This is a genomic window from Caballeronia sp. dw_276 (assembly GCF_018449635.1).
In the GTDB taxonomy this organism is placed as follows: Bacteria; Pseudomonadota; Gammaproteobacteria; order Burkholderiales; family Burkholderiaceae; genus Caballeronia.
The window spans coordinates 230,687-287,829 of sequence record NZ_JAAVUV010000008.1; the positions used below are offsets into that span (position 1 = coordinate 230,687).

At 59.6% G+C, this 57,143-nt stretch carries 58 protein-coding genes (2 of these 58 running past the window's edge); 18 read left to right on the plus strand and 40 right to left on the minus strand.

Translation table 11 applies throughout. The annotated features are described in order from the left end of the window. Both phnN (HB633_RS18855) and HB633_RS18860 read left to right on the plus strand, forming a co-directional pair. Positions 1-1,393, plus strand: partial view of a phosphonate metabolism protein/1,5-bisphosphokinase (PRPP-forming) PhnN gene (phnN, locus tag HB633_RS18855; RefSeq protein ID WP_213779694.1) — the 3' portion only. Its footprint begins 413 nt before the window's first position; only the last 1,393 of its 1,806 coding nucleotides appear in the window; its start codon lies off the left edge, out of view; its stop codon occupies positions 1,391-1,393. Positions 1,394-1,475: 82 nt separating this feature from the next. Then, positions 1,476-2,819: an MFS transporter gene (locus HB633_RS18860; protein WP_213779695.1), complete on the plus strand. Its 1,344-nt coding sequence runs from the start codon at positions 1,476-1,478 to the stop codon at positions 2,817-2,819. A gap of 21 nt (positions 2,820-2,840) precedes the next feature. Here HB633_RS18860 and HB633_RS18865 read toward each other — a convergent pair whose 3' ends face one another. The 9 genes from HB633_RS18865 to HB633_RS18905 form a co-directional block, all read right to left on the minus strand. Then, positions 2,841-3,617 (minus strand): FRG domain-containing protein, encoded by a 777-nt coding sequence (locus tag HB633_RS18865; RefSeq protein ID WP_213779696.1) that lies wholly within the window; start codon positions 3,615-3,617, stop codon positions 2,841-2,843. A gap of 226 nt (positions 3,618-3,843) precedes the next feature. Continuing rightward, the gene (locus HB633_RS18870) at positions 3,844-5,334 is read right to left on the minus strand and encodes a helix-turn-helix transcriptional regulator (RefSeq protein ID WP_213779697.1); all 1,491 of its coding nucleotides are present in this window, start codon (positions 5,332-5,334) and stop codon (positions 3,844-3,846) included. A gap of 136 nt (positions 5,335-5,470) precedes the next feature. Further along, the gene (locus tag HB633_RS18875) at positions 5,471-6,460 is read right to left on the minus strand and encodes a hypothetical protein (protein ID WP_213779698.1); all 990 of its coding nucleotides are present in this window, start codon (positions 6,458-6,460) and stop codon (positions 5,471-5,473) included. Positions 6,461-6,529: 69 nt separating this feature from the next. Then, a complete protein-coding gene (locus HB633_RS18880) occupies positions 6,530-6,778 on the minus strand; it encodes a CsbD family protein (protein WP_213779699.1) in 249 nt (82 codons plus the stop codon). Between the two features lie 88 nt (positions 6,779-6,866). Then, positions 6,867-7,064: a CsbD family protein gene (locus HB633_RS18885; protein ID WP_213779700.1), complete on the minus strand. Its 198-nt coding sequence runs from the start codon at positions 7,062-7,064 to the stop codon at positions 6,867-6,869. A gap of 292 nt (positions 7,065-7,356) precedes the next feature. Continuing rightward, positions 7,357-7,803 (minus strand): DMT family transporter, encoded by a 447-nt coding sequence (locus HB633_RS18890; RefSeq protein WP_213779701.1) that lies wholly within the window; start codon positions 7,801-7,803, stop codon positions 7,357-7,359. Positions 7,804-7,820: 17 nt separating this feature from the next. Continuing rightward, on the minus strand, positions 7,821-9,068 hold the full coding sequence (locus HB633_RS18895; protein WP_213779702.1) for an SLC13 family permease: 1,248 nt from the start codon (positions 9,066-9,068) through the stop codon (positions 7,821-7,823). A 56-nt stretch (positions 9,069-9,124) separates the two neighbouring features. After that, positions 9,125-10,387: an MFS transporter gene (locus HB633_RS18900; protein WP_255581014.1), complete on the minus strand. Its 1,263-nt coding sequence runs from the start codon at positions 10,385-10,387 to the stop codon at positions 9,125-9,127. 23 nt (positions 10,388-10,410) lie between these two features. Beyond that, entirely contained in the window at positions 10,411-11,586 is a 1,176-nt protein-coding gene (locus tag HB633_RS18905; RefSeq protein ID WP_346730337.1) for a metallophosphoesterase, read from the minus strand. Between the two features lie 473 nt (positions 11,587-12,059). Between HB633_RS18905 and HB633_RS18910 the strand changes: the two genes are divergently transcribed. Continuing rightward, positions 12,060-12,710 carry a DUF4410 domain-containing protein gene (locus HB633_RS18910; protein WP_346730338.1) on the plus strand — a complete coding sequence of 217 codons (651 nt, stop codon included), beginning with the start codon at positions 12,060-12,062 and terminating at the stop codon, positions 12,708-12,710. A gap of 49 nt (positions 12,711-12,759) precedes the next feature. Here the strand turns inward: HB633_RS18910 and HB633_RS18915 are convergent, their stop codons facing one another. The 7 genes from HB633_RS18915 to HB633_RS18945 all read right to left on the minus strand — a co-directional run bounded on the left by HB633_RS18915 (position 12,760) and on the right by HB633_RS18945 (position 19,655). Beyond that, on the minus strand, positions 12,760-13,704 hold the full coding sequence (locus tag HB633_RS18915; RefSeq protein WP_213779705.1) for a histone deacetylase family protein: 945 nt from the start codon (positions 13,702-13,704) through the stop codon (positions 12,760-12,762). A gap of 124 nt (positions 13,705-13,828) precedes the next feature. After that, positions 13,829-14,041, minus strand: coding sequence for a hypothetical protein (locus HB633_RS18920; protein WP_213779706.1), 213 nt, complete (start codon positions 14,039-14,041; stop codon positions 13,829-13,831). A gap of 28 nt (positions 14,042-14,069) precedes the next feature. Beyond that, positions 14,070-14,276, minus strand: coding sequence for a hypothetical protein (locus tag HB633_RS18925; protein WP_213779707.1), 207 nt, complete (start codon positions 14,274-14,276; stop codon positions 14,070-14,072). A gap of 90 nt (positions 14,277-14,366) precedes the next feature. Further along, the gene (locus HB633_RS18930) at positions 14,367-15,740 is read right to left on the minus strand and encodes a sigma-54 dependent transcriptional regulator (protein ID WP_213779708.1); all 1,374 of its coding nucleotides are present in this window, start codon (positions 15,738-15,740) and stop codon (positions 14,367-14,369) included. A gap of 221 nt (positions 15,741-15,961) precedes the next feature. Continuing rightward, positions 15,962-17,473: an aldehyde dehydrogenase gene (locus HB633_RS18935; protein WP_213779709.1), complete on the minus strand. Its 1,512-nt coding sequence runs from the start codon at positions 17,471-17,473 to the stop codon at positions 15,962-15,964. Positions 17,474-17,487: 14 nt separating this feature from the next. Next, positions 17,488-18,876: an MFS transporter gene (locus HB633_RS18940; protein ID WP_213779710.1), complete on the minus strand. Its 1,389-nt coding sequence runs from the start codon at positions 18,874-18,876 to the stop codon at positions 17,488-17,490. Between the two features lie 47 nt (positions 18,877-18,923). Beyond that, positions 18,924-19,655: an enoyl-CoA hydratase/isomerase family protein gene (locus HB633_RS18945; protein ID WP_213779711.1), complete on the minus strand. Its 732-nt coding sequence runs from the start codon at positions 19,653-19,655 to the stop codon at positions 18,924-18,926. A gap of 80 nt (positions 19,656-19,735) precedes the next feature. Between HB633_RS18945 and HB633_RS18950 the strand changes: the two genes are divergently transcribed. Continuing rightward, on the plus strand, positions 19,736-20,488 hold the full coding sequence (locus HB633_RS18950) for a GntR family transcriptional regulator (protein WP_255581005.1): 753 nt from the start codon (positions 19,736-19,738) through the stop codon (positions 20,486-20,488). 18 nt (positions 20,489-20,506) lie between these two features. Here the strand turns inward: HB633_RS18950 and HB633_RS18955 are convergent, their stop codons facing one another. Next, positions 20,507-21,289, minus strand: coding sequence for a glucose 1-dehydrogenase (locus tag HB633_RS18955; protein ID WP_213779713.1), 783 nt, complete (start codon positions 21,287-21,289; stop codon positions 20,507-20,509). A 192-nt stretch (positions 21,290-21,481) separates the two neighbouring features. Here HB633_RS18955 and HB633_RS18960 point away from each other — a divergent pair, with 192 nt between their 5' ends. Together HB633_RS18960 and HB633_RS18965 are read left to right on the plus strand one after the other, a co-directional pair. Beyond that, complete coding sequence (locus tag HB633_RS18960; protein WP_213779714.1) at positions 21,482-22,384, plus strand: LysR family transcriptional regulator; 903 nt, start codon at positions 21,482-21,484, stop codon at positions 22,382-22,384. 109 nt (positions 22,385-22,493) lie between these two features. Then, entirely contained in the window at positions 22,494-23,060 is a 567-nt protein-coding gene (locus HB633_RS18965; protein WP_213779715.1) for a pyridoxamine 5'-phosphate oxidase family protein, read from the plus strand. A gap of 5 nt (positions 23,061-23,065) precedes the next feature. Here the strand turns inward: HB633_RS18965 and HB633_RS18970 are convergent, their stop codons facing one another. The 8 genes from HB633_RS18970 to phnG form a co-directional block, all read right to left on the minus strand. Continuing rightward, on the minus strand, positions 23,066-24,067 hold the full coding sequence (locus tag HB633_RS18970; protein WP_213779716.1) for an aldo/keto reductase: 1,002 nt from the start codon (positions 24,065-24,067) through the stop codon (positions 23,066-23,068). A gap of 171 nt (positions 24,068-24,238) precedes the next feature. Next, positions 24,239-25,372 (minus strand): alpha-D-ribose 1-methylphosphonate 5-triphosphate diphosphatase, encoded by a 1,134-nt coding sequence (locus HB633_RS18975; RefSeq protein ID WP_213779717.1) that lies wholly within the window; start codon positions 25,370-25,372, stop codon positions 24,239-24,241. Next, positions 25,366-26,157 carry a phosphonate C-P lyase system protein PhnL gene (gene phnL, locus HB633_RS18980; protein ID WP_213779718.1) on the minus strand — a complete coding sequence of 264 codons (792 nt, stop codon included), beginning with the start codon at positions 26,155-26,157 and terminating at the stop codon, positions 25,366-25,368. The genes HB633_RS18975 and phnL overlap by 7 nt, the downstream gene beginning before the upstream one ends. Positions 26,158-26,166: 9 nt before the next feature. Beyond that, complete coding sequence (gene phnK, locus HB633_RS18985; protein WP_213779794.1) at positions 26,167-26,937, minus strand: phosphonate C-P lyase system protein PhnK; 771 nt, start codon at positions 26,935-26,937, stop codon at positions 26,167-26,169. A gap of 11 nt (positions 26,938-26,948) precedes the next feature. Beyond that, positions 26,949-27,824, minus strand: a complete 876-nt coding sequence (locus HB633_RS18990; protein WP_213779719.1) for an alpha-D-ribose 1-methylphosphonate 5-phosphate C-P-lyase PhnJ — start codon at positions 27,822-27,824, stop codon at positions 26,949-26,951. Next, positions 27,821-28,921: a carbon-phosphorus lyase complex subunit PhnI gene (locus tag HB633_RS18995; RefSeq protein ID WP_213779720.1), complete on the minus strand. Its 1,101-nt coding sequence runs from the start codon at positions 28,919-28,921 to the stop codon at positions 27,821-27,823. The genes HB633_RS18990 and HB633_RS18995 overlap by 4 nt, the downstream gene beginning before the upstream one ends. Further along, positions 28,921-29,577: a phosphonate C-P lyase system protein PhnH gene (gene phnH / locus HB633_RS19000; protein WP_213779721.1), complete on the minus strand. Its 657-nt coding sequence runs from the start codon at positions 29,575-29,577 to the stop codon at positions 28,921-28,923. Before phnH ends, HB633_RS18995 begins: the two co-directional genes overlap by 1 nt. Next, a complete protein-coding gene (phnG, locus tag HB633_RS19005) occupies positions 29,577-30,068 on the minus strand; it encodes a phosphonate C-P lyase system protein PhnG (RefSeq protein WP_213779722.1) in 492 nt (163 codons plus the stop codon). The genes phnH and phnG overlap by 1 nt, the downstream gene beginning before the upstream one ends. Positions 30,069-30,265: 197 nt before the next feature. Between phnG and phnF the strand changes: the two genes are divergently transcribed. From phnF to phnN (HB633_RS19020), 3 genes are read left to right on the plus strand one after another with little or no spacing between them, the layout of a single operon-like run. After that, complete coding sequence (phnF, locus tag HB633_RS19010; RefSeq protein WP_213779723.1) at positions 30,266-31,024, plus strand: phosphonate metabolism transcriptional regulator PhnF; 759 nt, start codon at positions 30,266-30,268, stop codon at positions 31,022-31,024. Next, positions 31,021-31,740 (plus strand): DUF1045 domain-containing protein, encoded by a 720-nt coding sequence (locus tag HB633_RS19015; RefSeq protein WP_213779724.1) that lies wholly within the window; start codon positions 31,021-31,023, stop codon positions 31,738-31,740. The genes phnF and HB633_RS19015 overlap by 4 nt, the downstream gene beginning before the upstream one ends. Then, positions 31,737-32,297, plus strand: coding sequence for a phosphonate metabolism protein/1,5-bisphosphokinase (PRPP-forming) PhnN (gene phnN, locus HB633_RS19020; protein WP_213779725.1), 561 nt, complete (start codon positions 31,737-31,739; stop codon positions 32,295-32,297). The genes HB633_RS19015 and phnN (HB633_RS19020) overlap by 4 nt, the downstream gene beginning before the upstream one ends. Positions 32,298-32,350: 53 nt before the next feature. On the opposite strand, the gene phnE is transcribed toward phnN (HB633_RS19020), so the two are convergent. The 3 genes from phnE to phnC are packed head-to-tail and all read right to left on the minus strand — an operon-like array spanning position 32,351 to position 35,086. Beyond that, complete coding sequence (phnE, locus tag HB633_RS19025) at positions 32,351-33,127, minus strand: phosphonate ABC transporter, permease protein PhnE (RefSeq protein ID WP_213779795.1); 777 nt, start codon at positions 33,125-33,127, stop codon at positions 32,351-32,353. Positions 33,128-33,180: 53 nt separating this feature from the next. Continuing rightward, on the minus strand, positions 33,181-34,152 hold the full coding sequence (gene phnD, locus HB633_RS19030; RefSeq protein ID WP_213779726.1) for a phosphonate ABC transporter substrate-binding protein: 972 nt from the start codon (positions 34,150-34,152) through the stop codon (positions 33,181-33,183). A 40-nt stretch (positions 34,153-34,192) separates the two neighbouring features. Next, the gene (phnC, locus tag HB633_RS19035; RefSeq protein ID WP_213779727.1) at positions 34,193-35,086 is read right to left on the minus strand and encodes a phosphonate ABC transporter ATP-binding protein; all 894 of its coding nucleotides are present in this window, start codon (positions 35,084-35,086) and stop codon (positions 34,193-34,195) included. Between the two features lie 468 nt (positions 35,087-35,554). Here phnC and HB633_RS19040 point away from each other — a divergent pair, with 468 nt between their 5' ends. The 5 genes from HB633_RS19040 (at position 35,555) to HB633_RS19060 (ending at position 40,879) form a co-directional block, all read left to right on the plus strand. Then, positions 35,555-37,840, plus strand: a complete 2,286-nt coding sequence (locus tag HB633_RS19040; RefSeq protein WP_255581007.1) for a bifunctional diguanylate cyclase/phosphodiesterase — start codon at positions 35,555-35,557, stop codon at positions 37,838-37,840. A gap of 34 nt (positions 37,841-37,874) precedes the next feature. Then, on the plus strand, positions 37,875-38,189 hold the full coding sequence (locus tag HB633_RS19045) for a hypothetical protein (RefSeq protein ID WP_213779729.1): 315 nt from the start codon (positions 37,875-37,877) through the stop codon (positions 38,187-38,189). A 140-nt stretch (positions 38,190-38,329) separates the two neighbouring features. Beyond that, positions 38,330-39,007, plus strand: a complete 678-nt coding sequence (gene bluB, locus HB633_RS19050; RefSeq protein ID WP_213779730.1) for a 5,6-dimethylbenzimidazole synthase — start codon at positions 38,330-38,332, stop codon at positions 39,005-39,007. 127 nt (positions 39,008-39,134) lie between these two features. Then, positions 39,135-39,938 carry a 2-dehydro-3-deoxyglucarate aldolase gene (gene garL, locus HB633_RS19055; protein ID WP_213779731.1) on the plus strand — a complete coding sequence of 268 codons (804 nt, stop codon included), beginning with the start codon at positions 39,135-39,137 and terminating at the stop codon, positions 39,936-39,938. 44 nt (positions 39,939-39,982) lie between these two features. Next, positions 39,983-40,879: a 2-hydroxy-3-oxopropionate reductase gene (locus tag HB633_RS19060; RefSeq protein ID WP_213779732.1), complete on the plus strand. Its 897-nt coding sequence runs from the start codon at positions 39,983-39,985 to the stop codon at positions 40,877-40,879. Positions 40,880-40,944: 65 nt separating this feature from the next. Here HB633_RS19060 and HB633_RS19065 read toward each other — a convergent pair whose 3' ends face one another. The 5 genes from HB633_RS19065 to HB633_RS19085 all read right to left on the minus strand — a co-directional run bounded on the left by HB633_RS19065 (position 40,945) and on the right by HB633_RS19085 (position 44,863). Further along, complete coding sequence (locus HB633_RS19065; protein ID WP_213779733.1) at positions 40,945-41,751, minus strand: transporter substrate-binding domain-containing protein; 807 nt, start codon at positions 41,749-41,751, stop codon at positions 40,945-40,947. 44 nt (positions 41,752-41,795) lie between these two features. Beyond that, the gene (locus HB633_RS19070) at positions 41,796-42,524 is read right to left on the minus strand and encodes an amino acid ABC transporter ATP-binding protein (RefSeq protein ID WP_213779734.1); all 729 of its coding nucleotides are present in this window, start codon (positions 42,522-42,524) and stop codon (positions 41,796-41,798) included. Then, on the minus strand, positions 42,508-43,161 hold the full coding sequence (locus HB633_RS19075; protein ID WP_213779735.1) for an amino acid ABC transporter permease: 654 nt from the start codon (positions 43,159-43,161) through the stop codon (positions 42,508-42,510). The genes HB633_RS19070 and HB633_RS19075 overlap by 17 nt, the downstream gene beginning before the upstream one ends. Further along, positions 43,158-43,907 carry an amino acid ABC transporter permease gene (locus HB633_RS19080; protein WP_213779736.1) on the minus strand — a complete coding sequence of 250 codons (750 nt, stop codon included), beginning with the start codon at positions 43,905-43,907 and terminating at the stop codon, positions 43,158-43,160. The genes HB633_RS19075 and HB633_RS19080 overlap by 4 nt, the downstream gene beginning before the upstream one ends. 134 nt (positions 43,908-44,041) lie before the next feature. Further along, positions 44,042-44,863, minus strand: coding sequence for an NAD(P)-dependent oxidoreductase (locus tag HB633_RS19085; RefSeq protein WP_213779737.1), 822 nt, complete (start codon positions 44,861-44,863; stop codon positions 44,042-44,044). 175 nt (positions 44,864-45,038) lie between these two features. Between HB633_RS19085 and HB633_RS19090 the strand changes: the two genes are divergently transcribed. After that, complete coding sequence (locus HB633_RS19090) at positions 45,039-45,785, plus strand: FadR/GntR family transcriptional regulator (protein ID WP_346730339.1); 747 nt, start codon at positions 45,039-45,041, stop codon at positions 45,783-45,785. Between the two features lie 6 nt (positions 45,786-45,791). Here the strand turns inward: HB633_RS19090 and HB633_RS19095 are convergent, their stop codons facing one another. The 7 genes from HB633_RS19095 to HB633_RS19125 form a co-directional block, all read right to left on the minus strand. After that, a complete protein-coding gene (locus HB633_RS19095) occupies positions 45,792-46,805 on the minus strand; it encodes a substrate-binding domain-containing protein (RefSeq protein ID WP_213779739.1) in 1,014 nt (337 codons plus the stop codon). Between the two features lie 21 nt (positions 46,806-46,826). Continuing rightward, on the minus strand, positions 46,827-47,924 hold the full coding sequence (locus HB633_RS19100) for an ABC transporter ATP-binding protein (protein ID WP_213779740.1): 1,098 nt from the start codon (positions 47,922-47,924) through the stop codon (positions 46,827-46,829). 13 nt (positions 47,925-47,937) lie between these two features. Further along, a complete protein-coding gene (locus tag HB633_RS19105; protein WP_213779741.1) occupies positions 47,938-48,831 on the minus strand; it encodes a carbohydrate ABC transporter permease in 894 nt (297 codons plus the stop codon). Then, complete coding sequence (locus HB633_RS19110; protein ID WP_213779742.1) at positions 48,828-49,772, minus strand: sugar ABC transporter permease; 945 nt, start codon at positions 49,770-49,772, stop codon at positions 48,828-48,830. Before HB633_RS19110 ends, HB633_RS19105 begins: the two co-directional genes overlap by 4 nt. Then, positions 49,772-51,007 (minus strand): ABC transporter substrate-binding protein, encoded by a 1,236-nt coding sequence (locus tag HB633_RS19115; RefSeq protein ID WP_213779743.1) that lies wholly within the window; start codon positions 51,005-51,007, stop codon positions 49,772-49,774. Before HB633_RS19115 ends, HB633_RS19110 begins: the two co-directional genes overlap by 1 nt. Before the next feature lie 70 nt (positions 51,008-51,077). Continuing rightward, positions 51,078-52,457 carry a GH1 family beta-glucosidase gene (locus tag HB633_RS19120; RefSeq protein WP_213779744.1) on the minus strand — a complete coding sequence of 460 codons (1,380 nt, stop codon included), beginning with the start codon at positions 52,455-52,457 and terminating at the stop codon, positions 51,078-51,080. A gap of 212 nt (positions 52,458-52,669) precedes the next feature. Continuing rightward, entirely contained in the window at positions 52,670-53,863 is a 1,194-nt protein-coding gene (locus HB633_RS19125; protein ID WP_213779745.1) for a GAF domain-containing sensor histidine kinase, read from the minus strand. Positions 53,864-54,187: 324 nt separating this feature from the next. Here HB633_RS19125 and kaiC point away from each other — a divergent pair, with 324 nt between their 5' ends. The 3 genes from kaiC to HB633_RS19140 all read left to right on the plus strand — a co-directional run. Next, a complete protein-coding gene (gene kaiC, locus HB633_RS19130) occupies positions 54,188-55,870 on the plus strand; it encodes a circadian clock protein KaiC (RefSeq protein WP_213779746.1) in 1,683 nt (560 codons plus the stop codon). Positions 55,871-55,943: 73 nt separating this feature from the next. After that, entirely contained in the window at positions 55,944-56,294 is a 351-nt protein-coding gene (locus HB633_RS19135; protein WP_213779747.1) for a circadian clock KaiB family protein, read from the plus strand. 5 nt (positions 56,295-56,299) lie between these two features. Next, positions 56,300-57,143, plus strand: the 5' portion of a protein-coding gene (locus HB633_RS19140) for a PAS domain-containing sensor histidine kinase (RefSeq protein WP_213779748.1). The gene runs 815 nt beyond the window's last position; the window shows 844 of its 1,659 coding nt (coding positions 1-844); it begins with the start codon at positions 56,300-56,302; its stop codon lies off the right edge, out of view.

Genomic DNA, 57,143 nt, shown 5'->3' on the forward strand with positions numbered 1-57,143 from the left:
GGTTCGGCAGCGCGTGATGCGCAAGGTCGAGCCTTTCCCTGCGGATGTGGAGGTAGTCAAGGTATCGAACGATGGAACGCTGGAGGAGGGCATCGAACGGTTTGTCGCAGCCCTTGACCGCGCAACTCAGCCGCCTGCGCCGAGCATGGCCGCAATGAAAGCCAAGCTTGCCGGCGATGCACTCAATGAAACGCAATATGGCGCAGTGCTGGACGACATTCTCGCGCTACGGTATTCCGATCGCGATATCAACGCGTTCCTTCTCCATGCGTCGCAGCACCTGAGCGACCCTGAAGTGCTTGCTCTTGCAAAGGTGCGCGCAAGCTTGTCGCCTCGCATTGAATGGAATGAACGGATTCTCGTTGACAAGCATTCAATGGGTGGCATTCCCGGCAGCCGGATCACGCTGATCGTCGTGCCGATTGTCACGGCGTTCGGGCTTGCGATGCCGAAGACATCATCGCGCGCGATCACATCGGCGGCGGGCACTGCGGACGCAATGGATACCGTCGCCCGGGTCGATCTCACCCGAGCCGAAGTGCAACGGTGCGTGGAAGAGGCGCGCGGCTGCATTGCGTGGAATGGGCGCTTGAATCACTCGTTGATCGACGACCGGATCAATGCGTTCACCCGGCCGCTCGGGCTCGATTCAAATCGCTGGTCGGTCGCGTCCATTCTTTCGAAGAAATGGTCGGCAGGGTCCACCCATGTGATCATCGATTTGCCCTATGGTCCTCGCGCCAAGCTGAAAGATGAAAGCGAGGCGCACACGCTGGGCCAGCTTTTCGAATACGTTGGCGCTGGCCTCGGCATGCACGTCAAGGCCATGGTGACCGATGGAAAAGGCCCGATTGGACGCGGCGTGGGGCCTGCGCTTGAAGTGCGGGACGTCAGGCTGGTATTGAGCAACGCGGCAGATGCACCCGTCGATCTCCGCGAAAAAGCGTTGCTGTTTGCATCGGAAATTCTCGCTTGGGCACCGGACGTGGGAACCGTTGCGAAGGGGCGCGAAGTCGCCGAGTCCTTGCTTGCATCCGGCAAGGCGCTCGCGTCGTTTGAACGCATCATCGATGCACAGGGCCGGCGCACGCATCCAGTTTCTCCCGGCAAATATTCGCGCAAGGTCGTTGCGCAACACAGCGGCGTGATCACGGGCGTGGACGGTTGGGCGATTGCAGGCATAGCACGCGCGGCGGGTGCGCCGGACGACCTGAGTGCCGGCGTGGATCTGCTCGTGTCTGTTGGCCAGGTGGTGGAGACCGGCGACGCGCTGTTCCAGATCTACGGTGACGACGCTGAATGTGTATCCGTTGCAGCGGAGTCCGCCAGGCATCTTTCTACGCACGATATATCCGCGGAGCGGTTCTCACCCTCCGTCAGGGTTTCTGCTTGACCCCTCGAATTTTGGGGACGTAAATCCAGTTTCTTTTGGTTTCCTATAATCCGTGTGACCCGTTATCACCTGGAGTGATTAAATGCCAAACAAGATCGGCAAGTTGCGGTGGGGGATTGTTTCGATGCTGGTCGCTCCCATCACCTTCGTGATGACGCTGGATCGGGCGGCCATGACTATCGCGGCGCCTACCATTCAGAAGGAGCTGGGTCTGTCGCTGGTCGAAATGTCGGTAATCCTAACTGTATATTTCTGGGCTTATGCCCTGGGGCAGGTTCCTGCGGGACGAATGGCTGAGCGTCACGGTTCACGCAAGGTACTGGCCGGAACAAGCGCGCTCTGGTCGTTCATGATGATTCTGACGCCGCTAGGGGTGGGCTTCAACTGGCTCGTCGGTTGCCGCGCCTTGCTAGGCGGGGCCCAGTCGGCCGACTGGTCGAGCGGCGTGCTCGCGGTCAAACGATGGTTTCCAAAAAGTGAGCGCGCGAAGGGGAACTCATTTCTTCTCGGGGGCCTGTACCTTGGGCCGATCGTCTCGGCACCGCTTACCGCGTGGATGATCCTGCAGTTCGGCTGGCATTCCGTCTTCTACGTGTTCGGCGCCATCGGCATGTTGCTCGGCGTTGCATGGTGGTTTGGCTATCGCGATGTCCCGGCAAAGCATCCATTGATCAGCGCCGAGGAGGCCGCCTATATCGCGGCCGGACAAACAGAATCAGAGGTCGCGACGAAGGGCGTATTTCTGAAGTGCCTGAAGCATCCGCGTTTCTGGCTGTTCGGCATCCAATACTTCCTGCTGGTATTGATCCAGAGTTTCTACACGACCTGGTTGCCCACTTATCTGATGCGCGCACGGGGACTGTCGCTCAAGTCGATGGGGTTCGCGGCATCGCTGCCATGGATTGCAGTATTCGTCGCTGTGTTCGCAGCAGGCATCGTCTGCGACAAGATCCTGAAACGGAGTCAGTCGGTTTGGGCCGCCCGCGTCCCGGTCGCAATGGCGGGTTTTCTCGTCAGCGCGGTGACGCTGTGCCTCGCCTCGTTCGCCGTCAACATTGCAGCGGTTATTGGATTCCTGTGTCTGTCGTTTGCTGCGGTGGGATTCGTACAGGTAGTCGTATGGTCCGCCACGCAGGATCTGGGGCGCAGTTTCACCGGCGTGATGTCGGGCTGGACCAATCTGTGGGGCGCGGCGTCGAATGTAGCGGGGCCAATGAGCGTTGCGCTCATGGTCAAGCTGACCGGAAATTGGGCCAGCGCGCTGGTTGTCATTGCGCTGGCAGCGGGATTGGGGACCGTGCTCTGGTTGTTCGTCCATCCCGAGAAACCGTTGTTCGATACGCCATCGGCGGAGCTTGCGACGTCGGCAAATAAGGGGCTCCCGTCGGCCATCAGCGCTGAGGCTTCCGAAGAAGTTCCATCGTGATGATGGGCAACGCAGGGCGGCTCACAACCTCGGCCAGACGACTTCGAGCTCGAGTGCGATCGAACGAGCAAGCCCTTCAAGGTCGGGAAACAACGACGCGTTGGTGATATTCATTCTGTAAAGGGAACGCATTCCTTCGTCCCGGACGGACAAAGGAATGACGATCTTGTGGACCAGATCGGCATCGCTCGCGTAATGATCGAAGATCTTGTCGAGCGGTTCGTGCAGAAGGCCCGGCACCATGAACGTTCCCGCCTGCGCAATCAGGCGCCGGTCCATCTCGGTCGGCTCGCCGAACCAGATGATCGGGTTGGTATCGGGAAGAAAATACTTTTCGAAGTTTCCAGCCCGGCGTGGATCGATCATCTCACGCGTCAGGTCCGGCGCCGTTTTGGGGATCGCCCGGTCGGTATAGAGGGCCGGCGTATTCACCGCATAGACAGCAGATTCGCCAACGGCTCGTTCCAAAGCAAAGAACGCCGCTACATACGGAGACTTGGTGAAATCGAGCAAACGTGTTGGCGCGCCATGATGCTGCATCAATCCAAGACATCGAAGATCATCTGAGAGCACGCGTGCATCTGCAATGTATGTGTGTGCTTTGCGCCGGAAGATTCGAATCGCGCGCTGTTCCTGTACCCGCCAATTCGATGCGATGTGAACGAACGAGGACAGATAGCGCGCGAGTGAACTCTCCAACAACCAGTTGGCGTCTTGCTGGCCGCGAAATGCCCAGCCGTCGAGCGCGAGGCTCAGGTCGGTGAATTCTTGCCAGCTGGAGACCTTGGTCGTTTCCAATTTTGCCGATTCCTTTGAGTTGCAGTTCTTGGGTGGGTGGATTCAGGACCTATTGTAGATATCTAAGTTTGCGGAAAGCTGACTGGAGGGACTTAAATTTTGGTGGCGATTCGTTCAAGCCTAGCATGTAGGCACATAAATAATATTGATAATTTATATTATGTAAAATGAAATTGGTGAAAGAGCTCTTTTCCCTGCGAGTCAGGCCATAAGCTATTGCGGCAATCTACCGCCCGTTCTTGCGATCCCCCGAGCCGAAATAAGCATTCTCGCGCGCCCACACCAACACCTCGCTACGACTGTGAAGATCGAGCTTTGCGTAAATGGTCGCCACGTGATTGCGAACGGTGTTCAATGCCAGACTGAGGTGCTTGGCGATTTCTTTGTCGGCCTGACCTTCACATAGGGCGTCGAATACGTCGCGCTCCCGTGCAGTCAGGTCGTCGAGCCGACCTGTAGACGTTTCCGGCGCGTTGGCGCGCCGGACATTCGCCAGTTTCTCGATCAGCGTCTTACTGAACCAGGACGCGTCCTGCATGACCGCTTCGATGGCATCGACGAGTTCCATTTCCGATCGCTTCCGTTCGCTGATATCGAGCCACGCCATCAGCACGCAATCCTGCCGGTTGATGCTGACCGATTCCGCCGATACAAGGCAGCGAATCGTCTCGCCATTCTTCTTGCGCACGTCGAACTCGACGTTGCGAACCCCGGTACCTGTCTCGAGCAAACTCGCAAGCCGGCTGCGGACATCACCCATCCAGACATTGGCATCTGCGCCCGCCCGACCAATGATATCTTCGGCCGCGTAACCGGTCGTTGCAGTAAAGGCCTCGTTGAGATCGAGAATGACAAACTCGTCCGCGGTCACCACGGCACTCGGGACCGGCAGCATGCGAAACGCCTTCTGGAACCGTTCCTCGCTTTGACGCAGCGTGCTCTCTGCTTTCTTGCGCGGCTCCAGATCCATGAAGGTGAAGAGCATGCAATCTTCCTCACCGATATCGATCGGTTGTCCCGCCACCACGACCGGCTTGAAACCGCCGTCCGGAAGGCGGAGCTCCGCTTCCATCTGCGGGATCGTCGCGCCCTGACTCAGGCGTTCGATCGCGATGCCCCGCTTTTCGGCGTTCTCGAACACATCGAGTTCATACACTGATCGTCCGATGACATCTTCACGAACATACCCTGTCATTTCCAGGAACCCCTGATTCACCTTCATGTAGCGCTGATCGCTCAACCGGCAGATCACGGCAGGTGCGGGGTTTGCATTGAAAGTCTTCTCGAAGCGCTGTTCGGCGCTCGCCCATTCGGTCGCATCGTGAACGATCAGAGCGAGACAGTCCGGTTCGCCCTGACTGTTTGTCAGCACAAGACTGCGCACCCGATGCACCCAGTTGACCGAGTCGTCATCCGCAGGGAATACCTCGACCACGACGTCGCTGAAACATTCTCCCGCGATCACGCGTTCGATCGGATATTGCCCGCTTGAAAGAGTATGGTTGTTGCGATAGCGAAGCCGGAACCTTTCGCGATACTCCGCTACGTCTTTACCGAGGTCGCTGACATTTTCTACGCCATGCATGCCGAGCGCGGCCTCATTCGCCCACAAGATGCGTTGATCCGGCTCGATCAGGATGACGCCCTCGGTCAGCCCGGTAATGATCTGCTGGAGTTGACGCCTGTCCGTCTCGGTACGTAGCACGCGGTCGTTCATGATTGTTTTCTTCCTGGATAGCGATGCAGCTTTGTTGCCAGCATTGTCGTGAACTGCATAAGCAAATCGCGCCCTCGGCGCCGCACGCAAAAAAGATCGCGGCATCGAAGGCGCTGGCATACTCAATCACTCGCCATTACACCACGACTTCCTCACGCAACGGATTGCTGCGACGTCCCAGAAACCCGGCGAATCCGGAGACAAGCGCACCCAGAAGCAATATAACGACGCCCGCCCACGCGGCATGACTCACGCCGCTTGCTGCCGCCTCACCGGCTTGACGCGCCTTCTGCTCGGCCTGGATCTTGAGGCTTCGATACTTCTCGAGCGCCTGGTTGTAAGTCTGTTCGTAGTTATCCGCGATGGTCTGTGCCTCAGGCCGACTCTTGCCAGTGCGAGCCATGATGACGTTGACAAGCGCTTCCTTGTCCGCCGCGTCGAGCGCGGGGTACGCCTTCTGCTTCAACCGATCGAAAAAGCTGCTGAGATCATTGGCGGAGGCCTGCGGTGTCGCGGCAGCGCTTGCAGCGGTCGCAGTTCCTTCGCTCGCCGCGCCTTGAGCGGACGCTTTGAGATTGGACGGGTCGAGCGCCGGCTTGCCGGTCTGGCGCAACAGCGTCTCCAGTTGGCCCTGGACGTCGGTCATGTCTATATCAATGCCATTGCTCTTGAGCGCGCCCTTCACGCCGGACGCGATGCCCGGAGCCGCTGCGGCGACGCCCTGACCTGCCACCGACAGTCCCGCCCGAGCCACGCCGGATGCGGTCCCGATCGCGCCCCCCGCCAGACTTGACAGCATGTAGAGCGTGACCAGCGTGGTCATCGACCAGCACAGGACGCCGTGCAGCGCGCCGCGCCGTGGCGAAGACCGTCCCGCGAAAAAACCGCCGATTGCAAGCGACACGAGCGTGGACACGCCGACCCAGATTCCCGCGCCAGTGCCGAAGCCGGCAAGCGGATTGCGCTCGCCCATCGGGTCTAGCGCGCTTGCACCGATCGCTGTGCCCAATACGCCAAGGAACAGATAAGTCATCATGGCCAGCAACAAGCCGACGAACACAGCACCCCACGATACGCGCAACGCGTTTATCGGCTGGGGGTCAAGAGAAGCACTAATTCTATTCATGGATTACCTTCTTTTTACAGATCAGGGAGCACCCGAGTCGGGTCCCATGCGACGCCTCTGTCGGGCGGCCTAGCGCCTCGTCCACAGGGCACCTGCGATAAAACTTACGGCCGCGACCAGCGCCAACGACGCAACTGGATTGCTCTTGGTCGCGCCACGCACCGTGTCGAGCGCTTCGCCGTACGTTTGCTGGGCCATGCCGGCAGCTTGACGAGCACGACCCTCAAGCTGCGTCCCGTTATCGCCGGTAGCGCTGCCGAGCGTGGCCTGGGCCTTGCCAACGGCTTCTTTGACCGATCCTTGTGCTTTTTCAAACATACAGTACCTCATTGGTAATTTAATTCGGATAGCGAATCATCGATGATTTTCGATGGCCCTTTGTTCAACGACAATCATGTGCCGGCAGTCAGTCTTTGCCGGTTAATTTATCGCCGATGTCTTTCGCCTTCTCCTGTGTTTTCCCCACGCCTTCCTGCACTTTTCCCGCGGTTTTTTCAGCAGCTCCCTCGACTTCCAGTGACGTGTTGCCCGTCACCTTGCCCAGTGCTTCCTTCACCGAGCCTTTGACCTGCTTCAGCGTTCCATCGACCGTATTCTTGTTCATGTCACTGCTCCTTAAGCTGGATATAGATGGTAGATATGGACACGGGCAATGTGGCACCGTGCAGACCAAAGTGTAGGTTCAGCAAGTGAAGCGGCGCCAGATACAAACGCGCTAGACGAAATAGTGCGTTTGCGTACCGCAAGCGCCTTTATCTGCCGTTGCGCGAGCAACAGGCTCACGCCAGGGATAGGAAATTCAGTCGGAAAGATGGGTGAATCAATTGCAGTGCAGTTTCACGGTCACAGCCGGACGCGCACATGAAGCTCGTTGCCACAGCGTAATGGAATGCCACTTAGAACTTCATTACGAGAGCCATGCCACCCACCATGAGCACGGCGCCAAGCGCCCTTAGCCAGCTTAGAGGATGGTCCGGCACGCCGATTAGACCAAAGTGATCAATAACAATCGACGCGATCAAATTCGCACAGATGGTCAGCCCATTGATTGCTCCAACACCGACCTTTTGGACCAGCGTCAGGCCCGCAAAAACAGCCACTGCACCCACAATACCGCCCAACGGGGCCCACCATTTCATCTCCTTGAGGTCACCCAGCGTCGGCAGTGGAGTCGGCTGTATCCAGAACAGCGCTATGGCGAGGAACGTAACCAGCATGAACGACACCGCCGATGCCAGCCATGGGTTGACCAATGAGGCCTTTAATACGCCGTTGATTGGTGCGCCAGCGGCCTGCAGCACACCACCTAAAATAATGAAAGGATAAATCCATGCATTGCTCATCGGTCGCCTCCAGATTGTCAGAGTAATATGCGTGCGCCCAACGCCAAGATTAGCGCCGGGATCATCACTACCGTGCCCACTTGCAGGAACTTCCAGAATCCGACGTCTTCGCCCTCACGCCGGATGGCGTTCAACCAGAGGATGGTTGCCAGCGACCCCGTAATCGACAGATTGGGTCCGAGATCCACCCCGATCAGCAACGCATCAATGACCCGCTCAGGGCTGTGCGCCTGGATCACAGTCGCACTGGAAATCAAGCCCGCTGGGAGATTGTTCATCAGATTGGATGCGACCGCGATCACGCCACCCGACAATCCAGCACTCATTGATTCGTTGTGCTGCGTAGCAGACTGGAGCATTTGTGCAAGGTGAGCGATAACGCCTGTGTGCTGCAACACCTCGACCAAGACGAACAAACCTGCGACCAAAGGCAATACGCTCCAGGACACGTCTTTCACCAGAGCCCAGGGTGATTTACGCTCCTGGATCAGCACGATTGCAGCAGTGGCAGCACCAAGAATCGCGGTCGGCAAGCCAAGCTGCATGTCGAACGCCGAGACAACGAGTAGAACGATCGCGGTCACGGCGATTCCGCCCAGCGCGATCCGTCCGCTGGATGACAACGGTACGTTGTCCAGGCCAGACTTGCACTCGCCTCGCAAATCGAGGCGCTGGGCCCAGCGAAGCATGAAATAGGTCGCGGTAATGGACAGTACCGAAGGCACGATGAAACGGCCCATCCACAGAGACAGCGCCGGCGTATGGTTGCCGTACAAAACCAGATTGGCTGGATTCGAAATTGGCAAAACAAAGCTTGCCGCGTTCGCAATGAATGCGCATACGAACAACAAAGGCAAGGGCTTCGTATCGGCTTTCTTCGCAGCCGCGAAAACCGCTGGAGTCAGCACAACCGCTGCGGCATCGTTGGACAGGAATGTCGTAACGGCCACGCCTACCAAGTAAACCAGCAAAAACAAGCGTGCGGGCGACCCCTTCGCATGATTGACTGCAAGTACCGCGACCCAATCGAACAAGCCCTCGCGGCGCCCCACTTCGGAAAGCAACATCATGCCAAACAGAAAGAAATAAACGTCTGCGCCCTTGGCGACCGCATGCAGAGCTTGCGTCACAGGCAACAAATCCAGCGCGACAATGAGCAACGCGCCGGTCACCGCCCAGATAGCCTCGGGCCATTTGAATGGGCGTGTAATGACGCCGGCCGTGGCCATGGCGGCGATGCCCCACGAAAGGAAGGTTGGGTTCACGTCGAGTGATTCTCAAAAAGGAAAAGAATGCGGGACAGCCAATCCAGCGCTGTATGTCAAGCGCTCGAAGCTGCGGGTTCGCCTTTGATCAATGGGCTTGCCGAAGTGCGGCATGCATGACGAAGACTGGCGCCGAATCCCAGCCACAAAGCGATTGACCCGGTGGACACAGCGCCTAGAACGAGGAATGCGGCTGAATATCCAAACGTATGGGCAAGCAGTCCGCCCAACAATGGACTAAGCGCAGCGCCTGCAGCCTGGCACGTCATGACAACCCCCTGCCCAACATTGACGCGACCTGTGCCATCAAGGAGACGAACAACGAGCGCCGGCACCGCGACGCTTTGCAAGCCAGCGCCAATGCCATCGAGTGCCTGCACAGGCCATACTCCCCACGCGTGAAGCACGCTGGCGGCAATAGCGCCGCGCAATGGCAATGCCAGGAATGTGATCAAGATCACCCACCAATACCCGCGCCACTTGATCAGCCGGCTTGCCATCATCGATACGATAACCATCACAAGCTGTGCGACGATAATCGTCTGCGCGGTAAAGGCGCTGGGATCGCCCTGCTTCGCAGCCACGATCGCAAGTCCGTAGAGCGGCAGCATTGCGGCATTGCCAAGATGAAACATTGCCAACGCAGCAGCCAGTACCAAAAGCGGCTTGGACTGCAGCAGGGTGCGAAAGCCGCTTACTTCGCTGTTCCCGCTTCCGCTTGCCTCCTTGCTTGCGCTTTCGAGACCGCGCGCGTGGTCGTGATCGATAGCCTCTGCGGGAATCAGCAGCACCGTGAAAACGGAAACCACGCCGAATATCGCACTGAGGGCAAATACGGCGCCGAACCCATAACGCCAACCCAGCCAGCCGGAGATTGCCGCAGCGGCCACGTTGCCCGCGTGGTTGGCAACCTGATTGCGGCCAAATTGCCGGTCGAAGCCGCGCTGCCTCACAATTCCCAGCGTGATGCCGGCAATTGCGGGACCAAGGGCGGCGCCCGTCACTGCAGTGGCAACCTGCGATGCGGCGACCATCCAGAATCCGTGCGCAAACCAGAGAAGCAGGGATGCCAGCACAGTCATCACGCCAGCCACGATGATCACCGCGCGTTTGTGCCGGGTTGCATCCACGAGGGCGCCGGCCGGTGAAGTGGCGAGCATTCCCGCGATGCCGCCAATGGTCATCACGGTGCCAATCAGATCGGTGCCCCAGCCCCGCGCCTGGAGGAATACGCCGAGAAACGGACCAATCCCTGCTTGAACGTCGGCCATGAAGAAATTCAGGGCCTCGAGCGGGCGTGTCGCCTTCTCAGCGGGCAGCACGGCTACGTCAGCGGCCGGCTTCACCAGGCACGACCATTTTTGTTCGGGCCGAGCTGCGAGCCGAGCAAGCCGTGATCGACCCATTCTCCAACCGCGTGTGCATCAGTGCCGGGCGGGGCGTCGGCGAACGCGCGATTACGGGCGCCCTGTGGCGTAAGCACCTCGATCGAATCTGATGCTTCGTTGCCGCGCGCATCAAACGCTGTGACCTTTATTTGGTAGCGATCCACATTCGGAGGCTGCGGCAATTCTGCATGCCAAACCGCGCGCTCACCGGGCACTTGTTGCATGGTTGCGCGCTGCTCACCAACAGAAACAATGACCTCACCTATTTGCTGACCAAACACTTTGGCTCGCACAATGCAATTGCCGACCGGCACTTGTCTTGCGTCAGTGGGCTCAGTCACAAGCCTCCCGTCTGCTGGCGTCGTGATCATGACCAGCGGCCACGCAGCAGATACGGGCTGAAACCGCCAACTGACCACGCTACCATCTACGGTGACGATTGCCACGCCTGCTCGCCCGTCGTCTTCTTCAATCTGCCCGGTTGAGCGCGTCGCGGCGTAGATAACCGATCCGTCGTTGAGCAATTCGTTGTAGTGCGTGTGGCCGGTATCGACCACAAGCACGCCGGCCGATGCAAACAGGTGTGCCAGCGCCTCGCCACCCTCAGCAAGATCGCCCGGGTAAGCGTGCATGAAGACGACCGGCCGCTCTGTGTCGTTCACGCAATCTGCCAGTTGCGCTGCGATCCATTCGGTCTGTGTCGTGCCCAAGCGGAAATCGGGACCGCCACTACCAGCGGACACGATGTCCAGAAACAAGCAGCGGTGTCCGTTCACCGTGATTTGCTTCGGTAATGCATCAGCTCCCAGCTCGCGATGAAATGTCTCGAGCGAACCGGGTTCGAAGTCGTGATCGCCCGGGATCGCAGTTGTAGGCAATCGAAGCGCGTTCAAAGCTGATCGGATCTTGGCGTACTGCTCGGGTTTGCCATTGTTGGCGTTGTCGCCAGGGAGATAGGCAAACTCCACTGCATGTGCGACGTTCGTGTTGACCGCATCGACCAATTGTCTTAACTGGCTGACACTCCCGTAGCCGTCATCGTGCGTGACATGCAGGTCTCCAAAATGTACCCAACTCAGCATGCTAGGTCTCGCTCGCATGTAGCCGGCAACCCGGCGATGGCATGGCATAGAGCAAGTCGTATGCCGTGCTGGCGAGCCTTATAGATTCGAATGTGGGTTGGGCTTCAGGCGTTGCAAGTGTCTAGCCGATAGACACCGTACGTCCAAAAAATGGACATCGTCTCGTCCTGCTCTTCCTGCCGACAGCCGTTGCATTCCAGAACAATCCCTAAGCGCGCGAGGCTGCCATTGAACCGGCATTCTCCACAAGATTGCGAGTCGCCGCCGTGCGCGCATGTTGGAATGCGGCGACATCGCGCGACATAATTCCTGGATAGCGTGCACAGCCAGTTCCTCCCATACTCACGTTTGCGTGCTACGGCACACGTCTCTCCCGACAACTTCGGCACGGCTGTGCCAAACAAACCGCCATGCAAACTTCATTAAAATATCTCGTTCGCAACGCTAAGCATTTTGCCGCCACAGCACTCGTGACAGGGTCGCTACTTATGGGTGGCTGCGCCTCGGCCGCCACCGGCGCCATGCAAACCTACACCGCGCCGCACGTTCAAGCGGACGTCATCTATGTCTATTCGTTCGACGCCACTTTCAGCCAGGTGAAAACGGATAGCGGGCTGGCACAGGAAGGCAAAACGCTGATCAGCGGCGAATCGTTTGCGCAAAAACAAAATCAGACCGCAACCGATACACGTGAACAGGTCGCCGACGAAATCGTGCGCGAGCTCCAATCGATGGGATTGCGTGCAGTACGCATAGATGGCGCTGCACCGCCCAACCAGAACGCATTAATCGTGGAAGGCAACTTTCAAACCATCGACGAAGGCAAGCGCCGCCGCCGCATCATGATCGGTCTTGGCGCGGGCAAAAGCGAGGTGAGTGCGTCGATCCAGATCCTGTACAAGTCCGCCGATGGCAAACTCATGCCGCTTCAAAGGTTCACCGTCGAAACCGATAGCGGGCACATGCCAGGTGTTGCTGAAACAGCGGGTGTTGGCGCGGTGGCCGGCAATGTTGCAACGGCTGCCGCGATGGGCGGCTCCCTGCATGGCGTGTCCGAGGCGAAGCGCAACGGCGTCGCCGGTGACGCGAAAAAGCTGGGCGATTCGATCGCGAAGCAGGTCGCGGCAGCAAGTGTCGCGAACGGATGGATGTTGAGTGAACGGACCGATTGATCTCAGCAGCGTTTGTCCGCGGACGAACGCATCGGCACTGAATGAACGGTCAGATGGCCTGGCTATTCATCAGCGCACGGACGTGCACGGTCGTGCCTGCAGCCAACGCTTCAAGGCTATAACCGCCCTCGAGGATCGAGACGATGCGCCCTTCGCACGCGGTATCCGCGATACGCACCAACTCTCTGGTGATCCATTCGAAATCGCTGTCTTCGAGGTTCAGCCCCGCAAGCGGGTCGAGCCGATGTGCATCGAAGCCCGCCGAAATGATGATCAACTGAGGGTCGAACTCGCGTATTGCCGGCAACATGCCGGATTCGACGCGCGCCCTGAACAACTCGGAACCGCAGCCACGTGGCAACGGAACGTTGACGATGTTGTGAGCCACGCCTGTTTCCGATGCAGCACCCGTCCCCGGATATAACGGCGACTGGTGACTCGACGCGTAAAACAATTCCGGCCGGTTGAAAAACGCGGCTTGTGTACCGTTGCCATGATGTACATCGAAATCGACAACCGCGACGCGTTCAAGCTGGAACGTTTCCAGCGCGTAAGCCGCGGCTATAGCGGCCTGGTTGAAGATGCAAAAGCCCATCGCCCGCGCTGGTTCCGCATGATGTCCGCACGGCCGCGTGGCGCAAAATGCGGTGCGCGCGTCCCCGTTCATCACGGCATCGACGCCCGCGCAAGCTGCGCCAACACAGCGCATCACGGCTTCCCACGATCCCGGTGACATGACCGTATCGCCACCATCGAGCGGCACGTAGCCATGGTTTGGAGCAATCTCGGCGATCTCATCGACGAACGCCGGATCGTGGATCAACTGCACTTGCTCGATCGTGCCGAGCGGCGCATCGCGCCATTCAAGCGACGCGAACTGAGGCGATCGCAACGCGCTCAGCACGGTTTCCAGACGTTCAGGTGACTCCGGATGATGCGGTCCGGGGCGATGTTCGAGACAGGAGGGATGCGAAAGAATGATCGTGTTTTGCATTGCAAATGGACGCCTTTGGGATTGCAGCAACTAAAACAAGCAAGCTTAAGGCCGTCCGCTGCTTCACGATAATCAGACATTGTTTAACGGATCATAGGTCTTTGCTTATGCATGACCGAAAGCGTCATTCCTTCGCCATCTCAGCGGTCTTAGTTTCGGGCGCCGGGTCGTTCAAACCGCTTGCTGCGATTGGCATGGACGCCATGTTCGAAGGCGATGCATCTGCGTCCGCGAGCTTAGGGCCGCCGCCACGATAGCTCGCGACCCAGACGACCGCAGCGACCGCCAGGCCGACCAGTATTGGCACGATCACCACGCCGCGGGTCTTTTGTCTCATCGCTTTCTCCGGCGGATTGACGCACATCCTATGCGCCAAAATAGTTGATCACCAGCCGCCGGGCGCCCCATTGCGACTCCGAGATCCTGATTTCATCGATACGTCTTGCACGAACATCGCTTAGCAACCGGTCCATTCCCTCCACCGAATCACAACGATACGAGTCCGTCGCTACGTGAACCTCGGTTCCGGAACCCCTCACAAAGTCGGCGCGTATCTGGACGAGCTGAGACATGACCGAACGCATGCCGGTTACGAAAATATACGGCTTATCCATCGGATAAAACGGGTCCTGCGGCGCCTTTAAACTCTAACAAACAATTCGTCACGCCGCAGGCCGCGAATCCTGCGCCGGCACAGTGTTGACGTCTGCGCGCAAACCATGCGCCGTCAGCAAGCGATACAGCGTCACCCGCGAAATGCCGAGCTCCTGTGCAGCATCGCCGAGACGTCCGCGATGACGCAAAAGGGCCAGTTCAATCGCCTGCCGTTCCGCCGACTCGCGCGCCTGTGCGAGCGACACGGGCGCAACTTCCACATAATCGGCGAGTTCGAGATCGCTCGCGCTGATCTGCTGCCCTTCCGACATCACGATCGCGCGGCGAATCCGGTTGATCAGCTCGCGCACGTTGCCGGGCCATCCATAGTTATGAATTGCGGCGATCGCATCGGGCGCGAAGCCGCGCAATTTCCGGCTTGCTTCCTTCTTGAAGCGGTCGAGCATGTGCTTTGCCAGCAACTCGATGTCCTTGCCGCGTGCGCGCAACGGCGGTTCATCGAGTTGCAGCACGCACAGACGGTGATACAAGTCGGCACGAAAGCGCCCTTCGATCATCGCCGTCTGCATGTCGACGTGCGTGGCCGAAATGATGCGTACGTCCACGGGCGTTGATCCGTGGCCGCCCAGCCTTTCGACTTTGCGTTCCTGCAGGAAACGCAGCAGGCTTGCCTGGCTTTCGAGCGGCAGGTCGCCGATTTCGTCGAGGAAAAGCGTGCCGCCGTTCGCTGCTTCCACCCGGCCGATCTTGCGTTGATTCGCACCTGTGAAAGCGCCGCGCTCATAGCCAAACAGCTCCGATTGCAACAGATGTGCTGGGATCGCGCCGCAATTGATCGCGACAAACGGCTGATCTCGCCGCGTCGACCGTTCGTGAATGGCGACCGCAGTCAGTTCCTTGCCCGTACCCGATTCACCCGAAATGAAAACGGGCGCATCGGTCATTGCGACCTTGCGGATCGAGCGGAACAAGCTGAGCATTGCCTCGCAGGATCCGACCATCTCGCCTTCGGGATGGCCGTCGCGCGCATCAATCGATGTGTTTATCTGCAACGCGACCATGCCAAACGCATGGCCGACGGCATCGACCACGCGGTCATCCGATGTTGGCAGCGTGATGTAGTCGAAGCAATAGTCGCGGATCAGGCCACGCACGGTAGCGTCCTCGAGGTCCTCACGATGGCCAAGCGCGACCCAGCCCGTAAGCGAGCTCGCCAGAAGTTCGTGCAGGTAACGCAGGTCCGCGGGAAACTCGAGCGACGAGAAATCAAGGATTCCCGCTGAGAGTTGCCTCTGCCCCGTCTTCGGCACCGTGCCCGGTTCGAGTACTTCGACTTTCCACGAACGCTCTTTCAGGCGCGCCCGCAATGGCGGGTGCAGCGACCGTCCCACATAGTAAAGCGACCTTTTTTCCCCGTGCATGGTTTTCTCTCATTGCTTTATTTGTATGATGAAGTATGCACGTTGCGCGGCGCTCCGAATATCCGGGGCAAACGTTAAACAGATTTTGATTGTTTAGATCAATTTAGAAACTTGATATAGACAGTTGAGGCATGTATTGCCGTTGTTGCCGGATTTACCAGCCAGAACAGGAAAAATGTGCGGAATGGCTAACCTGCCCATTCCGCCACCTGCCCTTCAATTTAATTAAGCCGCTTGAACTGGCCGTCGTCCGCATACCAGTCCACGGTAACCCCGCTAGTGTTGACCGTTACTGCGCGCGGCTCGCTGAACTGATCAAACGATTCGATCCCGGTTTCGCGCCCTACCCCGCTATTCTTGAAACCGCCCCATGGCGAGGCCGGGTCCAGCCGGTGATGATCGTTGATCCAGACCATTCCGAACACCAGCTTGCTTGCCACGCGATGCGCACGCGCCACATCAAGTGTCCACACGGATGCCGCAAGACCGAACTGCGTATCGTTGGCAATGCGCAGCGCGTCCGCTTCGTCCTTGAAGGGCATGATCACGGTCACCGGGCCAAATACCTCGCCCTGACCGAGTTCCGATTTCGGGTCGACATCGTAGAACGCGGTGGGTTGCAGATAGAAACCTTCGCTGAGATGTTCGGGAATGCCGCCGCCTGCAAGCAGCTTCGCGCCGTCCGCAATGCCGCGTTCCAGCATGCCTAGAATTCGCTCACGCGAACGCCCGGAAATCACCGGCCCCAGTTGCGTGCTCAGATCGGCGGGGTTACCCACGCGAATTGCCTCGACTTTCGCGCGGAACTTCTCCAGGAATTTTTCGTAGATGGTCTCCTGCACCAGCAATCGCGCGCCGCAAACGCAGGTCTGCCCCGCCCCGATAAAAGCGGCGAATGCCGCGCCGTTCACCGCGCGATCGATGTCCATGTCGTCGAACAGGATCACCGCACCCTTGCCGCCCAGTTCGAGCGTCGTCAGCGCGAAGGTCTGCGCGGCGGCTTCGCCAATGGAGCGCCCTACTTCTGTGCCGCCCGTGAACACGACTTTGGCGATCAACGGATGACGCGCGAGCGCTGCGCCCGCATCCTTGCCCTCGCCGTTGATCACGTTCACAACGCCGTCGGGGACGCCGGCCTGCTGCAACAACGCAACGAGGCGCACTGTTGTGAGCGGTGTCTGTTCCGATGCCTTGATCACCACGCTGTTGCCGGTCGCGAGCGCAGGCGCCAGGCTTTTTGACAAGATCATCAGCGGATGATTGAACGATGTCATCAACGCGCAAACGCCGAGCGGCACGCGCTGCGTATAGCAAAGATACGGCCCTTCGATAGGAATCACGTCGCTGCGCCGCGTGAGCGCAAGCGCGGCGAAGTATCGGTAAAACTGCGGCAAGCGCGAGATTTGCGCGCGCGTTTCCACGATTGGCCGGCCGTTGTTGAGCGTTTCCAGCTTGTAGAAGTTTTCGAGGTCGGCTTCGAACAGGTCGGCGAAACGGTTCAGCACGCGCGCTCGTTGCTGGAACGGCATGTCGCGCCACACGCCGCTTTCGAACGCGTCGTGCGCGCATTGCACTGCGCGGTCCACATCTTCTGCCGATGCCTTCGCCAATGCGCCGATCGCGGCGCCATCGGCCGGGTTGATGATGTCCATGGTCTCGCCCGAAGCGGCATCCACGAACTTCCCGTCTATAAACAACTGCGCGTTCAGAAACTGCTTGTTCACTGCATCCATCTTGCTTTCTCCGTTTACTTGAGCGGGGACACCCGCGTATCGGCGCCGACATCGAGACGCGCGGGAGCGTCCGTCGGCTGAATATCTTCCAGGCGCTGGCCGGTTGGCTCGACGCCAAGCCATGCCACCACCACAATCTGAATTGCCAGCAAACCGATCATCAATGCAAGTACGCCTATCACGCCATAGTGTCCAAACAGCGCAACAACGATAAACGGTGTGACGATCGTCGCGCCGCGGCCAAGCGTGTTGCAAATACCCGATGCACGCAGGCGCACTTCAGTTGGGAATAGCTCGGGCACGTAGATCGCGAACAGCAAGGCGACGAGTACATAGATAGGGATCACGAGCAGCAAGCCGACGACCGGCAACATGACCGGGTTGCTTACGAACGGATAGATCGCGCCAAAGATGATCGCGAGGAACGAAGCACCAATGATGGTTGGCTTGCGGCCCCATCTGTCCGCAGTCAATGCGCCAATGCCCGACCCGATCGGCGCGCCGATCGACATCACGAGCGCGTACCCGAACGACTTCGCAATGCTGAAACCCTGATGCACGAAGAACGTCGGCAGCCACGTCACGAAGCCGTACAGCAAGGTATTGATCACCACCAGAGTCACGCATCCGACGATCATGCGCGGCAACATCGAGCCGGTGAAAAGTGAACCCAGTGCACGCGACGGAGCAATGGAAGGCTTGGGCGATGGCGCCGGCAACTTGTCGCCGTGTTCGGCTTTCACCTCTGCTTCAATCTTCGAAAGAATTGCTTCGGCATCCTGATGGCGTCCAACCGACTCCAGCCAGCGAGGCGATTCCGGCAACGATTTACGCGCATACCACACGCCGATGGCGCCGATTCCGCCGAGCACGAACATCGCGCGCCAGCCCATCGCGGGGATCAGCACGAGCCCGATCAGTCCCGCCACCGGCAATCCGGAAACGACGAACACGGCCATCAGCCCCTGCATCTTGCCGCGCGATGCCGGCGGTGCGAATTCGGTCAACGTCGAATAGCCAACGACGTTTTCTGCACCGAGTCCGAGACCCATCACGAATCGAAATGCGATCAGCACCATCATGTTGGGCGCGAGCGCGGCGCCTAGCGACGCAATGCCGAAGACCATCAAGTTGGTTTGATAGGTAAAGCGCCGGCCGAAACGATCGCCGAGAAAGCCCGTTGCCAGCGAGCCGATCATCATGCCGAGAAACGTCAGTGAGACAAACAGCGCGTTCTGCCCGAGCGTCGAAAAGCCGCTTTGCAGCGTGGCGCCGAGGACCGTCGAGGCTACATAGATATCAAAGCCATCGAAGAACATGCCGATCCCGATGAGCCACATGATGCGCTTGTGAAAGCCCGAGACCGGCAGCCGGTCCAGGCGCGCGCCTGCATTCACATTCATTTTCGTCTCCTGCAAACCTTCGAGGGTTTGTCGTCGTGCATGACCGGTTACTTCGATGCCATCAGTCGCAACGCGGATACCGTCAGCGTTTCCGTCGCGCACCGGAAGTTGTGTTCGAGCGAGCTTTCCTCGGCGTTCTGGAAGAAGGACTTGCATTGGCGCGCACCGGTTTCGTCGAGCGCGATGATCCGGTCAATGAGCGCGTCGGTGTCCGCCTGCAGCGCGTCGGGGGTGGAGATGCGCGTCACGAGACCGGCGTTCAACGCGGCATCGGGCGTGATTGCATCGCCGAAAAGAACCATCGGGAACACTTGTTTGGGAAGCGCGTAGCGGCCGAGATAAGCCATGATCGCGGCAGGCGGCAAGCCCTTGCGCATCTCCGGGAAGGCGAGCCTTGCATGGCTTGCAACCAAGGTGAAGTCGCAAAGGATTGCAAGACCAAAGCCGAAGCCGAATGCATCGCCCTGCACTTCAGCGATAGAAATCATCGGCGATGCCCGCAACAATCGCTTGAGTTCAATCAGCCGCGTTACTTCGCGATGGATGGACACCGCGTCGGTCCCGGCGCGCTCGCGTCCCGTGCAAAACACATCGCCACGCGCGCGGACTCGCAACACCCGCGCGGTGGGCACGGTCGCCTCGCTGCGCAAAGCGGCGATCATGGCGTCGAACATGGGCGCGGTGATTTCATTGCCGGCCGCGGCATTGTTAAGCGTAAAGGTCAAAACTTCGCCCGATCTGTCGATCACGACCGGGTCTGGCAAGCGCGCGTGGTCCAAGCAGCCTCCTGTTGTATAATTACGTGTATAATCTGTATACAGCGTATTCACTGAACAACGGAAAGTCAATGGCTCCTGCAATGAAACCTGCTCAAGCGGACATTCCCGCCGATTCGCCCGGAGTGGCGCTTGAGGTAATTGGCCGCAAATATCACTCGAAGATGCGCACGATCGAGACGTCCAGCGACTCTCTCAGCGACGGCGTGGTTGTGCCCGCGTTGCGCGAAGCGATTGTGGAAGGCGTGCTGGCGCCGGGAAGCCGGCTTTCGGAGGTGCAAGTCGCGAAGCAGTTGAACGTCAGCCGCACGCCCATGCGCGAGGCGTTTGCGCAGCTCGAACGCGAGGGTCTGGTAACGGTCGTCGCACGTGTCGGGGCGTTCGTGCGCTCGGTGACGCTGCGGGACGTGGCGGAGATCTATACAGTGCGCACGGCGCTCGAATGCCTCGCCGTCCAGCTTTGCGCGGAAAACATCACGACGCTCGGGCGTGCCCAACTGGAAGACGTGATCGGCGAGATGCGCGCGAACGTGGCCGCCGATGACCCCGCAGCCTATGTGGATGCGCTCGACCGTTTTTATTCGATCGTGATGACGCTCGCCGATAACCGCACGCTTCAGGCGACGCACGCGAGCCTGATGGGACCCGTGCGCCGCCTGCGGCGCATTGCGATGGCGCGTGGCGGACGTATGCGTGCATCGTTTGAACAAGCGGTGAAGATCAAGGACGCGATCGCCACTGGCGACGAACGCGTGCAAGACCTGATGCGCGAACAACTGCGCGGTGCGTGCGAAGCGGCGACAGCCGTGCTCAAAGAGACCGAGGGTGGTTCATAGGCTGCGAGTCGCGCTCTTTCAAGCTACGGAATAGCCCGCATCGGCGAGCAGCGCATGGCCTGAAACATACGACGCATCCTCCGATGCCAGGAACGCCACGACAGTCGCCATTTCCTCCGCGTTGCCGAAACGCCCTGCAGGCGTGCTTGCGGCAAACGCATGCTGAGCTTCGACTGACGGCCAGATGCCACGATGATGAAACGGCGTCTCGATCAATCCTGGGCACAACGCATTCACACGAACGCCACGCTTGAACCACTCGATGGACGCAGTCTTGGTCATGCCGACCACTGCATGCTTGCTGGCTATATACAGTCCCGCATTCTCGAAGCCGATCACCCCGCCCATCGATGCATTGTTGATGATGCTCCCGTGGCCCTGCTTGAGCATGACCTCCGCTTCATATTTCATGCTGTTGAACACGCCGCGCACGTTCGGTTCAAACACCATGTCAAAGCGTTCCTTGTTCTGTTCGACAAGTGGTGCGAAGACGCCTTCGGTGCCGGCGTTGTTGAACGCGATGTCCAGTTTTCCGTAGGATTCGACGGCAAATTCCACCATGCCGGCAATGTCTTCCTCGCGGGTTACATCGACGAGGATTGCCTTCGCTTCTCCGCCCGCTTCTGCTATTTCCGCGACGAGTTCGTCCAGCTCATCACGACGGCGCGCACCGACGATGAGCTTCGCGCCACGTTGCGCCAGCACTATTGCCGCGGCCCTGCCGATGCCTGAACTCGCTCCCGTCACCAGCGCGACCTTGCCTTCCAGTTGACGTCCGCTAGCGGTATTGACTGCGCTCATGTTGCTCTCCGATCAAAATTGTTTGGGTGCCGCGGTGCATATCGGGCCTACTCGATTAGCCTGGAAACACATCGCATGAAGGGCAGTATCGGCGGCTTGAGAGCGAAAGAGAACGGCCTGCGGGGGATTTCACAGTTCCCTCCGCGGGAATAATGTATTGTGTCCGTGCTGTCGATAACTCGAGGGAATGTCATGGAAAACCAGCTCGACCTCATTCGCATTTTCTCTGCCACAGCCGCATCGGCAAGCTTTCGTGAAGCTGCCGTCCGTCTTGGAACATCGCCCCAGGTTGTCACCCGCGCCATTCAAAAACTCGAGAAACAACTGGGCGAAACGCTTTTTCATCGCAGTACGCGCAGCATGCGCATCACCACGTTCGGAAAGACGTTCGCGGTCCGCGCGACTGCGGCCATGCAATCGGTCGACAATCTTTTCGACGTGAATTCACGGGCCGCTGACACAATTGCGGGCACGGTCAGGGTGACGGCGCCGAGCGGTTTAGGCAGACGATACGTTGCGCCAATCCTCATGGACGTCATGCGCGATCACCCAGGGCTGGTCATCGACATGCGGCTCTCGGACACGCTCGCATCCGTGGTCGATGAGCAGATTGATATCGGCGTTCGTTCAGGTTTTATTACTGATGGACGATTCATTGCGCGGCGCGTCGGCGCTTTGCCGATCTACACGGTGGCGTCGCCGAAGTTGCTGGCGACCACGGGCGTGCCGAAGAACATCGACGCCCTGCTTGCCATGCCGCTCACGGCGCTCATCGAACGCAGTACGGGACGCGCATGGCCATGGGTCTTCAAGCACAACCGGCAACTCGTGCCGGAACTGCCTGCATTGATTACGGACGATATCGAATTCGAGGTCCTCGGCTGCATCGACGGAAAAGGCGTGAGTCAGTGTCCGGAATATGCCGTGCGGGACGCTATCGCGGAAAAACGCCTTGTGCGGGTGCTCCGGCGCAGCGATCCGGACCCATGGAATTTATATGTGTACCGGCCGCAGCGTGGGCCGGTTCCAAAACGTATCCGCATTGTCTTCGACACGTTGATCAAGGCGCTGGCGACAACGGCGTGCGTGGCCTGAGGATTGCGTCAACGTGTGAAGCAAGTATTCAATCTCCTTTGAAAACACCACACCTTCTCTTTACGCCCGGAACAGACAGATGACATCGAGCCCTGCACCAACGCCGGCAATGAACGACTTACTCCACTCCATCTGGGAGTCTCTGCATGCAGGCGCCGGCGCTGGCCGATCGCCATTCAGCGTTTTGCAGGCCGCGACTGTCGGCGTTGATGGAAATCCCAAAGTGCGGACCATCATCTTGCGGGACGTGAACGAAAGCCTCGCGCGTCTTTCATTCCACACCGATATCCGTTCCGACAAAGTGCGCGAACTACGCGGGCGCCCGGCTATATCGATGCACGGTTACGACGCTGAGCGACTCGTGCAAATTCGCCTGGAAGGCGTCGCGTCTTTTATGACGGATGAAGCCGAAAAACTGGCCGTGTGGAAGTCGAGCCGGCCGCGTACATTGATTCTGTATCGCTCGCCGATCGCATCAGGAAGCGTTATCGAGGACCCCGCACAAGCTCAAGCACCGGATGCCGCGGACCCCATGTCCGGCTATGAGAACTTCTGCCTAGTGCATGTTTCGGTGCAGCGCATCGACTATCTCGATCTGTCCAGCGAGCCGCACCATAGAGCGCAATTTCAACTGCGCGACAAAGGGGCTTTTGAAGGTCACTGGGTCGCGCCATAGAACGCTTATACCGCCGCAGGCACCGGCGCATTCGCCGCGATCAAGCCTTCCTGCCTGAGCAGAGCCCACAGCTCAGCCGGAATTGGCGCGTGCATCAGCGCGATATTCTCGCTGATACGTTCCGGCCGGCTTGCGCCCGGAATGATTCCGGCTACCGCAGGATGCGCCAGCGAAAATTGCAGCGCGACCGACTTGATATCGACATTGAAGCGCTCGCAGATCCGCTTGATATGTTGCACACGCTCGATCATCGCGGCCGGCGCCTTTTGGTATTCGAAGTGATCGCCGCCCGCAAGCAGCCCAGAGTTATAGGGACCGCCCACCACAATGCCGAGACCACGCGCCTCACATGCCGGCATCAGTTTCGATAATGCCGCTTCATGGTCGAGCAATGTGTATCGGCCGGCGATGAGAAAACCATCCGGATCAGCGCGTTCCATCGCGAGCTCGCATGGCTCGACACGATTCACGCCCAATCCCCACGCCTTGATCACGCCTTCCTCGCGCAGCCGGGTAAGCGCTTTGGCCGCGCCCTTCATGGCGGTATCGAAGACGGACGTCCAGTTGTCGCCGTGAAAGTCCTGCGCCGGATCGTGGATCCACACATAGTCCAGGCGATCGGTTTTCAGACGACGCAAACTGTCGTCGATAGAACGCAGCGTGCCGTCCTCGCTGTAGTCGTAGACGATCTTGTTCGGCAAGCCGTGCTCGAACAAACCGCCTTTCTCCCCGAGGTCGCGCTCGTTCGGTGTTTCGATTTCATCGAGGATCAAACGGCCGACCTTCGTTCCAAGCACGTATTCACTGCGCGGATGAGACTTCAGCGCTTCACCCAGACGAATCTCGGCCAGACCTGCGCCATAGAGCGGCGCGCCATCGAAATAACGAATGCCCGACTGCCATGCAGCCTCGACCGTGTCCAGTGCTTCCTGTTCCGGAATCTCGCGGAACATGTTGCCAAGCGGCGCAGTGCCGAAGCCGATACGATTTGGAATGGTGATGCGCATGATGCGACTCCTTATAGGCCGATGAAAGGAAACATCGATTCGAAGGTCACCAGTGTCCGTGCTTTGCTGTTTTTCGGAAACCCCGCGAAGGGCAGAAGACTCTTGAGCATGAGTCAAGAATCGCCCTTCGCGGTTGAGCTGCTGACTTGTTACTGACTCGCTACCGTCTACTTACGCGACGCGGTTCCCTTCCAGGTAGGTCGCGCGCGGAATGGGCAAACGGTCGGACATCGCGACTCGCACAAAGTCTGCTCTTAGACCGACCGCGATGGCGCCACGGTCCGTCAGGCCCGCCGCGTTGGCCGGCGCGTACGATACCGTGCGCATGGCTTGCGGCAGAGACCAGCCGGCCTTTTCGACGAGATCGAAGGTCGCGCTCAGCAAGCTCGACGGCACATAGTCCGACGACAAGATGTCGAGCAACCCCGCCTTCGCCATCTCCAGCGCGGAGACATTGCCCGAGTGCGACCCGCCGCGCACGATATTCGGCGCCCCCATGATCGTGGCGATGCCGCGTTCGCGCGCCGCTTGCGCCGCAACGAGCGTGGTCGGGAATTCGGCGAGCACGATGCCGTCTTCCGCTGCTTCGAGCACGTGTTCTATCGATGTATCGTCGTGACTCGCGAGCGGCAGGCCGAGTGCCTTGCACCGCGCGACAATCTCCGTGCGATGAAGCCGCGCGTAACGTTGCTGGTCGTTGGTCAGTTCGTTGAGCATGGTGCTTGCGTGCTCGTCGGTCCACTTGCCATGCCGCTCCTGATACTTGCGCCATTGCACCGGGTCATGCCATTGACGTTGTCCTGGCGTATGGTCCATCACCGAAACGAGCCGCAGCAGCCGATGCGAAACGAGATTTTCGAAAACCTCGAGCACGTCGGCGGCCGCGATTTCGCAGCGCAAATGCAAGAAGTGATCGACGCGCAGCAATCCCTGCCCTGCCAGGCGTTCAATCGAGCGCGCGTTGTTGGTCTGCAGTTCCTTGCCGCGCACGCCAACTCCGCCACGCGAGCCGATGCCCAGCGCATCGAAGACTGTCGTGATACCTGCGCTTGCAACTTGTGCGTCATGCACCACGATCGCGGCATCTGAATTCCACAGTACGCCGGGGCGCGGCGCGATATGTTTCTCGATGTTGTCCGTATGCAATTCCACGAGACCGGGCAAGAGATATTCGCCGCCCCAGTCTTCGGCATTGCTGACTGAAGTCGTGCCGGGCGCGACCTCCGCAATGCGTCCGTCGGCGACGCGCACAACGCCTGTGAACTCTTCTTCGCGAGTGACGATTCGCGCGTTCTTGATCAGCATGTCTGCAAGTTTTCCGTAGTCGTGGCCGCCTGCCCGGCGGGAGCATTGAGTTGAATCAGACGGGTCGCGACGCGTTCGCGCGTGTCCTCGTCATGGAAAATTCCTACGATCGCCGCGCCCCGCTCGCGCGCTTCGACTATGAGATCGGCAACCACTTGCCGGTTCTCCGCGTCGAGCGATGCGGTTGGTTCGTCGAGCAGCAAAAGCGGCTGTCCGGCAATCAGCCCGCGGGCGATGTTGATACGTTGTTGCTCGCCGCCCGAAAACGTGGCCGGCGCGAGTGTCCATAAACGGCGCGCCACATTTAAGCGTTCCAGCAGGACGCCGGCCCGTTCGCGCGCTTCGTCTTCATTCATGCCGCGAGATACGAGCGGCTCGCTGACAAGATCGATCGATGAAACTCGCGGGATCGCGCGCAAAAACTGGCTGACGTAGCCCATGGTCGTGCGGCGCAGGCGAATTACGTCGTGCGGTTCGGCGTCCGAGAGCGATAGAACACCGGATGCACAGCTCTCATCGCGAATCGTAACCGTGCCGCGTGTCAGCAGATAGTTGCCGTACATGCAGCGCAGCAAGGTGCTCTTGCCGACACCGGAAGGTCCAGACAACACCACACATTCGCCGCGGTCCACATCGAGCGATACACCACCGAGCGCTGCAATACTTACGCCGCCTTGCTGATGCAGCGTGAAGGTCTTCTCGACGCCGCGCGCACGCAGCATCAACGTTTTGTGTTCGGCGAAGACGACATCATCGGCAAGTTCTTTGAAGCTGTTTGCATTCATTCTAGACTCTCAAACGGGCAGCACGGACGCAACCAGCGTCTGCGTATAGGGATGTTGAGGATCGTCCAGCACCTGGTCGGTCAGCCCGCTTTCCACCACGCGACCGTCTTTCATCACCATCAGCCGATGCGCGAGCAGACGCGCCACGCCAATATCGTGCGTCACGATCAGCGCTGCGAGATGAAGTTTCCCCGTCAACGTACGAAGCAGATCCAGCAATCGCGCCTGCACCGATACGTCGAGACCCGCCGTCGGTTCATCCATGAACACGAGACGCGGTTTGGTGACCAGGTTGCGCGCAATTTGCAGCCGCTGCTGCATGCCGCCTGAAAACGCGGACGGCAATTCGTCGATGCGCGCGGCATCCAGTTCAACCTGGCTCATCCAGTCGGACGCTGTCTCGCGAAGCTTGCCGTAATGACGCGCGCCGTTCGCCATCAAAGGCTCGCCGATGTTCGCTCCCGCCGATACACCGTGACGCAAGCCATCGCGTGCATTCTGATGCACGAAGCCCCAGTCGGTGCGAGCAAGCATGCGGCGGCGCGGCATGGGCAGCGTAAGCAGATCCAGCACTTCGTGTTCTGCCGTGCGATACGTCAACGCGCCATCGTCCGATGCCGTGCGCAATGCAAGCGCGTTAAGCAAGGTCGATTTGCCCGAGCCCGATTCACCGACAATGCACAACACCTCGCCGGGATAAATATCGATGTCCACATCCGCGCAACCGCCGCGTCCGTTGTACCGTTTGGTGAGTCCCCGTGCGCTGAGCAGCGGAGCCAAGGATGAATGACTCATGCAACCCCCTGTTCATTCTCGGCGCGGTGTTCCTGACAATAGTCGCTGTCGGAACACACGAACATGCGTTTGCCTTCGTCATCGACGATCATTTCATCCAGGAAACTTTCGCGCGATCCACACAGTGCGCATTCATGTTCCCACTGTTGAATGCTAAACGGATGATCCTCGAAATCAAGGCTCTTGACCTTGGTATAAGGCGGAATGGCATAGATGCGGCGTTCACGGCCCGCACCGAAAAGCTGGAGCGCGGGATTCATGTGCATCTTCGGGTTATCGAACTTCGGGATTGGCGAGGGCGACGACAGATAGCGGTCGTTCACGAGCACCGGATAATCGTAGGTCGTTGCAATGCTGCCGTGCTGCACGATGTCCTCGTAGTACTTCACGTTGATCAGGCCGTAGTCGGCCAGCGAATGAAGCTTGCGGCACTCCGTCACGCGCGGTTCCAGCCGATAAAGCGGCTCGGGCATGGGCACCTGGTACACGATGATCTGCCTGTCCGTCAGCGGCGTCTCCGGAATCCGGTGGCGCGTCTGAATGATCGATGCATCAACGGTTCGTGTGGTGGTTGCAATGCCGGCTGTGCGCGCGAAAAAGCGCCGGATGTTGACGGCGTTGGTGGTTTCGTCCGAACCCTGGTCGATGACCTTCAGCGTATCGCTACGCCCGATGATCGCCGACGTCACTTGCAATCCGCCCGTTCCCCAGCCGTATGGCAACGGCATTTCGCGCGATGCGAACGGAACCTGATGCCCCGGGATCGCAACGGCTTTCAGCAATGCTCGACGGATCATGCGCTTGGTTTGTTCATCGAGGTACGCGAAGTTATAGCCTTCCGCGATGGCGCTTTCCTGCGTACGCGCGTTCATGCTGCGTTCTCCTGCTGTTCTTTTTCCAGACCCGCGCGCAGCCGCCGCAACAACTCGAGCTCCGACTGGAAGTCCACATAGTGCGGCAGTTTCAGATGCTGCACGAAGCCCGATGCCTCCACATTGTCGCTGTGCGAAAGCACGAACTCGGCATCCTGCGTCGGCGATGCAACCGTCTCGCCCAAATCGGGCGCACGCAATGACCGGTCGACAAGCGCCATTGCCATCGCCTTGCGTTCCGAGTGTCCGAACGCGAGTCCGTAGCCTTGCGTGAACGTCGGCGGCACGTCGCCGCTGCCGGCAAACTGGTTGATCATCTGGCACTCGGTGATTTCCATATCGCCAATCTCGATCGAGAATCCCAGCTCTTCGATCTCCATTTCAACCGCGACTTCGCCGTTGCGAATCTCGCCCGCGAACGGATGCGTGTGCGAATAACCGCGCTGCGTTGCATAGCCCATTGCAAGCAGGAAACCTTCGTCGGCACGTGCGAGGTTTTGGAGACGAACCGTACGATCGACGGGGAACGTCAGCGGTTCGCGCGTGATATCGCCGGGTTCGGACGCATCCGTGTGCGCCCTTTCCTGTTCGATCAAACCTTCCTTGTCGAGCATGGCGAGCACGCGTGGCATGGGGTCCTGCTTGACCGATGGCGGCGCGATCTTCTTGCCTGCATCCGGTGCAGCGCCTTCTGCAAGCAGTTTGAAATCCAGGAGACGTTGCGTGTAATCGTAGGTTCCTCCCAGCATCTGGCCGCCGGGAATGTCCTTGAACGCCGCCGAGATCCTTCGTTCGACGCACATCTCTTCCGTATCGACAGGAAGCGTATAGCCGAATCGCGGCAACGTCGTGCGGTAAGCACGCAGCAAGAAAATCGCCTCGACCAGATCGCCCGCCGCCTGCTTGATCGCGAGCGCTGCGAGTTCTTCGTCGTAGACGGAACCCTCGGTCATCACGCGCGCAACGGCAAGCCTGAGTTGCTCGCGAATCTGGTCAACACTGAGTTCAGGCAAGGCCTGATCGCCGCGGCGTTTTTCTGCAAGCAGGTCCCATGAACGTTCGATCGCGCGTTCGCCGCCTTTGACTGCAACGTACATCAGGCCACCTCCACGCGTGTTGTGCGGGGCAGCCCGATCACCGAACCACCATGCACGAAGTAACAATCGACGCCACATGGAAATTCGCTCGCAAGCTGCGCGCGCGCTCGCCAGAACGAGCCGGGCACGCCTTCCACGCAAACTGTTTGCGCATCACGGATTCCAGGGCCGCGCCATGTTGCCGGTGCGCCGGCTGTCAGCGAATCCACGCGGATGAACAGCATCGCAGCAGTTTCCGGCGTCTCGGGTTCGCCGAGCGAGAATTCATTGATCGACGGCATGGAACCAGCGTCGTCGAGATAGGCAAACACGGCTTCCGAACAGTCATCCGTTACAGGTGCGCCGGTGTGAAAGCGCAGCGCGTCGCTCAATGATCGATGTGGATGCTGCAACAGCACGGGTGTCGAGTAGTCGGCGAGCGCGAGCAACGCGGCGTAGGCCGCGAGCGGCACGTGCGGCTCTTGTTCGTTCGCCAGAGCCGGTAGAACCGTGTCTATCGATACGATCTTGCCCGGCCGGGACAGCGCATCCAGCAGCGAGCGGAATACGCCCTGGGAATCATGGATGGTATCGGTAAAGCCGGGTGTGAGCGTGGCGAGGTCGATGCTGCCCGTGCCTGCCTCCCGCCCACCCGCCGATGGATCATTGCGTTGCATCAGTCACCTCTCACCATCGTGAAGAATTCAACTTTCGTCGCCGCCGCGCGCGCCTGCTTTTGCTCGCGGCTTTCCGCGATGCGCGCGGACAGTGGCTCGATCACGTGCCGCTGCATGCGCCCTTCGAACGCCGGCATCTGCAGCAGCGCGTCCGCCAGCGCGGCAAGCGTGGCCCGCTCTTTGTCGCGCCCCATGTGAACCGCCATGCCGACGGTCGCGCGACCCTCGGCCGACCGGACGCGCAGCGTTGCACGCGTCACGGTGACTTCGCCAAGATTGAATGCGTCGCCCGTTCCGCCCACCCGTCCACGCACCATGGCGAGACCAATATCCGGCGCGCGCAGCCAGTCGAATTCAGGGAGGCCGGTTGCGCCGAGTGCGGCCTCCATTGCTTCCTTCATGGAGGCGTGTGGCGTGCGCGCCAGGATCGCCAGCCACTCGCGCCGGGTCGCTGGCCGTGCCAACTCGGATGGCCGCGCAGAAATGTTCATCGTCAACCTCGTGATTTTGGTGATGCTAAAAAAGCCCCATATCCAACCCGTACCCTACTAGACTAATCATCTGGTCGTCTAGACGTTTACAGGTATAGATATAAAATTACCGCATGTGTCCCGCTTTCACATTTTCATCATCGGCGGCGCACTACAATGCCAATGACGATATTCAAACCGACAGGAATGACACCACCATGACATCCAACGAAACGGGGACACCGGGGCTCGCAGTCGAGCGCGGCGCGGGCGTTGCCGTATGGCGCCAGATCGAACAGATCCTTTCGGCGGAGATTACAGCGAAAAGTTTTGGCGAAGAGGGACGCCTGCCGAGCGAAGCAGAACTCGCACGGCGCTTCGACGTCAACCGCCATACCGTGCGCCGCGCCATGCTGCGTCTCGCCGCTACGGGACTGGTCAGCGTCGAGCAAGGGCGTGGCACGTTCGTACAGCCTGGCGCAATTGATTATCAGATCGGACGTCGCACGCGCTTTACGGAAAACCTGCGCCGCCACAATCAGCCATCGGCGGGCGTGGTGTTGTCGAGCGAGAAGGTCAAGGCGGATCCAGTCGCGGCCAAGGCGCTGGGCATCCGCGCCGGCACGCTTGTCTACGAGATCGAAACGCGCCATGACTCCGAGGATGTACCGCTGACCTACGCACGTAGCTGGTACCCGGCCATGCGGTTCGCCGATTTTCCCGCGGTGCTGGCGGGCAAGGCTGGTGTGAGCGCGGCGCTGGCCGAATTCGGCGTGACCGATTACACGCGCAAATGGAGCCGTATCGGCTGCGTATTGCCAAGCTCGGAGGTCGCGCGCCGTTTGCAGATCAACCGGCAACAGCCGGTCATGTGGGTCGAAAGCGTCGACGTCGACGAAGCCGGCGTGCCCATCAAATACGGGATCACGCATTTTGCGGCGGACCGCGTGCAATTGCTGGTGGAGGATGGCGTATGAGCGCATGGACGCCCGACGCGCGCATTGCGCTCTATTACGCTCCACCAATGGCGTCCGCCTGGTGGAATGCGGGCAGCGAGTGGCTTGGCCGTGATGCTGAAACCGGCGAATCCATGCAACCACCGCTCGTGCCTGCGCTTGGACAGCCGGTCGCGTCGCTGACCGTGGCACCGCGCCGATATGGCTGGCACGGCACGCTTGTACCCCCGTTTCAAATCGCCGAAGGTCATGGGCCGGAGGATGTCCTCGCTGCCGCGAAAGAATGGGCGAAGCAAATCACACCTTTCGATGTCACGCTGCAAGCCGCGGATCTGGGCCGCTTCGTCGCGCTCAAGGCGGCGCAACGCGAGCACGATGACATCATCCGCGAAATCGCCGCAAGCGCCTTGCATGCCCTTGCCTCACTGCGCGCACGGCCATCTTCCGAAGACACTGAAAAGCGGCTCGAGTCCCATCTCAATCCCCGTCAACGCGCTCTGTTGCACGAATGGGGCTACCCCTATGTGCTCGATGAATTCCGTTTCCACATGACACTTTCCGATTCCATCGATTCGGAACCGCAACGCGCCGTGATCGGGACGCTCTGGCAAGCACGCACGGAATCACTTGGACCGCTGCCCTTTCATGGCGCGGCGCTTTTCGTTCAGGCGCATCGCGAGGCGCCCTTCTCCCTATGGAAGCGTCTACCTTTCGCCAGCGCGGGAGAGCGTGAATGAACGCCGGTCAAGGCAGATTGATCTACGTGATGGGACCATCGGGCGCAGGCAAGGATTCGCTGCTCGGTTTCGTGCGCGAGCGCATTGGTTCGCAGGTAATGTTCGCGCATCGATACATCACGCGGCCCGTTTCGGAAGGCGAGAACTACGTCGCCCTCACGCACGATGAATTCGCCGCGCGCCTGGCAAGCGGCGTGTTCTCGATGCATTGGGAAAGCCTTGGATTGCACTACGGGATCGGCGTGGAGATCGATGCATGGCTCGCGCGTGGCTTGCCCGTTGTCGTGAACGGCTCGCGTCAGCATGCGCCTGCTGCGCTCGAACGTTATCCGCACACGCAGTTTGTTCACATCCACGCGAACCCTACGGTTCTCGCCGCGCGTCTCGAACGTCGAGGCCGCGAAGATTCAAGGCAGATGGAAGCACGTCTCGCGCGACGTCCGGCGTTGGTATTGCCGCGAGAGGCGCGGGTGACGACCATCGACAATTCGGGCTTGCTCGCCGATGCGGGGCAACAACTGCTTGCTGCAATCAATCAGCCGCTGAAACTGGCGTGATAAAAATGATGGGCCGGTACGAACCTCGTACCGGCCCACAATATGCAAGAGCTTCAGATCACACGTTCACGCAACCACGCCGACCCGAGATCGATCAAACTCACGATCACGATAACCATCAGCAACACTGCCGCGGTCTGCGCATAATTGAACGAGCGAATGGCTTCATACAACACCACGCCGATCCCTCCTGCGCCGACCATGCCAACGACCATCGCCGAGCGCACGTTCGATTCGAAGCGGTATAACGCAAACGATATCCACAGCGGCATGACCTGCGGCAGCACGCCGTACAGCACTTCGTCGAGACTGCTCGCCCCGGTGGCGCGCACGCCTTCGGCAGGCCGTGCATCGATAGCCTCGACAGCTTCGGCGAAGAGCTTGGCGAGCACGCCCGTGGTATGGACCCAAAGCGCGAGCACGCCCGCGAACGGCCCAAGCCCGACCGCCACGATAAACAACATCGCGAAGACCATCTCGTTGATCGCGCGGCAGGCGTCCATCACGCGTCGCACGGGTTGCGCGACCCATACCGGCGCAATGTTATAAGCCGACAACAACCCGCATGGCACCGCGAAAACCAGCGACAACGCCGTGCCCCACACCGCGACCGCAAGCGTCACGATCATCTCGTGAACATACGTACGCCAGTCGTGAAAGTCCGGCGGGAAAAAGTCACGGCCGAACTGCACCATGTTGCCCGGGTCGGCGAAGAGATCGAGCGGACGCATGTCGGCGCTACGCCACGACAGCCCGAGGACCGCCACGAACGCGATCCATCCGAACACGGATAACCAGCTGCGCTTGGGTACGTTCAGCTCGGGCTTCATGGCGTGCGGGCGAGCCGCGGCGCCGTCGAAGGAATAAGCGTCGACGGGATGCTTCACTTCGCGGCCACCGTATCCAGCTGCGCCAGCTTCTGGTCGAGCGCGGCGATCTGCGTTTTCTTGTCTTCATCGGAGAGATGCGCGTCGTTCTGAATTTGTTCCTTCTTCTGGAACAAGGCCATTTGACGGATGGGGATCAGTTGCGCATCGGTCGAGTCGGTGAAACCCGACAAGCCCGTGATGCCCTCCATGATCGCTTTCTCGCGCGGATCGGTCTGCGCGTAGTGGTCGAAGAAATTGCGCAGCTTGTCCTTCGTGGCCTGCGGCAAGTCGCGACGCCATACGATCGGATCCGAAGGAATCAGCGGCGATTTCCACAGAATGCGCACGCGCTGCAGCAACTCGGGATGCTGTTGCCGCAAGGTCTCCACCATGTCGGTATTGTTCGTCGCGATATCCACGCGATTGTTCACCACGGCCAGCATATTGGCTTCATGGCTCGATGGCAGCACGCTCTTAAAATCGTTGCGTACCGAAATGCCGTTCTTCGCAAACAGATAATACGACGGCACGAGCGTGCCCGAGGTCGAGTTCGGATCGCCGAAACCCAGGTTGATATCGTGCGTATTTTTCAACACCTGGTCGACTGTCTTCCACTTGCTGTTTACGTTCGTGATCAGGAGCGAGTAGTACCCTGCCTCGCCGCTCTTGTACTTCACTTTCGCGAACACTTCGCCATTGCCACGGTCCACTGCTTCAATCGCCGATGCGTTGCCGAAGTAACCGATCTGCACTTTATTGAAACGCATGCCTTCGATAATTCCGGCGTAGTCAGTCGCGAAGAACGGCTTTACCTCGAGTCCGGTCTGCTTGTTGAGATCGTCGATCAGCGGTTGCCAGCGCTGTTTGAGCGCGGAGGAATTATCGGTGGAAATGATGCCGAAGTTGATCGTTTCAGCGAGCACTGCCTGCGAGACGAGAGATGCAGCGAACATCGCGCCGGCCAGAAGGAATCGGGCTGATTTCATCGAATGGGTCCAGGGTTGGAAAGAAACAAAAGTGATTGGCTCAGGAGCTTGCAGCCGACGCAAATGCTGCAGATCGAGCCGATGCGCCTTCCGGACGCGCTGCTGCGCGTTCTGTTTGACGAACCGGATCGCGCTGGGCGGCGCCGGTATCGGTGTTTGGATCGGTCAGTAATTCTTCGGCTGCCGCGCCATACAACTCACGCAACAAGGCCGGCGTGAGGCTCGCGGAAGGACCGTCGTACACCACGCAGCCATTGCGCAGCGCGACCGTTCTCGCGCAGTACTTCATCGCAATATCGATCTGATGAAGCGACACGACAACCGTCAGGCCATGATCTTCGTTCAGCGACTGGAGCAGTTCCATCACGCGTCGCGAAGACTCGGGATCGAGCGATGCAATGGGTTCATCGGCGAGGACGATGCGCGCGCGCTGGACCAGCGCGCGCGCAAGCGCAGCGCGTTGCTGCTGGCCACCCGAGAGCGTGCTGGCGCGCTCGTTGATGTGGTCGCCAATGCCCATCGCCGCGAGCGATGCCATCGCGAGTTCCTGTTCGGCTCGCGGGAAACGGCCAATCAGGCGCCGCCACAACGGCACGCGTGACAACGCACCGATCAGCACATTCGTGCGCACCGTCAGGCGCCCGACGAGGTTGAATTGCTGGAACACGAAAGCGACATCGCGACGAATCCTGCGGACTTCGCGCGCCACCTTCCCGTTCTCCTGAATAGGCCGCCCGAGCAGCGTCACATGCGACGGCGCGGGGTCGGACGCAGTGAACCCCGCAATGTGCCGCAGCAGCGTGGACTTGCCTGAACCGGATGCGCCGATCAGCGCAACCATTTCGCCCTCACCCACTTTCAGGTCGATGGAGTCGAGTGCCTTGCGGCCATTGTTGAACGTCTTGCACAGACGTTCGATGCGAATTGCATCCATGATTTCCTCACTATGACGCCTGAGAATTCCAGCGTCGTACGGATTCTAGGAATGCAACATGACGACGCGGTGACGCTAGTAAGTCGTCTAGATGAATACCCAACTCGACGCGCGCTGCAGGCCTGCGGATAACAAGATTTCAACGGCTATTTAAAAAAATCTAGAATGGTCGGCGGAAGGAAGGCAGTCACAGTGGCTCACAGCGGGCATCTGATGCCAAGGACAGATCAACATTTGTCTTGAGCCCGTCGGCGTGACGTAAGACAATTCCGTTTCGTCTGATGAAACTTTGAACGTGTAATTTTCAGCTGCGGAAGTTCAAACAACTCGGCCAGGACACCACGACACGGCCGACAGCCTTCACCTTGCGTGAATGAGACTGCTAAAAACCAATCTGACGACATGCTTACATCTCTCCTTCCGCCACCCGTCTCGCCTGCGTTACGGCTGAGGTTTCATTGCCGTTCAATGGAACTGCAAAGACCGCTCTCCACGGTCACCATGGCGTTCACCGTCGTGGCCTTCCTGATTTTCGTGGTTGCGCGCGCGCACGTGACGGGCATCGAACTCCCGCTTTGGCCGCGCCTGTTGTGCGCGTTGTCGCTGTCATTGCTCGTGGCGGCAATTCCCCGGGCGCCCTCCACATTCATGTTCGGCCTGATCGGCGCGGCGTATGTCGTCGTGCTGCAGATTGGCGTGATGATCAACGTGACCGGGGTCGAACAGCCGCTTTACTGGATGCTGCCCGCTGGCATGGTCGTGCCTATCTGCGCCGCACCGCTATGGCTCACGCCGCGGCATTTCGTGCTCGGCACCATCGCGTTTTATATAGCGGGCATTCCCTTTGTGTTCTCGGTCCCCTTCACGCACGACGACTGGGTGCTGTGCGCAATGTGGGTTGCCATCGGCATTCCGACCGCGACCACGTTCCATTTCGGCTTCTACTGGTTCCGGCTCAATCACTTCCTGCTGGAAGAGAAGCTCATTACGCTCGCCGCAACCGATCCCCTCACGCAAATTCTCAACCGTCGCGCCTTCCTTGAACAAGCCGAGCAGATGCTGAGCGCACCACGCGCAGGCAATGAGATCGTCAGCGCGATCTTCCTGGACGTCGATCGCTTCAAGTCGCTCAACGATCAATACGGCCACGCACGAGGCGATGACGCGCTGCTGCAGGTCACCCAGGTCGTCAGGGAGGCAATACCGCCCGAAGCGATCGCCGGCCGGCTTGGCGGCGAGGAATTCGCAGTGCTGGTTCCGACGGCCGGAACGCATCAGGCCACGGAACTTGCGGATTCCCTGCGCATACGCATCGCGAGTATCTTGCGGCCCGATGGGTTCCTGACCGCGAGCTTTGGCGTCGCGCATCGGCGTGAACACGAGAATGTCATTGCGCTTCTCGACCGTGCAGATGAAGCGCTGTTGCGCGCCAAACATGCAGGCCGCAATCGTGTGTTCGTGGAACGGGCAAGCAGCGTCGCGCGTGTGCGGGCAACGGCTATCGATGAAGATATCGATGCGCAGGCAGATCTGACTCCCGACGCCGATACTGTGAGGCACTGGGGCCCGTTCGAACTTTCCACGCACTTCCAGCCGCTATATAGTTTGTCGCACCAGAAGCAAGTCGGCTTCGAGGTGCTTTTGCGTGGACGCGACCGGGAAGGCCAGCCCGTTCAACCGGAATTGCTCTTTGCGCCGCAATCGAACCCGGATGTCGCCGAGCTCGATTCGCTCACGCATCATTTGCACTTCAACAATGCGCGCAAGCGTTTGCCGCAGGACACGTGGCTGTTCCTGAACGTTGCGCCCTCCACCTTCATTCAGGCCGGGTATGAGCAGACGCTCGCGGACATGGCGAGCGCGGCGGGACTCAATACGGGCAGCATCGTGCTCGAAATCCTGGAGTCGGAAGGCGTGAGTGTGGAAGAGCTGGCGCTGGCCGCGTGGCGGTATCGGGCATGCGGATTTTTGATTGCCGTCGATGACTTCGGCGCCGGTCATTCCAACCTCGACCGGCTGCTGCGCATTCAACCGGATTTCGTGAAGCTCGACGGCGAACTGATCCGTGCGAAAAGCCGTGCGTCGGACCAGCCGTTGTTATCGACCATTGTGTCGCTGCTGCATCGCGCGGATATGCTCGTGGTCGTCGAGGGGATCGAGACGACCGAGGAACTCGTGCTCGCGGTTGAATCCAACGTCGATTTTGCGCAAGGCTTCTTGCTCGGCAGGCCGGGCGCGAACATCCCGGCGCCGGAGGCGGTGATGCGGCGCATCGACCATGCATTCGATGTCATCGCCGAGGGACGCAGCGTGCGTGCGAGCCGTTTTGAAACGCAACTGTCGCCCTATCTGGCAATGGTGGAAACCGCGGCGACGGCGTTATCGAACGGCGCCGATATCAATGAAACCATTGCGCCGATGACCGGCTTCGCGCTCTGCCGGCGCTGCTTCGTGCTCGACCATACGGGCCGTATCGTGGGACAGGAGTTTGTCGGGCGCGCCGGACCGGGCGGCGACTCAAGGCTTGGTCCGCTGCTGTCTACAAAATCGGCGCGCTGGGATCATCGGCCGTATTACTGGAAGGCCGTGGCGAACATGGGGACGGCGGTGTCTTGCCAGCCGTATCTATCGCTCACGAGCGGACGCGCTTCAGTCGGCGTGACGATGGCCGTGCGACGTGACGGCAAGGTGATGGTCGTTGGCAGCGAACTCGACTGGACGTCGCCGCATCTGGCGTGGCCGGCGGGGGAGTGAAGAGGGTTGCGCACATGCGTCATCCGCATCGGCTTTGCCCTCCGAGCGCGCTTTGATAGGCCGAAAACAGCGCGACCGGCGCCTCGCGCTGCGTAGTGAGAAAATCCACCAGATTATCCTGATCGAGTTCTGTCAGCGCTTTTTGGAACACTTTCGAAAGAAGCTGTGCGCGGTTTGCCTGCATTGCATCGATCAATGCCTTCTCGGCAGCCACTGCGTCGTGCAGCTTTCCGAAAGCTTCCAGTTCCTTGTTGCTTTCGCGGACCCACGCATGCAGCGCGGCGATTTCCTGCTGCGCGGGTTTGCCTGCGCTGATCAGCTGCTCGACTGTATTCTCCGGATACCGTGAGGGGAATGAACGACCGATGTCCTGGACACCGGCAGCGCGCTTTGCAGGGATTTGCCCGCAGACAATATGGATAAGGCCAATAGCGACATCGGCGCCATTCTTGCTCTCGACCGCACCCTATTTTTGAACGCATGGATGCAATGACCGACTCGACTCCCAAGCGCTTTTCCGACCCTGAGATTGCAGGGGTTTATCGCGCGATTCATGAACGCCGCGACATGCGGCATTTCACAGGTACACCTGTCGCGCCCGAGCTGATGGCGCGATTGATCGATGCCGCGCATCACGCGCCGAGCGTCGGATTCATGCAGCCCTGGCGCTTCGTGCGCGTGACTGATCGCGGCATGCGTCTGGCGCTGCACGACATCGTGGAAACCGAGCGCTGCGCAACCGCCGTGGCGCTCAACGAACGAAGCGATGAGTTCATGCGTCTCAAGGTCCAGGGCATTCTGGATTGCGCGGAGGTGCTGGTGGTTGGCTTGATGGAAGATCGCGAGCGGCATGTGTTCGGCCGCCGCACGTTGCCGGAAATGGATCTTGCATCTGTCGCATGCGCGATCCAGAACATGTGGCTCGCGGCTCGCGCTGAAGGGATTGGTCTCGGCTGGGTGTCATTGTTCGATGTCGCAGCCGTGCAGCGTCTGCTGCACATGCCGGCCGATGCGAAGCCGGTCGCCATTCTCTGCATCGGCCATGTGCAGGATTTCTACGACGAGCCAATGCTGCAAGCCGAGGGCTGGGCGAAACGCGTGCCGGCGGGGCATTGTGTTCAGGAGAACCGCTGGCCCGATGCGGTGGGCGATCGCAATAGCGAATAAAACCCTTTCCCTTGCCGCAGATCAAATCCGCGATGTAATATGACGTCTGATAACGTATGAGCTTGCCGCATACTCAGGTTTTCAACTCAAGCCGCAATTCGAGCAATTACGCAAGAGGAAGCCCGTCATGACAGCGCCAACGCGAAACCCGTTGCACTCGCCCTACCAGCCGCTCCCCAACACGTTTCGTCAGTCCGTTCTGAAACAGGAGAAACAGATCGGCTGCTGGGCGTCGCTCGGCAGCCCGATTACCACCGAGTTGCTCGGCATGCTTGGCTTCGACTGGATTCTGCTGGACGCGGAGCACGCGCCCAATGACGTCCTCACGCTCATTCCGCAGCTCATGGCCTTGAAGGAGAGCCGCAGCGCGCCTGTGGTGCGGCCGCCGGCGAACGAAAGCGTGGTCATCAAGCGCTTGCTCGATAGTGGCTTCTTCAACTTCCTGATCCCCTTTGTGGACAGCGCCGCAGACGCTGCGAAGGCCGTCGCCGCGACCCGTTATCCGCCTCAGGGCATTCGTGGGGTATCGGTAGGACACCGGGGTAATAAATACGGCACCGTGCCGGACTACCTCACCACCGCAAACGACAACATCTGCGTCATCGTGCAGATCGAAAGCCGCAAGGCGGTCGAATCAATCGATGAAATCCTGGCCGTGGATGGCGTCGATGCCGTGTTTCTCGGACCATCGGATCTGGCGGCATCGTATGGACATCTTGGCAATGCCAATCATCCGGATGTGCAAAAGGCCATCGCGCATGTCTTCGATCGCGCCCGTGCGGCCGGCAAGGCGAGCGGCACGCTTGCGCCCGTGCAGGCCGAGGCCGAACGTTACCTTGCGATGGGCTGCCAGGTGATCGCGGTCTGCGCAGACATGGGCCTGTTGCGCAACGCGGCACAAGCCGTGCAGAAACATTTCATGCAGACGTAAAGTCACAGTGACGACTGCAAACCCGAATTTTTTTGGAGGATGACATGCAAAAAGCAGGCTTTATCGGACTTGGGATCATGGGCAAGCCCATGGCTGAAAACCTCGTGAAGAACGGCGTCGCGCTTGCAGCGTTCACGCGCAGTGGCGTGCCGGCGGAGTTGACGCAAGCCGGCGCTGTCGCCTGCGACAGCCCCGCAGCGGTCGCCGCACAAGCCGATGTGATCTTCGTGATGGTCCCGGATACGCCCGACGTGGAGCGCGTCCTGTTCGGCGAGAACGGCGTGGTCGCGGCGTTGCGACAAGGCCAGATCGTGGTCGACATGAGCTCGATCTCGCCTATCGCGACGCGCGATTTCGCGGCCAAGGTCCGCGAGCGCGGTGCAGAATATCTGGACGCGCCTGTATCGGGCGGCGAAGTGGGCGCGAAAGCGGCGTCGCTGACCATCATGGTGGGTGGATCGCAAGCCACGTTCGATACCGTCAAGCCGCTCTTCGACATGATGGGCAAGAATGTCTCGTTGATCGGCGAAGTGGGCGCGGGACAGGTCTGCAAGCTGGCGAACCAGGTGATCGTCGCGGCGACCATTGAAGCGGTGGGTGAGGCGTTGTTGCTGGCATCGAAGGCGGGTGTCGATGCCGAGAAAGTACGCAAGGCGCTGATGGGCGGATTTGCATCGTCGCGCATTCTGGAAGTGCACGGCGAGCGCATGACCAAGCGCACGTTCAATCCGGGCTTTCGCATCGAACTGCATCAGAAGGATTTGAACCTGGCGCTGTCGACGGCGCAATCGCTTGGGGTATCGTTGCCGAATACCGCGACCTGTCAGGCACTTTTCAACGCGTGCGCGGCGCATGGCGGCAAGGCGTGGGATCACTCCGGCATGGTTCGCGCGCTTGAATATCTCGCCGATCACGAAATCGGTCAGGGCACCGCCAGCTGATTATTCAGCGCATGAAAAAGGGCATCGCGTTTTGATTCGCGATGCCCTTTTTGTTTTGTTGAGACTTAGCCCTTCGTCACGCTCGCCGGCAAATCGCGGCCGTGATATTTCTTGTAGATCGTATTGAGGTTGCCGTTCTTCTGGTTGGTGCTGACCCAGTTGTTGACCCACTCTTTCAGCTTCGGCTCGTCCTTGTTCATCGCAATGCCGAGGTCGAAATCCTTCTGCGCAAACTTCAGTTCGAGGTTGCGGTTCGGCGCGCGCTTGACCATCTCGCTCAAGTTCGACGGCGTGCTGGAGAAGATGTCGACCTGCCCCGTCACCACCGACGTGATCAGCGTGGCGTCGTCTTCATAACGCTGGATCTGAGCGCCCTTCGCCTGTTGCGTGGTCAGTGTGTCGTTGACGGTCGCGCGCGTCAGGCCAATGGTCTTGCCATCGAGATCAGCGTAGTTCTTGACGTTCGTACTCTTCGTGCCACCCACAATGATCGTGATGACCGCGTAGGGAATCGAGAAGTCCACGACCTTCGCGCGCTCCGGCGTAATCGACAAATCCGCGATCACCAGATCCGCGCGCTTCGCTTGCAATGTCGGCACGCGCGCGGCGTTCGTGATCTGCACGAGTTCGAGCTTCACGCCCAGGTCCTTCGCAAGCGCTGCGGCGGTGTCCACATCGGAACCCGCAGGTTGCAGGTTTGCATCGGCGAAACTGAAGAGCGGCGTGCCCATGGCAATCGCAACACGAATCTTGCCGGCCTTCTTGATGTCGTCGAGCTGGTCGGCCATGGCGCTATGCGCCACGCCTGCGAGCAACAAAGCAGCCACACAGCCGCGCATGATGAATTGGGTTGTTTTCAAAGCAGTCTCCATTCTTATGGTCGGTTCAAAAGGTTTGTTTGACGCAAAGGCTAGAACTACAGGCCGTTATTCAGGAACGTGCGCAGTTCGGGTGTCTTCGGTGCATCGAGCATTTCGCCGCCACCCACTTCCCACACCTTCCCCTGGTGCATATAGATGATGCGATCCGCCACGCGCTTGGCAAACGCCATCTCGTGCGTGACGAGCAACATGGTCATGCCGCCCTTCGCGAGATCTTCCATCACGCGCAGCACTTCACCGGTCAGTTGCGGGTCGAGCGCGGAGGTCACTTCGTCGAACAGCATGACCTTCGGCGACATTGCGAGCGAACGCGCAATCGCAACGCGCTGTTGCTGACCGCCGGAAAGCTGCTCCGGATACGCATCGGCTTTTTGCCCGAGACCCACTTGTTCGAGTACACCCATCGCCACGCGACGCGCTTCGTCGCGGCTCATCTTCTTCACGTGGCGCAGCGCGAGCATGATGTTTTCTTCGACGGTCAGATGCGCGAAGAGGTTGTAGCTCTGGAACACGATACCCACTTCGCGGCGCAGCTGGTGCAGATCGACCTTGGGGTCATCGACACGAATTCCGCACACTTCAATGGTGCCGCGATCGATCGTTTCCAGCCTGTCGATACACCTCAACGCCGTACTCTTCCCCGATCCGCTCGCGCCGATCACAGCGATCATCTCGCCCTTTTCCACTTCCAATGAGACGCCCTTGAGCACCTGATTCGAGCCGAAGCTCTTATAGACGTCTCCGAGCTTAACGATTGCCGACATTGAGCTTTTTCTCCATCGATTGACTCCAGCGCGAGAGCGGATAACACAGCGCGAAATAGAAGACCCCGACCAGCCCGAACACGAGGAACGGCTGAAAAATCGAGTTGTTGATGATCTGCCCGGCACGTGTCAATTCAACGAAACCGATCACCGATGCAAGCGATGTCATCTTGATGACCTGCACCAGAAAACCTACCGTAGGCGGCAATGCCAGCCGCAGCGCCTGCGGGATGATCACGAGACGCAGTGTCTGCCAGCGCGTGAGCGACAAACACTCGGCAGCTTCCCATTGTGGTTTCGGCATGGCGTCAATGCAGCCGCGCCAGATATCGCCGAGATATGCGCTCGTATAGACCATCAGCGCGAATCCGGCCGCGACCAGTGCAGGCACTTCGAAGCCGTACACCGAAAAACCGAAGTAGACGATAAACAGCAGGATCAGCAGCGGAATGCCTTGAATGGCTTCGATATAAACCATCGCCGGACGGCTCAGCCAGCGGCGCTTCGAGATGCGCGCGAGCATCACGCCGAATCCGCCGATGCTGCCCAGCACGAATGCAAGCGCGGACAATGCGAGCGTCCACCAGATTGAATGTACTAAATAGAACAAATGTGCCGTCGTGAAGCCGCCGCTCATGCTGCACCTCCGGGTATTACGGTATCGATGCGGCCTTGATCAGGCGCCGGCTTCCCGGCGCGCTCTGCCGCCTTGCGCATGACCCGCTTGCGCTTGAATGCCACCTCGCCCACCGCCCACGCCGCAAGCTTGATCAACAGCGACAACGCCAGGTACAGCAACGCCACCACAATGTACGTTTCAAGCGAACGGAAGGTGTCGGACTGCACGGTGTTCGCGGTCGCCGTCAGCTCTTCAGCCGAGATTTGCGACGCGATCGCAGAGGCCTGCATCATCAGGAGGAACTGGCTGGTGAGCGCCGGATACACCTTTTCAATGGACGGCTGCAGCATCACGTGCCAGCCAATCCGCCAGCGCGACAGGCCGAGGCATTCCGCCGCTTCAAGCTGGCCGCGCGGCACGGATTCAAGCCCCGCACGAATGATCTCGGCCGCATAAGCACCAATGTTGATGATCATCGCGAGCGCGGCCGCCGTGAACGTTGGCATGCGCACGCCGAAGCTCGCGAGCCCGAAATAGAGCAGGAAGATCTGTACGAGAAAGGGCGTGTTGCGCACGGCTTCGATGTAGATCGAACATGCACGCGATAGAAGCAGGTTCTTTCCGCGCTTGGCGAACGCCACGAGCGTACCGACGATCACGCCGAAAAAAACCGCCACCGTTGTCATCTTCAGTGTGAGCCATGCTCCTTTGAGGAACACCGGCCAGTACGGAAGCAACGGACTGAAATCGAGATGGAAATTCATCGCAGCAATGTCTTTGGTTGATACGAACGCAGGCTTGGCCTGCCGCTCGCGCCCTGCTTGCGCTCTGCTGGCGCGCTATCAAGCCAGGCTTGGTTTGGGTATTCGCTATTGCAACAACACCCGGACGCAGCGTTTTATTCAAATGGCCCGGTCGTGGTGAACGCGCCACCCTGCAGCACCGCCACCGCACTGCCCGGGGCCGGCGCGGGTTGCGCCTCGACCTTTTCCCGGAACGGCTCCGATGAATCACGCGGCGCGAAACCGAGCTTTTCGGCGAAGCGGTTATCCCACCATTTGATCTGGTTGTCGGACATCCCATATACGACAGTGTGACCAACGTCGGGCGTAAAAAGGCTGCGCTGCAAGAGGTCGAGCAGGTCGTCGTAGCTGAGCCAGCTCGCCATCATGCGGCGGTCTTTGGGCTCCGGAAACGCCGAGCCAATACGAATGCTCACCGTCTCGATGCCATACCGGTCGAAGTAGAACTGCGCCACGTCTTCGCCAAATGATTTCGACAAACCGTAATAACCATCCGGACGCCGCAGCGCGTGCGCGTCGATCTTCTCGTCTTGCCGATAAAACCCGGTGACGTGATTCGAGCTTGCGAAAATGATGCGCTTCACACCGTGCTTGCGCGCCGCTTCATAGAGGTTGTAGACGCCCTTGATATTCGCTTCCAGCACTTCCTCGAAGGGTCTTTCCACCGATACCCCGCCGAGATGGATCACGGCGTCGCAGCCTTGAACGAGTGCACCGACGGCCTGCTTGTCCGACAGATCGCAGGGCACGACTTCTTCGTTGGGTGCGGCTTCGGGCGGGAGTGCCGCTGCGAGATCCGAGATCCTGATGGTCCCGGCAAATGAAGCCACGCGCGGACGAATGACCTTGCCGACGCCGCCGGCAGCGCCAGTCAGCAGCAAGCGATTGAACGGGCGAATGTTGTCTTGGTTGGCCATGTGAGCCTGTCTCCATTAAGCGCGGCTGATCAGAGTTTGAAGAACTCCGGTTGCGATCGAATCAGCCGCCTAAATCATGTGTCATTGTACGTTGTCATATGACTATAGCGTGCATATAATCATTCGCTAATGCGTTTGTCAACGATTCGCGAACATTATCCCAAACGAGGTGGCCGTGCTCAGATCGCCCAATGCGCTCTTCGAACCGTCTGGACAGCCAGCTACGCGGCGAAGTCTGACAACTGAACTCGTTGATGCGCTCCGGTTGCAGATCGAATCCGCCGAGCTGCGCGTGGGCGACCGGCTCGCGACCGAAGCGGAAATGGTGCAGCGCTTCAACGTGAGCCGAACCGTCGTGCGTGAGGCGTTATCGAAATTGCAGGCGGCTGGATTGGTAGAAACCCGGCATGGCATTGGCACGTTCGTATGCGAGGCACAGCCGCGCTCCCTCTTCCGGCTCGATCCCGAGGACGTAGCGGGTTCCATCGACGCCCTCGCCGTCCTCGAACTCCGGATCAGCCTGGAAACCGAGAGCGCGGGACTGGCCGCAGCACGCTGCGATAAAAGCCAGATCGCCGAGATGCGGCAGGCGCTGATCGAATTCGAGCACAACGTGGGCGAAGCAACCGAGACCATTTCGCCCGATATCCGCTTCCACCTGGCTATTGCGAACGCCACCGGCAACCGCTACTTCGTGGAAATCCTGAAGCACCTCGGCATGCACATGATTCCGCGCACTCGGATCACGCGAACGCAGATTCCGCCCGTGCAATACGCCGAGTACCTGACGCGCGTGAACCGCGAACACGAGCAGATCTGCGATGCGATAGAACGTGGCGATGCCGATTCGGCGCGTACCGCCATGCGCCTTCATCTGATCAACAGCCGTGAGCGTTTGCGTCGTGCAAAAGAAAATAGCTGAAGATGCTTAGCGTTTGAGCGGCGCCGCAACCGATGCACGACGCGTGACCGTCACCGGAAACTCGCGATAAATCGGGTACTCGGTCCCATAGCATTCGTTCAGCAGCCATCGGACGGCGTTTTGCGTGAGATCAGCCGTCGGAATATGCACCGATGTCAGCCCCGGCGCTGAAAATGCTGCCGAGTAGTCATCGTCGTAACCGATCACGGAAACCTCTCGCGGCACCGAAATGCCTGCTTGCTGCAGGCACGACAATGCGCCGATTGCCATGGTGTCGTTGGCGCAGAACAGCCCGGTGAAACGCTTCTTCGATGCAAGCAGCAACCGCGCCGATTCATACCCGCCTTCCGGCGAAAAGTCGGATTCGATCATCTGCACATCGTTGCGATCGATTCCGCTACGCGCCAGTTCTTCGAAGAAACCGGCGAGCCGCGCCTGGTTGTCGAACGCCATGAAAGGCCCTGAAACCACGGCTATTTTCTTGTGTCCGGCTTTAATGAGCGTCTGCGCCGCCAGCGTCCCGCCGCGATGATGATCCGGACAAAACGACGCCTCAGGCATCTGCGCAAATTCACGATTGAGGAACACCATCTTCGGATGCATCCGATGCAGCTTGACGAGGTCATCGTCGTGCAGGTCGTGGCTCGTCACCACCACGCCGTCGCAATCGCGCCCGATCAAAAACTGCACGGCATCGACTGCCTGATCGCGAGGAGAATCGTCGCCGTAGCCTGTAGCGACCACGACATGCCGGTGGACCTTGCGCAGCTCGGTATCGGTTTGCTTGAGGATCGTGCCGTAGTACGGCCCATGAAACGACGGCACGAAAATACCGATCATGCCGAGCGATTGCTTCGACAACGCGCGCCCTATGGACGACGGCCGGAAATTGAGCTCGGCAATCGCCGCCTGCACGCGTGCGAGTGCATCGGCCGATACCGGTCCGCGGCCGGAGATGGCCCGCGATGCCGTGGACATGCCCACGCCGGCAAGAACCGCGACGTCCTTCAGGGTTGCCACTTTGACTCCATGCATTAAGGTCTATAACCGGTCGCCGCTGGTTTCATCGAAGAGAGAAATGCGTTCTTTCTGGATCGAAAAACCGGTGACTTCATCGACCGCCGCCGTCGCGGATTCCTGCGCGATGGAAGCGATCTGGGCGCCATGATAATCGAGCCAAATTACCCGGTGGTTGCCCATGGGTTCGACGAGCGACACCGTTCCCGTGTGTTCAAACGCAGGATCGATCAAAACGTCCTCAGGGCGCACGCCAAGCACGCAAGGCTGATTTTCGCGCGGAGTCCTGACGAAGGGATATGCCGACACGTCCACGTCGATATGATCGTTCTGGAACTGGATGCCGCCCGATTCATAGTGAAGCGTGCCCTTGAGCAGGTTCATTCCCGGCGATCCGAGGAAGGTCGCAACAAACAGGTTGTTCGGCCGCGCATACACTTCGGCCGGCGTGCCGATCTGCTGAATCACGCCGCCACGCATCACGGCCATGCGGGTTGCGAGCGTCATGGCTTCCACCTGATCGTGCGTGACGTAGATCATCGTGGCGCCAAGACGCTTATGCAATTGCTTGAGCTCCCGCCTGAGCTCGGTGCGCAGTTTGGCATCGAGATTGGAGAGCGGTTCATCGAAGAGAAATACATCAGCTTCGCGCACGATGGCCCGACCGATCGCCACGCGCTGACGCTGCCCACCTGATAGCTGAGCGGGCCTTCGCTTCAGCAGCGGGCCGAGCTGCAGCATCTCCGACGCACGCGTGACGCGCCGTTCTATCTCTGCCTTGGGCGTCCCCGCGATCCGCAATCCGAACGACAAGTTGCGCTCCACGTTCATCGTCGGATAAAGCGCATATGACTGGAAAACAAGTGCGATGCGGCGATCCTTCGGGTCGGCCCAGGTCATGTCCTGGCCGCCTATTTCTATGCTGCCGCCACTGACATCGATCAACCCGGCAATGCTGTGAAGCAAGGTCGACTTGCCGCAACCCGATGGTCCAAGGAGCACGAGGAATTCGCCCGGCTCGACTTCGAGATCCAGTGATTCGATGATCGTGTTGGCCCCGAGCTGGATTTCCAGATCGCGGATGGAAACATTCGACTTGGCTGTTGACGTGACTGTAGACATGGATCGCCCTGGATTAACCCTTGACCGCACCGGAAGCAATGCCGCGCACGAACCAGCGACCCGACACAAAGTAAATGGCGAGCGGCACCATGGATGTGAGAATGGTCGCCGCCATGTTGACGTTGTAGAGACGCTCGCCGGTCGTGGTGTTGATGATGTTGTTGAGCTGCACGGTCATCGGCAGGTTCTTGGTGCCCGCGAAAACAAGGCCCAGAATGAAGTCGTTCCAGATACCCGTGACCTGCATGATGACCGCGACCACGATGATCGGCGTGGACATGGGCACCATCAGTTGCAGAAAGATGCGCCAGAAACCGCCGCCATCCACCCGCGCCGCCTGGAACAATTCATGGGGCAACGCCGCATAGTAATTGCGGAACAAGAGCGTCATGACCGGCATGCCGAAGATCGTATGAATCAGCACGATACCCGGCAGCGAGCTAAACAGATGCACCGTCGCGAGCACGCGAACCAGCGGATAAACCATCACTTGCACTGGAATGAACGCGCCCATCAGAAGGATCGCGAACAAGGTGCTTGCACCGCGCGGTTTCCAGAACGAGAGCGCATAACCGTTCACCGCGCCCACGAGAATGGACAGAATCGTGCTTGGCACAACGATGCGAACCGAATTCCAGAACCCGACCTGAATGCCCTTGCAATCGAGACCCGTACACGCGGATTGCCATGCTTCGCGCCACGCATCGAGCGTGAAATTAACCGGGAACGCGAGGATGTTGCCCATGCGAATTTCCGCCATCGGCTTGACCGATGTCACGAGCATCACGTACAAGGGCAACAAGAAAAATAGCGCCGATGTCAGCAGGAACGCATACACGCCAAGTCGCGCGGGAGAAAAGCGCGGCTTGCGTCGAAGAGTCGGGCGTAGTGTAGTACTAGTACTCATCGTGCATCTCTCAAGCGCAACGCGCGGCTGCGAACATAGAACACGGGCGCGAGGATCGCAAGCACGGTGACCAGCAAAACGATCGATGCCGCCGATGCCAGCCCCAGATTCGCGCGCCCGAACAGATAGTCCATGATGAACTTCGCGGGCACTTCGCTCGCGGTGCCGGGGCCGCCTTGCGTCATTGCAACGACAGCGTCGTAGAGCTTGATGACCATCACGAAAAGCAGGATGAACGCAGTTGAAATCGATGCGCCGAGCATCGGGATCACGATGCTCACATACACCCGCCAACGCGGAATGCCATCTATACGCGCTGCCTTCCAGATCTCTTCATCAATGCCGCGCAAACCCGCAAGCAAGAGCGCCATTACCAGCCCCGACGCCTGCCACACGGTCGCGATCACGAGGGTGTAGACCACTTTGTCCTGATCGACGATCCAGTCGAACCGCGCATGCGTAAAGCCGATTCTGTGCAGCACCTCCTGAATCCCGAGTTGCGGATTCAGGATCCACTGCCAGACAAGACCGGTCGCCACGAACGACATTGCATAGGGATATAAAAACACCGTGCGTAACGCGCCCTCGCCCACCACCTTCTGATCGATAAACACCGCCAGCAGCAATCCGATCGCAAGACACACGACGATAAACAACACCCCGTAGATCACGATGTTCTGCAACGACAACATCCATCGGTCGTTGTTGAAGAGCCTCACATACTGCGAGACGCCCGCGAAGCTCGTGGACGCGAACGTACGCGAGTTCGTGAACGACGTGCGCAAGCTCCATAACATCGTGCCGAGATACGCAAACACGACGGTCAGCGCAAGCGGAACGAGCGCAATGTAAGCGGCCAATGGAAACCGCTTTCTCAGCGGTTTCCTTTTCGCATGCCTTGCGGCGGGGCGCAGGGCTTTGTCGGCGGGCGTCACGGCCATCAGCTTTTGAGCCCGCTCGCGAAGGCCTTTTGTGCATCCTCAACCGACTGGTTCTTGTTCCAGAAGTTGGTGATGACGTCCTGCAATGCACCGTTGATATCCGGCGGCGTCAGCATTTCCGGATTCGGCAATTGCCGAGACTTGTCCTTCATGATCGCGATACCCATCTTCGCGCACATGTCGAGGCTCGAATCGTCGATGTCCGAACGAATCGGAATCGAGCCCTTCTTCGCGCTGAACGCAACCTGCGCAGCCGGCGATGTCATCACTGTCGCCAGAAGCTTCTGCGCCTTGATCGCGTTGGCGTCGTCGGTCTTGGGGAACACGAAGGCGTCGCCGGCCACCAGATATGGCGAATGCGGACCGAAGCCCGGGAAGCAGCCGAAATCCTTGCCGGCAGATTGTTTCGCCGCAACGAACTCGCCCTTCGCCCAGTCGCCCATGATCTGCACGCCGGCCTTGCCCGAGATAACAAGCGCTGTTGCGTCGTTCCAGTTGCGTCCCGGCGAACCCGGATCGATGTAGTTATGCAGCCGCTTGAACTGCGTTAGCACTCTCTTGAAGGCATCGGATTTGACTGCGTTCACATCGCGATCACGATAGATCTTCAAATACAGGTCGGGGCCGCCGACATCCGCAAATACGGCATCGAACGTTATCTTTTCCTGCCATGCCTGGCCGCCGAGCGCGAGCGGGATCACGCCGGCTGCTTTCAGCTTGTCGAGGTCCGCGATGAATTCGTCGTAAGTAGCGGGTTCTTTCGTGATGCCGGCCTTCTGGAACGCCGGCTTCGAATAGAAGAACCAGGCGGGCATGTGGATATCGACGGGCGCCGCGTAATAGTGACCATTGGACTTGATGCTCTCGATGATCGATGGCGGAAAGGTCTTGTCCCAGTTCTCTTTGGCCGCGACATCGTCGACGTTGTTCAACAGACCCTGGTCGATGATGTCGTGAAATTGCTTCGATGTATTGAATTGCGCGGCGGTCGGCGGATCGCCGCCCATGATGCGGTTCAACGCCGTCGAGCGCGCCTGGTCGGCGCCAGCCACGGCGTTGTCGACCCACAGGCCGCCGGCCTTGTTGTAGGCATCGGCGAATTGCTTGATGGCGGCCGATTCACCGCCCGACGTCCACCAGTGAATCACGGTGGCTTTCAACGGATCGGCGTGCGCCGCGCTCGAGGCCGCAACGGCGGCAATGACACTGACAACCAACTTCTTCATGCGGTTCATTGAGTCTCCTCCGGGCTGTCTCGCCCATGTGGTCCAACGGAATCGGCACTGATGCTCGGGTTAGGTGCAGTTATGCGCGGGCGTTACGCTCCTCGAGGAACTTCGCGATCAGTTCAGCGCTGCGTTTGAACGTGCGCTTCTGCGTCTTGTAGTCCACATGAACCACGCCGAAACGACGCTCATAACCAAAGGCCCATTCGAAGTTGTCCATCAGCGACCAGATGAAGTACCCGCGTACGTCCACGCCCGCCTTGATTGCGCTATCAACGGCTGCGAGATGGCGCTTGATGAACGAGATGCGTTGTTCATCGTTCACCTGGCCATCGACTACCTCGTCGTCCGACGCCATGCCATTCTCGGTAATGTAGATGGGCGGCAATTGCGGGTACGTCTTGTGGAATCCGATCAGCAGGTCGCGCAGTCCATCGGGATAAACCTCCCAACCCATTTGCGTGCGCTCTACGCCTTCCAGCGGCACTTCAGTGAAGCCATGCGCGCCATCGCTTTTGACGTTGGTGCGGAAGTAATAGTTGATGCCGAGAAAATCCAGCGGCGTGCCGATGGTCTCCATATCGCCATCCAGAACCAGCGGTTCCGTACCCGGCCACAACTCGAAAAGATCCTTGGGATAGGACTTCTTCAATAGCAGATCGAGAACCCATGCGTTGTGCTGGACTTCGAACAGGTGAGCCGCGTGCTTGTCGGCGGCGCTGTCGGTTTCGGCCGAGCTCTTGCCCATGTTCGCGACAATGCCGATCAGCGAGCCGGGATCGTTCGCCCGCAAGACCTCGACGGCCTTGCCGTGCGCGAGCAGCAGATGGTGCATTGCTTGCGTGGCGTAGCGGCCATTGGCCAGACCGGGCGCATGATGTCCGTTGCCATATCCCAGGAACGCGGAGCACCACGGTTCGTTGAGGGTGGCCCATGCATCGACCTGGCCTTTGAGCTCGCGGCTCATCAAGTCAGCGTATTCCGCAAACCGATAAACAATGTCGCGATTCAACCATCCGCCACGGTCTTCCAGATACTGCGGCAAGTCCCAGTGATACAGCGTGACGAAGACCTTGAGCCCCTTCTCTTTCAGGCGCCCGACGAGCTTTTTGTAGAAATCGATGCCCTTCTGGTTCGGCCGGCCCGCTTCGTCCATCACGCGCGGCCATGCAATCGAAAGGCGGTAGCCGTCGACATTGAGCGCCGACAGCAGATCGAGATCCGATTCCCAACGATGATAGTGGTCGCAGGCCACCGCGCCTGTGTCGCTGGCAAGCACCTTGCCTGGCGTGGCGGAGAACGTGTCCCAGATCGATGGAAGCCGGCCGTCTTCATCGACTGCGCCTTCGATCTGGTACGAAGCGGTCGCGGCGCCGAGCAGGAAATCGCGTCGCCAGAGGGCGGAATCGGCGGGTGGGGAAAACGGATCGCTGGAAACAACGGATGCGTCGAGTGCCACGGAAACTCCTGTAGATCGGTGGAGTGGAAGCGCTTCCACAAGCGCTTGCGAACGATAGCAGCGCCGATTAAACAGGGGCAATCCGGGTTTGTATGGATGCGGGGGGGATGACGCGGCGAAGTGGTGAGCGGCGTGGACGACGGCGCCAAAGGCGGCTAGCCGATCACCACGCCCCCGTCGGAATCAAGCTTTGTACTTGGCAAGCTCCACGCTCACCTGGCGCACGCCACGGGAATCCGTGCGACAAAACACGTCCCCGCTTCCGCCGATGAACTCACCGACAACAACCCGCCATGGTCCTTCACGATCTGCGAGCAGATGTAAAGGCCAAGCCCAAGGCCGCCGCCCGGCTGGCTGGTCGCGGGACGCCAGTACGGTTCGAAGACCTTTTGCAGGTCCTCCAGCACAATTGGGTAACCCGAGTTCGACACGCTGATGACCAGGTCGTCCGCCTCGACGCAGGCATCGACAAGAACCGGTTTATCTGGCGCGCCGTGATGCAGCGCGTTGGCAAGCAGGTTCGACAACAACTGCTGCACGCGGCCGCGGTCGCAATCGATGCTGCGGTTGATCTCGATATGTTCCAGCACAACGCGCCCCGGGTTCGCTGTGCGCAGTTCCGCGACGATATCGGCAAGCGCATCGGCTATGTCCCTGGCAGGAGCGAGCGTGACGCCCAGCCCGCCGCCGAGCCGGCCGCGCGCGAAGTCGAGAACGTCGTCGATCAGCCGTGACATGCGCTTGGTCGTCGTGCGCAGACGTGTCCCAAGCGACACGAGGCCTGGGTCGTCGCGACGGGTCAGAAGCTCGGCGGTTGCGCCGACAGCCGCAAGCGGATTGCGCAAATCATGACCCAGCACCGCGATGAACTGCTCCCGCAACTCGGCCGTCGCCCGTTCGTCCAGCAGCGCGGCTTCGGTCGCCGAGCGTTCGCGTTCGCTGTCGAGTTGCAGCGCGATCAGCTCGGCGAAGAGCGTGAACATGGTGAGCGTGCGAGTATCGGACACAACGGCCGGACGCGGATCGATTGCACACAGATTGCCGAAATACTCGCCGTTGGGCAGGATGATCGGCACCGATATATAACTTTCGATGTTATAGATGCGCGGCGTGTGATGATTCTGGTAGACCGGATCGGCGCTGGCGTGATCCACGACGATCGGCACGCGCCGCGCCCGCGATTCGCTGCATAGCGTGGTGTGGACGTCGAGCTGGCCGCCGGCCACGAGCCCGAATTCGATGTTGTCCTGTACCGCGCACGCGGTCCAGGTTCCCTCGGTGACGCGCGCGACCGCAGCGAACCCGAGCCCGGTATTCTTGCAGATGACGCGCAGCATGGACGGCACCGCGCCGATGCGCGCCACCGCAGCCACGTCGCGGGCGATATCGTTGTCGCTATCACTCATGTGCGCGCGCTAGGATAAAAAAAAGGAGTTGCATTAGCGTCGGAATTTTAGCCTCAGGCACTGGAGTCCATGGTGCTAACCGGTCTGGATTGTGCGACGGACCACAAAAAAGTGCGCTCATCTGCCATGCTGTGTTTTGCAAGCCGCCGTGATTGTTGCTATTTTCCCCGGATTATCGGCTTCACGCATGAATGGAACGGCGCGTAACGCAGAATATGCTGCGCAGTCATACAACGTGCTAACACGATACAACATGCAGCGCCGCAGCGGCTCGATACCGAAACCCAAGATGTTCCCGTACCTACATTTTTACAAAGAAGAACAATGACCGGAGCAGTCCTTTCCAAGTCGCCCACTGGCATCTCGGGTTTCGACGACGTGACCCTCGGCGGCTTGCCCCTCGGCCGCCCGACCCTGATGTGCGGCGCAGCCGGATGTGGCAAGACACTTTTTGCAATGACCTTTCTCGCCGAAGGCGTCATCAGATACGGTGAACACGGCGTACTGGTCAGCTTCGAGGAATCTGCGGCGGACCTGGCGGCCAACGTCGCGTCTCTCGGCTATGACGTGAATGCGTTGATCGAGGAGAAGAAGCTTGCCATCGATCACGTGAAGATCGACCCGACCGTCATCGAGGAAACCGGCGAATACGACCTGGAAGGCCTGTTCGTACGCCTCGATTTCGCCATCCGGAGCGTGAACGCCAAGCGCGTGGTGCTCGACACACTTGAAGCATTGTTCGCAACCTTTCCGAACCCTGTGCTGCTGCGCGCGGAACTGCGGCGCCTCTTCGACTGGCTGAAAGAGCGTGGTGTTACGGCAATCGTGACGGCGGAGCGCGGCGCGGGCGGGCCGGGACAACTCACGCGTCATGGCATCGAGGAATACGTGTCCGACTGCGTGATCCTGCTCGACAACCGCGTTGAAAACCAGGTCAGCACGCGGCGCCTTAGGATCGTCAAATACCGCGGTTCGGCGCACGGAACCAACGAATATCCGTTTCTCATCGATACCACCGGCATCAGCGTCCTGCCCATCACCTCGGCGGGCCTGTCGCATATCACGTCGAGCGAAACCACATCTACTGGAATTGGCGATCTCGACGCCATGCTGGGCGCAGGCGGGTATTTCGTGGGGTCGAGCGTGCTTGTTTCCGGGCTCGCCGGAACCGGCAAGACGACCTTCGCGGCCAAGTTCGTGGAGGCACGTTGCGCGCTTGGCGAGCGCACGCTGTGGTTCGCGTTCGAGGAATCGCCAGAACAGATCGTGCGGAACATGCGCTCGGTGGGCGTGGAACTTGCGCAGTACCTGGGGAACTCGCTGCAGATCGAATCGACACGGCCCAGCTTCTTTGGACTGGAAATGCACCTGGCGCGAATGGCGCGGGATATCCGGCAGTTCCAGCCCTCCGCCGTCGTTATCGACCCGATATCGTCACTGCGCGGCGTTGAATCAGAGGTGCACGCGACATTGCTGCGGCTCGTCGACATGCTCAAGGCGCATGGCATTACCGCAATTTTTACCAGTCTCACGACCACCGATCAGGCATCGAGCATCAACGACCGCAGTATTTCGTCGCTGATGGACACATGGATTTCGCTGTCGCATGTGGAAACGAACGGCGAGCGCAATCGGCTCGTGTACGTGCTGAAATCGCGCGGCATGGATCACTCCAATCAAGTACGCGAATATGAAATCAGCAAGGAAGGAATCGCCATGGTGCCGGCTTACGTGGGTCCGCGCGGCGTGCTGACCGGCTCAGCGCGGCTCGCGCAGGAAGTGCAGGAACGCGATGAGATCGTGGCGCGGGAAGAAGCCGTGCAGCAAAAGATGCGCGAGCTTGCGCGGCGCCGTAAAGTGGTCGAATTGCAGGTCGCCGAATTGCAGTCGACGCTTGAAGCCGAAGCGGCCGAGCTTGACGCGCTCATTGCGCAACGCGACGAACGCGAACGCACTCGCGACGCCGACCGCGTTGAAATGGCACGTATCAGGCGCTCGAAGCAATGACCGGCCACGAATTTTTATTGCGCTATTTGCCCGCGCCGCGCAGGAGCCTGGACCTTCGCTCCGGGATTCGCTCATGAGCGCCCGTCCCGTTGGCGCGGACAGTGGGCTTTCGCCGTCGGAGCCGCCGGCGAACCTGCTGGTGCTGCGCCTGTACGTAACGGGGAACACACATCGCTCCACGCGCGCCGTGGAGAACGCGCGGCGTCTGCTTGAAATCTACGCGGCAGGACGCTTCGAGCTTGAAGTCATCGATATCTATCTGCATCCCGAAGCCGCCATTGCCGCGCAGATCATCGCCGCGCCCACGCTGGTGAAGCTCAATCCCGGACCGCTGCGGCGGGTGATCGGCGACCTGTCGGATTCGGACAAGGTAATCGCCGCGCTCGGCCTGAACGCGCTCGCAAGCACATCCTTGAAGACCTGACGCGCATGCCCGATCAATTCCGCGACCCGTCTGTCCTGTCGTCACTGGAAACCGCGTCCATCGATGAACTGCGCGAGCGGCTGCGCGAGGCTGAAGACACGCTCGACGCCATCCGCAGCGGCGCGGTGGACGCAGTCGTCGTGGGCAGCAACGAAGACAGCCGCATCTATACCCTTGAAAGTGCTGACCGGCCGTATCGCGTGCTGGTCGAGCAGATGCAGGAAGGTGCGGTCATGCTTTCGAGTGACGGCACGATTCTCTATGCGAACGAACACGCCGTGCAGTTGCTCGATCGCGAAGTGGAGCATGTCGTCGGCCGGGCGTTCAGCGCGTTCGTGCTTGAGGGCCAACATGCACGCTTGGCCGAACTGCTGCACGAAAGTGCGACCGGCACCGCGCGCGATGAACTCACGGTGTTGTCGGCAGGCGGCGAAACGCCGGTGTATTGCAGCTTCAAGGCGCTCGACGCCGAACGCGATCGCGACCGCCTGATCTGCGGCGTGATCTCCGACCTGTCCCAGCAACGGCAGATGGAAGCGCGTTTGCATCAGGCGCAAAAGATGGAAGCGGTTGGCCAACTGACAGGCGGTCTCGCGCACGATTTCAATAACCTGCTGCAAGCCATTCACGGCAATCTGGAACTGATCAAACGCATGCCGGCCGACTCCGGGCGCGTGCTCGGCTGGACCGGCAACGCCATGCGCGCGGTAAGCCGCGGCGCCAAGCTGACTGCGCAATTGCTGGCGTTCTCGCGCTCGCAGAAACTCGAATTGAAGGCGGTTGCCGTGGCGCAACTCGTGCACGGCATGGCGGATCTCTTCGATCGCACGCTGGGGGCATCGGTTGATT

Coding starts and splice junctions, on each gene's coding strand:
- HB633_RS18990 (WP_213779719.1), bottom strand. CDS start 27,824: ATGAACGCGCGTACGCAGGAAAGCGCCATCGCGGAAGGCTATAACTTC.
- phnC (WP_213779727.1), bottom strand. CDS start 35,086: ATGGATGCAATTCGCATCGAACGTCTGTGCAAGACGTTCAACAATGGC.
- HB633_RS19110 (WP_213779742.1), bottom strand. CDS start 49,772: ATGGCCGTGACGCCCGCCGACAAAGCCCTGCGCCCCGCCGCAAGGCAT.
- HB633_RS18960 (WP_213779714.1), top strand. CDS start 21,482: ATGGAAAACCAGCTCGACCTCATTCGCATTTTCTCTGCCACAGCCGCA.
- kaiC (WP_213779746.1), top strand. CDS start 54,188: ATGACCGGAGCAGTCCTTTCCAAGTCGCCCACTGGCATCTCGGGTTTC.
- HB633_RS18995 (WP_213779720.1), bottom strand. CDS start 28,921: ATGTACGTTGCAGTCAAAGGCGGCGAACGCGCGATCGAACGTTCATGG.
- HB633_RS18920 (WP_213779706.1), bottom strand. CDS start 14,041: ATGAGACAAAAGACCCGCGGCGTGGTGATCGTGCCAATACTGGTCGGC.
- phnN (WP_213779725.1), top strand. CDS start 31,737: ATGAACGCCGGTCAAGGCAGATTGATCTACGTGATGGGACCATCGGGC.
- HB633_RS19085 (WP_213779737.1), bottom strand. CDS start 44,863: ATGGCCAACCAAGACAACATTCGCCCGTTCAATCGCTTGCTGCTGACT.
- HB633_RS18935 (WP_213779709.1), bottom strand. CDS start 17,473: ATGGATGCAGTGAACAAGCAGTTTCTGAACGCGCAGTTGTTTATAGAC.
- HB633_RS19060 (WP_213779732.1), top strand. CDS start 39,983: ATGCAAAAAGCAGGCTTTATCGGACTTGGGATCATGGGCAAGCCCATG.
- HB633_RS18965 (WP_213779715.1), top strand. CDS start 22,494: ATGAACGACTTACTCCACTCCATCTGGGAGTCTCTGCATGCAGGCGCC.
- HB633_RS18905 (WP_346730337.1), bottom strand. CDS start 11,586: ATGCCATGCCATCGCCGGGTTGCCGGCTACATGCGAGCGAGACCTAGC.
- phnE (WP_213779795.1), bottom strand. CDS start 33,127: ATGAAGCCCGAGCTGAACGTACCCAAGCGCAGCTGGTTATCCGTGTTC.
- phnH (WP_213779721.1), bottom strand. CDS start 29,577: ATGCAACGCAATGATCCATCGGCGGGTGGGCGGGAGGCAGGCACGGGC.
- garL (WP_213779731.1), top strand. CDS start 39,135: ATGACAGCGCCAACGCGAAACCCGTTGCACTCGCCCTACCAGCCGCTC.
- HB633_RS19105 (WP_213779741.1), bottom strand. CDS start 48,831: ATGAGTACTAGTACTACACTACGCCCGACTCTTCGACGCAAGCCGCGC.
- HB633_RS18885 (WP_213779700.1), bottom strand. CDS start 7,064: ATGAACAAGAATACGGTCGATGGAACGCTGAAGCAGGTCAAAGGCTCG.
- HB633_RS18940 (WP_213779710.1), bottom strand. CDS start 18,876: ATGAATGTGAATGCAGGCGCGCGCCTGGACCGGCTGCCGGTCTCGGGC.
- HB633_RS18970 (WP_213779716.1), bottom strand. CDS start 24,067: ATGCGCATCACCATTCCAAATCGTATCGGCTTCGGCACTGCGCCGCTT.
- HB633_RS18875 (WP_213779698.1), bottom strand. CDS start 6,460: ATGAATAGAATTAGTGCTTCTCTTGACCCCCAGCCGATAAACGCGTTG.
- HB633_RS18880 (WP_213779699.1), bottom strand. CDS start 6,778: ATGTTTGAAAAAGCACAAGGATCGGTCAAAGAAGCCGTTGGCAAGGCC.
- HB633_RS18975 (WP_213779717.1), bottom strand. CDS start 25,372: ATGCTGATCAAGAACGCGCGAATCGTCACTCGCGAAGAAGAGTTCACA.
- HB633_RS19080 (WP_213779736.1), bottom strand. CDS start 43,907: ATGAATTTCCATCTCGATTTCAGTCCGTTGCTTCCGTACTGGCCGGTG.
- HB633_RS19015 (WP_213779724.1), top strand. CDS start 31,021: ATGAGCGCATGGACGCCCGACGCGCGCATTGCGCTCTATTACGCTCCA.
- HB633_RS18910 (WP_346730338.1), top strand. CDS start 12,060: ATGCAAACCTACACCGCGCCGCACGTTCAAGCGGACGTCATCTATGTC.
- HB633_RS19075 (WP_213779735.1), bottom strand. CDS start 43,161: ATGAGCGGCGGCTTCACGACGGCACATTTGTTCTATTTAGTACATTCA.
- HB633_RS19065 (WP_213779733.1), bottom strand. CDS start 41,751: ATGGAGACTGCTTTGAAAACAACCCAATTCATCATGCGCGGCTGTGTG.
- HB633_RS19135 (WP_213779747.1), top strand. CDS start 55,944: ATGAGCGCCCGTCCCGTTGGCGCGGACAGTGGGCTTTCGCCGTCGGAG.
- phnD (WP_213779726.1), bottom strand. CDS start 34,152: ATGAAATCAGCCCGATTCCTTCTGGCCGGCGCGATGTTCGCTGCATCT.
- HB633_RS18930 (WP_213779708.1), bottom strand. CDS start 15,740: ATGCACGGGGAAAAAAGGTCGCTTTACTATGTGGGACGGTCGCTGCAC.
- HB633_RS19115 (WP_213779743.1), bottom strand. CDS start 51,007: ATGAACCGCATGAAGAAGTTGGTTGTCAGTGTCATTGCCGCCGTTGCG.
- HB633_RS19100 (WP_213779740.1), bottom strand. CDS start 47,924: ATGTCTACAGTCACGTCAACAGCCAAGTCGAATGTTTCCATCCGCGAT.
- HB633_RS19125 (WP_213779745.1), bottom strand. CDS start 53,863: ATGAGTGATAGCGACAACGATATCGCCCGCGACGTGGCTGCGGTGGCG.
- phnG (WP_213779722.1), bottom strand. CDS start 30,068: ATGAACATTTCTGCGCGGCCATCCGAGTTGGCACGGCCAGCGACCCGG.
- phnF (WP_213779723.1), top strand. CDS start 30,266: ATGACATCCAACGAAACGGGGACACCGGGGCTCGCAGTCGAGCGCGGC.
- HB633_RS18870 (WP_213779697.1), bottom strand. CDS start 5,334: ATGAACGACCGCGTGCTACGTACCGAGACGGACAGGCGTCAACTCCAG.
- HB633_RS18860 (WP_213779695.1), top strand. CDS start 1,476: ATGCCAAACAAGATCGGCAAGTTGCGGTGGGGGATTGTTTCGATGCTG.
- HB633_RS19070 (WP_213779734.1), bottom strand. CDS start 42,524: ATGTCGGCAATCGTTAAGCTCGGAGACGTCTATAAGAGCTTCGGCTCG.
- HB633_RS18925 (WP_213779707.1), bottom strand. CDS start 14,276: ATGTCTCAGCTCGTCCAGATACGCGCCGACTTTGTGAGGGGTTCCGGA.
- bluB (WP_213779730.1), top strand. CDS start 38,330: ATGACCGACTCGACTCCCAAGCGCTTTTCCGACCCTGAGATTGCAGGG.
- HB633_RS18955 (WP_213779713.1), bottom strand. CDS start 21,289: ATGAGCGCAGTCAATACCGCTAGCGGACGTCAACTGGAAGGCAAGGTC.
- HB633_RS19040 (WP_255581007.1), top strand. CDS start 35,555: ATGGAACTGCAAAGACCGCTCTCCACGGTCACCATGGCGTTCACCGTC.
- HB633_RS18915 (WP_213779705.1), bottom strand. CDS start 13,704: ATGCAAAACACGATCATTCTTTCGCATCCCTCCTGTCTCGAACATCGC.
- HB633_RS18890 (WP_213779701.1), bottom strand. CDS start 7,803: ATGAGCAATGCATGGATTTATCCTTTCATTATTTTAGGTGGTGTGCTG.
- phnL (WP_213779718.1), bottom strand. CDS start 26,157: ATGAATGCAAACAGCTTCAAAGAACTTGCCGATGATGTCGTCTTCGCC.
- HB633_RS18950 (WP_255581005.1), top strand. CDS start 19,736: ATGAAACCTGCTCAAGCGGACATTCCCGCCGATTCGCCCGGAGTGGCG.